Annotated in this window: 48 protein-coding genes, 3 pseudogenes and 1 riboswitch (2 of these 52 cut by a window edge); of the genes and pseudogenes, 31 read left to right on the forward strand and 20 right to left on the reverse strand. The window is 72.3% G+C overall.

Features of this window, described 5'->3' with window-relative positions:
* The 4 genes from ACZ7HT_RS16120 to ACZ7HT_RS16135 all read left to right on the forward strand — a co-directional run.
* Positions 1–2,338: the 3' portion of an SUKH-4 family immunity protein gene (locus tag ACZ7HT_RS16120; RefSeq protein WP_471165481.1), read on the forward strand. The gene continues 359 nt to the left of window position 1, outside the view; only the last 2,338 of its 2,697 coding nucleotides appear in the window; its start codon lies off the left edge, out of view; its stop codon occupies positions 2,336–2,338.
* Positions 2,339–2,478: 140 nt separating this feature from the next.
* Complete coding sequence (locus ACZ7HT_RS16125) at positions 2,479–3,414, forward strand: cellulose-binding protein (protein WP_471165484.1); 936 nt, start codon at positions 2,479–2,481, stop codon at positions 3,412–3,414.
* 11 nt (positions 3,415–3,425) lie between these two features.
* Entirely contained in the window at positions 3,426–3,806 is a 381-nt protein-coding gene (locus ACZ7HT_RS16130; RefSeq protein ID WP_471165486.1) for a VOC family protein, read from the forward strand.
* A gap of 89 nt (positions 3,807–3,895) precedes the next feature.
* Positions 3,896–6,166, forward strand: a complete 2,271-nt coding sequence (locus tag ACZ7HT_RS16135) for an FG-GAP repeat domain-containing protein (RefSeq protein WP_471165489.1) — start codon at positions 3,896–3,898, stop codon at positions 6,164–6,166.
* Between the two features lie 25 nt (positions 6,167–6,191).
* On the opposite strand, the gene ACZ7HT_RS16140 is transcribed toward ACZ7HT_RS16135, so the two are convergent.
* Complete coding sequence (locus ACZ7HT_RS16140; RefSeq protein WP_471165492.1) at positions 6,192–7,739, reverse strand: MFS transporter; 1,548 nt, start codon at positions 7,737–7,739, stop codon at positions 6,192–6,194.
* Between the two features lie 184 nt (positions 7,740–7,923).
* Between ACZ7HT_RS16140 and ACZ7HT_RS16145 the strand changes: the two genes are divergently transcribed.
* Together ACZ7HT_RS16145 and ACZ7HT_RS16150 are read left to right on the forward strand one after the other, a co-directional pair.
* On the forward strand, positions 7,924–8,712 hold the full coding sequence (locus ACZ7HT_RS16145; protein WP_389019023.1) for an ABC transporter ATP-binding protein: 789 nt from the start codon (positions 7,924–7,926) through the stop codon (positions 8,710–8,712).
* Positions 8,709–11,282 carry an ABC transporter permease gene (locus ACZ7HT_RS16150; protein WP_471165495.1) on the forward strand — a complete coding sequence of 858 codons (2,574 nt, stop codon included), beginning with the start codon at positions 8,709–8,711 and terminating at the stop codon, positions 11,280–11,282. Before ACZ7HT_RS16145 ends, ACZ7HT_RS16150 begins: the two co-directional genes overlap by 4 nt.
* Before the next feature lie 106 nt (positions 11,283–11,388).
* Here ACZ7HT_RS16150 and ACZ7HT_RS16155 read toward each other — a convergent pair whose 3' ends face one another.
* Positions 11,389–11,634, reverse strand: a complete 246-nt coding sequence (locus tag ACZ7HT_RS16155; RefSeq protein ID WP_471165498.1) for a type II toxin-antitoxin system Phd/YefM family antitoxin — start codon at positions 11,632–11,634, stop codon at positions 11,389–11,391.
* 264 nt (positions 11,635–11,898) lie between these two features.
* Here ACZ7HT_RS16155 and mfd point away from each other — a divergent pair, with 264 nt between their 5' ends.
* Positions 11,899–15,438, forward strand: a complete 3,540-nt coding sequence (mfd, locus tag ACZ7HT_RS16160) for a transcription-repair coupling factor (protein ID WP_471165500.1) — start codon at positions 11,899–11,901, stop codon at positions 15,436–15,438.
* Between the two features lie 39 nt (positions 15,439–15,477).
* On the opposite strand, the gene ACZ7HT_RS16165 is transcribed toward mfd, so the two are convergent.
* Complete coding sequence (locus tag ACZ7HT_RS16165) at positions 15,478–16,737, reverse strand: SGNH/GDSL hydrolase family protein (protein WP_471165503.1); 1,260 nt, start codon at positions 16,735–16,737, stop codon at positions 15,478–15,480.
* A gap of 126 nt (positions 16,738–16,863) precedes the next feature.
* On the opposite strand from ACZ7HT_RS16165, the pseudogene ACZ7HT_RS16170 reads away from it, so the two are divergent.
* From ACZ7HT_RS16170 to ACZ7HT_RS16185, 4 genes and pseudogenes are all read left to right on the forward strand, one after another.
* A pseudogene (locus tag ACZ7HT_RS16170) lies at positions 16,864–17,256 on the forward strand (SCO6745 family protein); the annotation flags it as partial.
* Between the two features lie 58 nt (positions 17,257–17,314).
* A pseudogene (locus tag ACZ7HT_RS16175) lies at positions 17,315–17,566 on the forward strand (hypothetical protein); the annotation flags it as partial.
* A gap of 82 nt (positions 17,567–17,648) precedes the next feature.
* Positions 17,649–18,422, forward strand: a complete 774-nt coding sequence (locus ACZ7HT_RS16180; protein WP_471165506.1) for an HNH endonuclease family protein — start codon at positions 17,649–17,651, stop codon at positions 18,420–18,422.
* A 66-nt stretch (positions 18,423–18,488) separates the two neighbouring features.
* The gene (locus ACZ7HT_RS16185; RefSeq protein ID WP_471165508.1) at positions 18,489–19,616 is read left to right on the forward strand and encodes a DUF6183 family protein; all 1,128 of its coding nucleotides are present in this window, start codon (positions 18,489–18,491) and stop codon (positions 19,614–19,616) included.
* Positions 19,617–19,735: 119 nt separating this feature from the next.
* On the opposite strand, the gene ACZ7HT_RS16190 is transcribed toward ACZ7HT_RS16185, so the two are convergent.
* From ACZ7HT_RS16190 to ACZ7HT_RS16200, 3 genes are all read right to left on the reverse strand, one after another.
* Positions 19,736–20,335, reverse strand: a complete 600-nt coding sequence (locus ACZ7HT_RS16190) for a DUF6262 family protein (protein ID WP_471165511.1) — start codon at positions 20,333–20,335, stop codon at positions 19,736–19,738.
* The gene (locus ACZ7HT_RS16195; protein ID WP_471165513.1) at positions 20,332–22,407 is read right to left on the reverse strand and encodes a tyrosine-type recombinase/integrase; all 2,076 of its coding nucleotides are present in this window, start codon (positions 22,405–22,407) and stop codon (positions 20,332–20,334) included. The genes ACZ7HT_RS16190 and ACZ7HT_RS16195 overlap by 4 nt, the downstream gene beginning before the upstream one ends.
* A 122-nt stretch (positions 22,408–22,529) precedes the next feature.
* On the reverse strand, positions 22,530–23,684 hold the full coding sequence (locus ACZ7HT_RS16200; protein ID WP_471165516.1) for a tyrosine-type recombinase/integrase: 1,155 nt from the start codon (positions 23,682–23,684) through the stop codon (positions 22,530–22,532).
* 91 nt (positions 23,685–23,775) lie between these two features.
* Between ACZ7HT_RS16200 and ACZ7HT_RS16205 the strand changes: the two are divergent.
* A pseudogene (locus ACZ7HT_RS16205) lies at positions 23,776–24,216 on the forward strand (HNH endonuclease family protein); the annotation flags it as partial.
* Positions 24,217–24,299: 83 nt separating this feature from the next.
* Here the strand turns inward: ACZ7HT_RS16205 and ACZ7HT_RS16210 are convergent.
* Both ACZ7HT_RS16210 and ACZ7HT_RS16215 read right to left on the reverse strand, forming a co-directional pair.
* Positions 24,300–25,052 (reverse strand): hypothetical protein, encoded by a 753-nt coding sequence (locus tag ACZ7HT_RS16210; protein WP_471165518.1) that lies wholly within the window; start codon positions 25,050–25,052, stop codon positions 24,300–24,302.
* Positions 25,053–25,145: 93 nt separating this feature from the next.
* Positions 25,146–25,934 carry a DUF4190 domain-containing protein gene (locus ACZ7HT_RS16215; protein ID WP_471165521.1) on the reverse strand — a complete coding sequence of 263 codons (789 nt, stop codon included), beginning with the start codon at positions 25,932–25,934 and terminating at the stop codon, positions 25,146–25,148.
* Between the two features lie 252 nt (positions 25,935–26,186).
* Here ACZ7HT_RS16215 and ACZ7HT_RS16220 point away from each other — a divergent pair, with 252 nt between their 5' ends.
* The 4 genes from ACZ7HT_RS16220 to ACZ7HT_RS16235 all read left to right on the forward strand — a co-directional run bounded on the left by ACZ7HT_RS16220 (position 26,187) and on the right by ACZ7HT_RS16235 (position 31,078).
* Entirely contained in the window at positions 26,187–28,241 is a 2,055-nt protein-coding gene (locus ACZ7HT_RS16220) for an N-6 DNA methylase (RefSeq protein WP_471165731.1), read from the forward strand.
* 123 nt (positions 28,242–28,364) lie between these two features.
* Complete coding sequence (locus ACZ7HT_RS16225) at positions 28,365–28,961, forward strand: hypothetical protein (RefSeq protein WP_471165524.1); 597 nt, start codon at positions 28,365–28,367, stop codon at positions 28,959–28,961.
* A complete protein-coding gene (locus ACZ7HT_RS16230; protein WP_471165527.1) occupies positions 28,958–30,559 on the forward strand; it encodes a protein kinase domain-containing protein in 1,602 nt (533 codons plus the stop codon). Before ACZ7HT_RS16225 ends, ACZ7HT_RS16230 begins: the two co-directional genes overlap by 4 nt.
* Before the next feature lie 126 nt (positions 30,560–30,685).
* On the forward strand, positions 30,686–31,078 hold the full coding sequence (locus tag ACZ7HT_RS16235) for an LppU/SCO3897 family protein (protein ID WP_471165530.1): 393 nt from the start codon (positions 30,686–30,688) through the stop codon (positions 31,076–31,078).
* 64 nt (positions 31,079–31,142) lie between these two features.
* On the opposite strand, the gene ACZ7HT_RS16240 is transcribed toward ACZ7HT_RS16235, so the two are convergent.
* Positions 31,143–31,826, reverse strand: a complete 684-nt coding sequence (locus tag ACZ7HT_RS16240; protein WP_471165532.1) for a maleylpyruvate isomerase family mycothiol-dependent enzyme — start codon at positions 31,824–31,826, stop codon at positions 31,143–31,145.
* Between the two features lie 70 nt (positions 31,827–31,896).
* Here ACZ7HT_RS16240 and ACZ7HT_RS16245 point away from each other — a divergent pair, with 70 nt between their 5' ends.
* From ACZ7HT_RS16245 to ACZ7HT_RS16255, 3 genes are all read left to right on the forward strand, one after another.
* Positions 31,897–32,838 (forward strand): LysR family transcriptional regulator, encoded by a 942-nt coding sequence (locus ACZ7HT_RS16245; protein ID WP_471165534.1) that lies wholly within the window; start codon positions 31,897–31,899, stop codon positions 32,836–32,838.
* A gap of 127 nt (positions 32,839–32,965) precedes the next feature.
* A complete protein-coding gene (gene helR / locus ACZ7HT_RS16250) occupies positions 32,966–35,203 on the forward strand; it encodes an RNA polymerase recycling motor ATPase HelR (protein ID WP_471165537.1) in 2,238 nt (745 codons plus the stop codon).
* Between the two features lie 43 nt (positions 35,204–35,246).
* The gene (locus ACZ7HT_RS16255; protein ID WP_471165540.1) at positions 35,247–35,681 is read left to right on the forward strand and encodes a VOC family protein; all 435 of its coding nucleotides are present in this window, start codon (positions 35,247–35,249) and stop codon (positions 35,679–35,681) included.
* Positions 35,682–35,755: 74 nt separating this feature from the next.
* Here the strand turns inward: ACZ7HT_RS16255 and ACZ7HT_RS16260 are convergent, their stop codons facing one another.
* Both ACZ7HT_RS16260 and ACZ7HT_RS16265 read right to left on the reverse strand, forming a co-directional pair.
* Entirely contained in the window at positions 35,756–36,190 is a 435-nt protein-coding gene (locus ACZ7HT_RS16260; protein WP_471165542.1) for an ML domain-containing protein, read from the reverse strand.
* An 87-nt stretch (positions 36,191–36,277) separates the two neighbouring features.
* The gene (locus ACZ7HT_RS16265; RefSeq protein ID WP_471165544.1) at positions 36,278–37,162 is read right to left on the reverse strand and encodes a LysR family transcriptional regulator; all 885 of its coding nucleotides are present in this window, start codon (positions 37,160–37,162) and stop codon (positions 36,278–36,280) included.
* A gap of 130 nt (positions 37,163–37,292) precedes the next feature.
* Between ACZ7HT_RS16265 and ACZ7HT_RS16270 the strand changes: the two genes are divergently transcribed.
* Complete coding sequence (locus ACZ7HT_RS16270; protein WP_471165546.1) at positions 37,293–37,805, forward strand: nuclear transport factor 2 family protein; 513 nt, start codon at positions 37,293–37,295, stop codon at positions 37,803–37,805.
* A 136-nt stretch (positions 37,806–37,941) separates the two neighbouring features.
* Here the strand turns inward: ACZ7HT_RS16270 and ACZ7HT_RS16275 are convergent, their stop codons facing one another.
* Together ACZ7HT_RS16275 and ACZ7HT_RS16280 are read right to left on the reverse strand one after the other, a co-directional pair.
* On the reverse strand, positions 37,942–38,148 hold the full coding sequence (locus ACZ7HT_RS16275) for a DUF397 domain-containing protein (RefSeq protein WP_471165548.1): 207 nt from the start codon (positions 38,146–38,148) through the stop codon (positions 37,942–37,944).
* Complete coding sequence (locus ACZ7HT_RS16280) at positions 38,130–38,972, reverse strand: helix-turn-helix domain-containing protein (RefSeq protein ID WP_471165551.1); 843 nt, start codon at positions 38,970–38,972, stop codon at positions 38,130–38,132. The genes ACZ7HT_RS16275 and ACZ7HT_RS16280 overlap by 19 nt, the downstream gene beginning before the upstream one ends.
* 145 nt (positions 38,973–39,117) lie before the next feature.
* On the opposite strand from ACZ7HT_RS16280, the gene ACZ7HT_RS16285 reads away from it, so the two are divergent.
* Complete coding sequence (locus ACZ7HT_RS16285; RefSeq protein WP_471165554.1) at positions 39,118–39,492, forward strand: hypothetical protein; 375 nt, start codon at positions 39,118–39,120, stop codon at positions 39,490–39,492.
* Here ACZ7HT_RS16285 and ACZ7HT_RS16290 read toward each other — a convergent pair.
* From ACZ7HT_RS16290 to ACZ7HT_RS16300, 3 genes are all read right to left on the reverse strand, one after another.
* Complete coding sequence (locus ACZ7HT_RS16290) at positions 39,489–40,094, reverse strand: GNAT family N-acetyltransferase (protein ID WP_471165556.1); 606 nt, start codon at positions 40,092–40,094, stop codon at positions 39,489–39,491. The genes ACZ7HT_RS16285 and ACZ7HT_RS16290 overlap by 4 nt on opposite strands.
* A gap of 63 nt (positions 40,095–40,157) precedes the next feature.
* Positions 40,158–40,739 (reverse strand): HAAS signaling domain-containing protein, encoded by a 582-nt coding sequence (locus ACZ7HT_RS16295; protein WP_471165558.1) that lies wholly within the window; start codon positions 40,737–40,739, stop codon positions 40,158–40,160.
* Positions 40,736–41,107: a PadR family transcriptional regulator gene (locus ACZ7HT_RS16300; RefSeq protein WP_471165560.1), complete on the reverse strand. Its 372-nt coding sequence runs from the start codon at positions 41,105–41,107 to the stop codon at positions 40,736–40,738. Before ACZ7HT_RS16300 ends, ACZ7HT_RS16295 begins: the two co-directional genes overlap by 4 nt.
* A 63-nt stretch (positions 41,108–41,170) precedes the next feature.
* Between ACZ7HT_RS16300 and ACZ7HT_RS16305 the strand changes: the two genes are divergently transcribed.
* Complete coding sequence (locus tag ACZ7HT_RS16305; protein ID WP_471165563.1) at positions 41,171–41,899, forward strand: DUF2625 domain-containing protein; 729 nt, start codon at positions 41,171–41,173, stop codon at positions 41,897–41,899.
* A 138-nt stretch (positions 41,900–42,037) separates the two neighbouring features.
* Here the strand turns inward: ACZ7HT_RS16305 and ACZ7HT_RS16310 are convergent, their stop codons facing one another.
* The gene (locus ACZ7HT_RS16310; RefSeq protein ID WP_471165566.1) at positions 42,038–42,919 is read right to left on the reverse strand and encodes a hypothetical protein; all 882 of its coding nucleotides are present in this window, start codon (positions 42,917–42,919) and stop codon (positions 42,038–42,040) included.
* Positions 42,920–42,953: 34 nt separating this feature from the next.
* The gene (locus ACZ7HT_RS16315) at positions 42,954–43,325 is read right to left on the reverse strand and encodes a peptidase inhibitor family I36 protein (RefSeq protein WP_471165569.1); all 372 of its coding nucleotides are present in this window, start codon (positions 43,323–43,325) and stop codon (positions 42,954–42,956) included.
* Positions 43,326–43,556: 231 nt separating this feature from the next.
* Here ACZ7HT_RS16315 and ACZ7HT_RS16320 point away from each other — a divergent pair, with 231 nt between their 5' ends.
* The gene (locus tag ACZ7HT_RS16320) at positions 43,557–44,561 is read left to right on the forward strand and encodes an AraC-like ligand-binding domain-containing protein (RefSeq protein ID WP_471165572.1); all 1,005 of its coding nucleotides are present in this window, start codon (positions 43,557–43,559) and stop codon (positions 44,559–44,561) included.
* 81 nt (positions 44,562–44,642) lie between these two features.
* On the forward strand, positions 44,643–45,140 hold the full coding sequence (locus ACZ7HT_RS16325; RefSeq protein ID WP_471165574.1) for a GNAT family N-acetyltransferase: 498 nt from the start codon (positions 44,643–44,645) through the stop codon (positions 45,138–45,140).
* Between the two features lie 9 nt (positions 45,141–45,149).
* Here the strand turns inward: ACZ7HT_RS16325 and ACZ7HT_RS16330 are convergent, their stop codons facing one another.
* Positions 45,150–47,522, reverse strand: a complete 2,373-nt coding sequence (locus tag ACZ7HT_RS16330; RefSeq protein WP_471165577.1) for a YfhO family protein — start codon at positions 47,520–47,522, stop codon at positions 45,150–45,152.
* Positions 47,523–47,648: 126 nt separating this feature from the next.
* On the opposite strand from ACZ7HT_RS16330, the gene ACZ7HT_RS16335 reads away from it, so the two are divergent.
* The 3 genes from ACZ7HT_RS16335 to ACZ7HT_RS16345 all read left to right on the forward strand — a co-directional run bounded on the left by ACZ7HT_RS16335 (position 47,649) and on the right by ACZ7HT_RS16345 (position 50,343).
* The gene (locus ACZ7HT_RS16335) at positions 47,649–48,632 is read left to right on the forward strand and encodes a glycosyltransferase family 2 protein (protein ID WP_471165579.1); all 984 of its coding nucleotides are present in this window, start codon (positions 47,649–47,651) and stop codon (positions 48,630–48,632) included.
* Positions 48,633–48,713: 81 nt separating this feature from the next.
* The gene (locus ACZ7HT_RS16340; protein WP_471165582.1) at positions 48,714–49,358 is read left to right on the forward strand and encodes a SurA N-terminal domain-containing protein; all 645 of its coding nucleotides are present in this window, start codon (positions 48,714–48,716) and stop codon (positions 49,356–49,358) included.
* A gap of 19 nt (positions 49,359–49,377) precedes the next feature.
* Positions 49,378–50,343, forward strand: coding sequence for a nucleoside triphosphate pyrophosphohydrolase (locus ACZ7HT_RS16345; protein WP_471165585.1), 966 nt, complete (start codon positions 49,378–49,380; stop codon positions 50,341–50,343).
* 145 nt (positions 50,344–50,488) lie between these two features.
* Here ACZ7HT_RS16345 and ACZ7HT_RS16350 read toward each other — a convergent pair whose 3' ends face one another.
* A complete protein-coding gene (locus tag ACZ7HT_RS16350) occupies positions 50,489–51,703 on the reverse strand; it encodes a globin domain-containing protein (protein WP_471165587.1) in 1,215 nt (404 codons plus the stop codon).
* A 73-nt stretch (positions 51,704–51,776) separates the two neighbouring features.
* Here ACZ7HT_RS16350 and ACZ7HT_RS16355 point away from each other — a divergent pair, with 73 nt between their 5' ends.
* The 4 genes from ACZ7HT_RS16355 to eno form a co-directional block, all read left to right on the forward strand.
* Positions 51,777–53,075 (forward strand): cytochrome P450 family protein, encoded by a 1,299-nt coding sequence (locus ACZ7HT_RS16355; RefSeq protein WP_471165590.1) that lies wholly within the window; start codon positions 51,777–51,779, stop codon positions 53,073–53,075.
* Between the two features lie 94 nt (positions 53,076–53,169).
* Positions 53,170–54,195, forward strand: a complete 1,026-nt coding sequence (locus ACZ7HT_RS16360) for a transglycosylase family protein (protein ID WP_471165592.1) — start codon at positions 53,170–53,172, stop codon at positions 54,193–54,195.
* Between the two features lie 257 nt (positions 54,196–54,452).
* Positions 54,453–54,626: riboswitch (cyclic di-AMP (ydaO/yuaA leader) on the forward strand.
* Positions 54,627–54,629: 3 nt separating this feature from the next.
* Positions 54,630–55,346 (forward strand): transglycosylase family protein, encoded by a 717-nt coding sequence (locus tag ACZ7HT_RS16365; protein ID WP_471165595.1) that lies wholly within the window; start codon positions 54,630–54,632, stop codon positions 55,344–55,346.
* 335 nt (positions 55,347–55,681) lie between these two features.
* A protein-coding gene (gene eno, locus ACZ7HT_RS16370; protein WP_471165598.1) for a phosphopyruvate hydratase crosses the window boundary here: on the forward strand, positions 55,682–56,349 show its 5' portion. Its footprint extends 619 nt past the window's final position; 668 of the gene's 1,287 nt are visible here — the first part of the coding sequence; its start codon is at positions 55,682–55,684; the stop codon falls past the right edge of the window.

A 56,349-nucleotide genomic window follows, 5' to 3' on the forward strand; every position in this document is an offset into this window, starting at 1 on the left:
GGACAAGATCGGTCTGCCGCGGGAGGAGTCGCACGCCTCGCAGGAGAGTGCGAGCGCGTCGGCGTCGGTGGACGACGCGTCGGACGGGGTGGGCGCGGGGGTGTCGGGGCCTTCGGCCTCGGTGGCTTCGTCGGCCTCGGACGCGGTCTCGTCTTCGGCGTCTTCTCCGGCGCCTTCGGGTGCGGTGCCGTCCTCGGCTGCTTCGGCGCCTTCTTCCGCCGCTTCCGTGGCGTCCTCCGCTTCGTCGGAGTCGTCGGCTTCGGTGGCGTCCTCCGCTGCGTCTTCCGCTTCCGAGGCCCCGACCGCTCCCGTTCCGGCCGCCGAGCCCGTCGCGGTTGCGGTTCCGGGGGCCGACGCGTACGAGCCGACGGCGATGGACGGCGTTCCGGCGGGGAGCCCGGCCGTGGCGCCGCCCGCGCCGGTCGCGCCCCCGGCTCCGCCCGTGTCCGGGGGATCGTCCAGCCCGTGGGCGGACGCGAACGCGAGCTCCGGGGGTGCCGACGGGGCGGTGCCGCTGCCCGCGACGGTCTTCGCGCCGCCGCTGTCGGGGACGGACGACGAGGACGCGCCGCCGCTTTCGGTGGGCGCGGACGCGCCGACCGCGCTGATGAAGGGCGGCAGCGCGCTGCCGCCGACCGCGATCGCCCCCCGTCTCGACCCGGCCGCCCCGGCCCCGGGCGCGGTCCCGCCGGCTCCGCCGACGCCGCCCGCCCCGCAGCCTTCGCCGCGGCAGGCGCCGGCTCCCGTACCGCAGGCCGGTGCGGGTGCGCCGCCGCCTCCGCCGCCCGCGCCCTCGGCGCCGGGTGCCGGGGACATCGCGGACGCCGCGACCAGCAAGGCGTCCCTGCCGCCGAAGGCCGGGCGCGGCCCGACGCCGCCTCCGCCGCCGGGAGTTCCGGGTGTGCCGGGTGCCTCGTCGGGCGGCAACGCGTACATCCCCACGCAGTTGGTGTCGCAGCTGGGGCCCGAGGGGCTGCAGCCGCCCGCGCAGCCGGGTCCGCCCGGCCCGCCGCCCGCGCCGGGTCCCGTGACGCCTCCGCAGCCGGTGCACCACGCGGCGACGATGCTGGCGCATCCGAACCAGGGTGGTCCGGGCGCGCCTCCGCCGCCGCCTCCGCCGCCGGGTGTGCCCGGTGGCGGTACGCCCGCGGGCGGTATCGCGCACGCGGCGACGATGCTGGCGCAGCCCGGTCCGGGTGGTCTGGGCGGTCCGGGGGCCCCGCCGCCCCCGCCCGCTCCGGCGCCGCCGGTCGGCGGTCACACGCCGCCGCCCGCGCCCGGTCCCGTACCGCCGGGTCCCGTGCCTCCCGGTCCTGTGCCCGGGGCGCCGGTGCCTCCGGCGTACGGCTATCCGCAGCCGACGGGTCAGCCGACGGTCGGTCCCGGCTACCAGGCGGTGCTGCGCTACCGGGCGCCCGACGGTTCCGAGGCGCAGATCATCCGGCGTTCGGCGCCGGGCACCCCGCACCCGGAGTGGCAGATCCTGCACGAGCTGCGCGCGATGAACGTGCCGCCGCAGCAGGTGCTCGAACTCCACACGGAGCTGGAGTCCTGTGAGCTGCCGGGCGGTTACTGCGCGCGGATGATCCGGGAGACGTGGCCGCAGGCGCGGATCACCAGCATCGCCCCGTACGGTCGTGATCACGCGGGCCGGCAGCAGGGCATGCGGCAACTCCTGACCCATCAGGGCGAGTTGCACCAGGTCGCTGACGGTCCGGCGCGGCCGGCTCCGGTGCGGGCGCCGCTGCCGCAGGTGCAGCCGGCGCCGCCGATCCCCCCGGAGGGGATCGCGCAGGAGCTGGCGGGGGCGTTCGGTCCGGGGATCCTCCGGTTCGACCAGCGGGCGGTGTCCCGTCAGGGCGTGCCGGAGATCGTGGCGCGCACGCTGGTGTGGGCGGGGCTTCCGGCGGACTTCGGTCCGTTCTTCTGGGCGCAGCCGGCGGTCCCGGTGGTGCCGACGCTGGCGGAGCTGGCGGCGCAGCGGCAGGTCCAGGCGGCGCCGGACGCGAGCTCGTACCTGGTGCTCGGTTCGGACTTCGGGCGGGCGATCTGTGTCCAGTACGGGACCGCGCACATCGTGGCGGTGCCGGTGGAGGCCGGTCCGGGCGGGCAGTCGGTGCCGCCGCAGTTCGTGAACACGGGGCTGCCGGAGTTCACGCGGTCGATGGCGCTGCTCGGCCGGATGTGGCGGCTGCGGTTCGGTCTGAACCCGGAGCAGGCGGGCCGCTGGACGGTCGACTTCCAGGCGCAGCTGGCGATGCTGGACCCGGCGGCGCTGTCGTCGCCGGAGAACTGGTGGTCGGTGCTGCTCGAACAGATGTGGGACGGCCTTCTGTAGGCGGTTCTGTAGGCGGTTCTGCAGGCGATGTGACGAAGGGCGCTCGACGTGTAGCCACGTTGGGCGCCTTTTGTCCGTTCTGATGCCTCATTCTTTACGGGTCGGGCTTTACGGGTCGGGGTCACGGAGAGGCGTCACGGATGGAATTCACTGTCGGGCGGGGGCGCGGTTACCGCCCCGAGCAGGTCGACCGATTCGTCGCCGAGCTCTCCGGGGAGCGCGACGCCGGCTGGGAGCGGGCGGCGCGGCTCACGGTCCTCGCGAAGGAGATGGAGGCCGAGGCCGCAGGACTCCGCCTGGCGATCAAGCAGCTCGTCCCGCACCGGTACGAGGTGCTGGGCGAGAGTGCGCAGAAGATCCTGGAGCTGGCCGAGCGGGAGGACGAGAAGGTCGTCCGGGCCGCGGAGGCGGAGGCGCAGGCCCTCGCGGAGGCGGCCGATGCGGCGGCCCGGGAGGCGAGGGAGACCGCCGCGGCGTACGCGGAGGGCGTCCGCGCGGCGGCGGAGGCGGCGGCGCGGGCGACCCTGGAGGAGGCCCGCGCGCGGTCCGAGGAGACGGGCACGATCGCCCGCCGGGACGCCGAGGGCGCCAGGGAGGCCGCCCGGGAGACCTTCGAGGAGACCGGGCGCCGTTCGCAGGCGCTGCTCGCGGCGCAGCGGGAGGACCACCGGACCGTACGGGGCGAGGCGGAGCGTACGGCCGAGGCGGAGGCGGCGGCTCTGGACGCCCGGCACGAGGAGCTGGTCGCGGCGGCGGAGGCGGCCCTCGCCGAGACGCAGCGGGCCCTCGCCGAGACGGAGGAGCAGGCCCGGCACGGCCAGGAGGACGCCGAGGCCCGCGCGGAGGAACTGCTCGCCGAGGCCAGGATGAAGACGGAGCGGGTCGAGCGGGAGACGGAGCGGGTGCTGCGGGAGCACGAGGAGGCGCGGGAGGAGATCCACTCCACCATGGAGCACATCCGCAACTCGCTGGCGGCCCTGACGGGCGGCCGCCCGAAGGCGCCGCAACCTGAGGAGAAGCAGAGGGACTTGGAGAGCGGGGAAGGTTCCGGGGAAGGTTCAGGGGACGCCGACTAGGCTCCCGCCCCATGCTCATGAAACTGACGGCGGTCACGCTCGACTGCGCCGACCCCATGGCCCTCGCCGCCTTCTACCAGCGGGTCACCGGGCTCCCGCTCGCCGACCGGTCCGACGACGAGTTCGCGGGACTGCGCGGCGCGGACGGCCTGTTCCTCGGCTTCCAGCGCGTCGACGGCTACCGTCCCCCGTCCTGGCCGGGCCAGGAGGTCCCGCAGCAGCTGCACCTCGACTTCGACGTCGACGACCTCGACGAGGCCACGGCCCGCCTGGTGGAGTGGGGCGCGACCGTCCCGGACGTCCAGCCCCGGCCCGACCGGTGGCGGGTGGTCCTGGACCCGGCGGGTCACCCGTTCTGCCTGACGATCCCGCGCGCGCCCCGGGACGCCTAGGAAGGGCCCCGTGCCGCTGCTCGTCCGGGGTGTCGGGAGGCGTGACCAGGGGGGAAGCTAACGTGATCCCCTCAGGAGGGGAACCGTACATGCAGCACGCACGCGCGCGCGGCCGCCGTCTCGCGGCCGCCGCCGTCACCATCGTCCTCGCCGCCACGGGCGGCACGCTCACCACGCTCCCGGCCGCGGGGGCCGTCCCGGGAGCCGTCCAGGAGGACCCGCAGGCCACCACCGTGCCGTTCCCGCTCGACGCGGACGTCGTCGGCGCGGGCCCGAGCGGCTTCCTGTCGAAGACCCGGGGCAACGCGCCCGAGTTCCGCTGGACCTGGTACGCGGACGGCTCGTCGGTCGTGCTGCCGGGCGCCTCGGCCGCAGGCGGCGGCTCGGACCTCGTCGTCACCGGTGACCGGGGCCTGTTGTCCGTCAGCTCGCTGCTGCGGATCCATGACGTGTCGAAGCCCGGCGCGACGCCCGTGGAGATCGATCTCGACACACTCGGCGGGTACGACTACTCGGGCCTGGCCGGCGACACCCTCCTCCTCGGACGGTACGAGGGCGGCTACCGGGTGCAGTACGCGGTCACCCTCGACGCCGCCACGCTCGCCGGCGGTGCGCCGACCGTCCGCAAGCTGGTCGGAGGGGTTCAGATCGGCTGCGACGCGGCCGATGAGGCATGGACCGACACGGCAACCGCGCTCTACGACTGCGAGATCGGCACGTGGCGTGGCCCGGCCAAGATCCTCGTCGACCTCACCACCGGGGCGGATTCGTGGCTCCCCCAGGGGACGGACGAGTGGGCCGGGGACGGCGCCGTGTCCGCCACGTACGCGGTCTGGCGCGAGGCCCGGCTGAGGGGCGACGGGATCTCCGTCTACCGGCGCGGCGGCAAGTCCGGGGCCACCTGGATCCCTGACACCGAGGCCGACTGGCAGGACCCGATCTACCTGGTCGGCAGCTGGATCGCGTCCGGCCAGAAGGCCCACATCGACGCGTCCGCCTTCGTCGCCGGCGGCGACAACCCGACGAAGCGGCCCTTCACCCTCCAGTCCATCGAGACGGGCGAGAAGACCGTCGCGCTCACCGCGTTCTCCTCCGCCGTCACCGGCCCCGGCGGCAGCCTCCTCGTGCGCGGCGGCACCCCCGAGCACGGAGAGGGCCTCTACCGGATCTCGCCGCGCGCCGACGGCGGACGGCCGGACGTCGAACTGGTCGCGTCCACCGGGCAGTCGACCGTCGTCACCCTCACCGGCTCCACCACCCCGACGACACTCACCGGCGACCAGGCCGCGAAGGGGGTCGACTTCGGCTGGGACCTGTCCCGGGCGGACAGCCGGGTGTGGCTGACGCTGACCCACGTACGCAGCGGGACGACGGTCTCGTCCAGCTGGGCCCCCGGCGGTCCCGCCGGGACGCCCCGCCGGCTCACCTGGCACTGGGACGGCAAGGACCTGGAGAACGCCGACTGGGGGAGTCCCGCCCGCAGCGGTGCGTACGAGTGGAAGCTCACCGCCCGCCCGGACGAGGGCATCGGCCCCGACCTCGTCACCACCGGCCGGTTCACCGTGACCCGGCCCGCCGCGCCGCACGACTTCGACGACGACGGCACGGCCGACCTCCTCGTCCGGGACACCGGCGGCGTCCTGTGGCGCTTCGGCACCCGGCCCACGGCCCCCGGCGGCTCCCTGACGGACACCGGCGCCTCACGCGTCGGCAGCGGCTGGGGCGTCTACGACCGGCTCGAAACCGTCGGGAACATCGCGGGCACGACCGCCCCCGATGCCGTCGCCCGTGACAAGTCCGGCGTCCTCTGGCTCTACCAGGGCACGGGCGACCGGGCGAAGCCGCTCGCGGCCCGTACGAGGATCGGTGCCGGCTGGCAGACGTACGACCAGCTCGCGTGCGGCAGCGACCTGACCGGCGACGGCCGGGCGGACCTGGTCGCGACCGACAAGGCGGGCGACCTGTACCTGTACAAGGGCACGGGCAGCGCCACCGCGCCTTTCGCCGCGCGCAAGAAGATCGGCCACGGCTGGGGCGTCTACAACCAGCTGACGGCCACCGGCAACCTCGCCGGAGGCCCGGCCGGGGACCTTCTCGCCCGTGACAAGGCAGGTGTCCTCTGGCTGTACCTCGGCAAGGGCGACGGCACCTTCGCCGCCCGTACGAAGGTGGGCGCCGGATGGGGAGCCTTCACCGGGCTCACCGCCGTCGGCGACGCCGACGGCGACGGCCGCGCGGACCTGGTCGCCTCGAACGGCGACGAGACCCTCTACGCGGGCACGGGCGACTGGAAGGCCCCCTTCAAGCGCGGCGCGTCCGTGTCCCTCACCCAGGACGCGCCCTACAACACCGCGTTCTAGCCCGGCCCTCAGGTCGGGCGCGTACTCAGCCCACCCCCTGGTCCTCCTCCTTCAGGACCGGGAAGCGGCGTGGTGCCAGTGTCAGGAGGGCCAGGAGGGCGAGGGCCGCCGCTCCTGCCGCGCCCAGGTAGACCCAGTCCACCGCCGCGTCCACCGCGCGGCGGGTCGCGTCGGTGGCCGCCAGGGAGTGGGACAGCTGGTCGAGGTCCGTGTCGGCGCCGAGGCGGGCGGCGAGGACGCCGTTGGCGATGGCGCCGAAGAGGGCCGCGCCGATGCTCTGGCCGACCTGGCGGCAGAAGAGGACGGAGGCGGTGGTGGTGCCGCGTTCCTGGTACGGGACGGTCGACTGCACGCCCACGATCAGGGGCAGTTGGAAGAGGCCCAGGGTGCCGCCCAGGAGCAGCATCAGCAGTGCGGGTTGCCACGCCTCGCCCGGGAACGGCAGGAAGGGGAAGGCGAGCAGGAGCAGGAGTGCGCCCGCGATGCCCAGGATCGCCGTGAGGCGGAAGCCTATGCGGGTGTAGAGGCGGTTCGAGAGGGCCGCCGTGATCGGCCAGCTCAGGGTCCAGGAGGAGAGCACGAAGCCGGCGGCTATCGGGCCGAGGCCCAGGACGGACTGCGCGTACGTCGGCAGGAAGACCGTCGGGGCGACCATCAGCAGGCCGAGGGCGCCGAGGGCGAGGTTGACGGCGGCTATCGTGCGGCGGCGCCAGACCCAGCCGGGGATGATCGGTTCGGCCGCGCGCCGCTCGATGGCGACGGTCAGGGCGGCGAGGGCGGCGGCTCCGGCGAGGAGGCCGAGGGACGGGGCGGACAGCCAGGGCCAGGCGACGCCGCCCTGGACGAGCGCGGTGACGAGTACGGCTCCGGTGGCGAAGATCGCCAGGGCGCCCGCCCAGTCGATCCGGATGCCCGCGCGCGGCGCCGTACGGGCGGGTTCCACCAGGTGGCGGGCGATCAGCCAGAGGGCGACCAGGCCGACCGGCAGGTTGACGAGGAAGATCCAGCGCCAGTCGGCGTACCCCGCGAGGACGCCGCCGACGGCCGGTCCGGCTATGGACGAGGCGGCCCAGACCGAGGACAGCTTCGCCTGGATCTTCGGGCGCTCCTTCAGCGGGTACAGGTCGGCGGCGATCGTCTGGACGGTGCCCTGGAGGGCGCCGCCGCCGAGGCCCTGGACGACGCGGAAGGCGATCAGGGAGGCCATGTTCCAGGCGGCGGCGCAGAGCACGGAACCGAGGAGGAAGAGGACGGTTCCGGCGATGAGGACGGGTTTGCGGCCGAAGGTGTCGCTGAGCTTGCCGTACACGGGCAGGGTGACGGTGACGGCGAGCAGGTAGCCGGAGAAGAGCCAGGAGAAGACGGAGAGCCCGCCGAGGTCGCCGACGATCTGCGGGACGGCGGTGGACACGATCGTGCCGTCGAGGGCGGCGAGCCCCATGGCCAGCATCAGGGCCGCGACGACGGGTCCGCGGCGGGCGGCGGAGGGTCTTGGCGCGGGGGCCGGATCGGCGTCCGTCCGGGTCGTCGACGGTTCCGTCACCGCGCACCTTCCCCTTCTTCGTACGCCCATTTCTTCGTACACCTAAATGTGCGCGGCCAGGGTCTCACTGGAACCGTGGGGGGAGAAGCCCCTAGGGGTTTCTCCCCCATGCGGGCCAGGGGCCGCTCGTACCGGCGGAGGACGAGAAGCAGGGGTGGCCGGTCCTTAACTGGGACCTACACACCCACTCGCACTGCACTCCGAGGAGAGAACCGTGACTTCGGCTCTGACCATCCCCCGCCACGGGGGTACGGGAGAGGGGACGGCCGTCGCCGCGCGGGCGCGTCAGGTCGTCAAGGCGTACGGCTCGGGGGAGACCCGGGTCGTCGCGCTGGACTCCGTCGACGTGGACATCGCCCGCGGGCGGTTCACCGCGATCATGGGGCCCTCCGGCTCCGGCAAGTCGACCCTGATGCACTGCCTGGCCGGGCTCGACACCGTCACCAGCGGGCAGATCTTCCTCGACGAGACCGAGATCACCGGCCTCAAGGACAAGAAGCTCACCCAGCTGCGCCGGGACCGGATCGGCTTCATCTTCCAGGCGTTCAACCTGCTGCCCACCCTGAACGCCATCGAGAACATCACGCTGCCGATGGACATCGCCGGGCGGAAGCCGGACGCCGACTGGCTGCGGCGGGTCGTCGACACCGTCGGGCTCTCCGAGCGGCTCAAGCACCGGCCCAACCAGCTGTCCGGCGGCCAGCAGCAGCGGGTCGCGGTGGCCCGCGCGCTCGCCGCCCGGCCCGAGATCATCTTCGGCGACGAGCCGACCGGAAACCTCGACTCGCGGGCCGGCGCCGAGGTCCTCGGCTTCCTCCGCGCGTCCGTGGACGAGCTGGGCCAGACGATCGTCATGGTCACCCACGACCCCGTCGCCGCCTCCTACGCGGACCGGGTCCTCTACCTCGCCGACGGGCGGATCGTCGACGAGATGGAGCGGCCCACCGCCGACGCCGTACTCGACCGCATGAAGGACTTCGACGCGCGCGGGCGGACGTCATGACCGTCCTCAAGACCTCGCTGCGCAACTTCTTCGCGCACAAGGGCCGGATGGCGCTCTCCGCCGTCGCCGTCCTCCTCTCCGTCGCCTTCGTCAGTGGGACGCTCGTCTTCACCGACACCATGAACACGACGTTCGACAAGCTCTTCGCGACGACCGCGTCCGACGTCACCGTCAGCCCGAAGAACGCGGGCGGCAACGACGAGACCCCGCAGAACGGCCGCCCCGAGTCCCTGCCCGCCTCGCTCGTCGAGCAGGTCGGGAAGGTCGGGGGCGTCAAGGACGTCCAGGGCTCGGTCGCCTCGACGAGCGTCACCGTCGTCGACGCGCGGAACAAGAACGTCGGCCCGACCGGCGGCGCCCCGACGATCGCCGTCAACTGGACGCCCAACGAGCTGCGTTCGGTGGAGATCGCCTCCGGCCACGAGCCGCGCGGCCCCACCGAGGTCGTCGTCGACGGCGCCACCGCCGACAAGCACGGCCTCAAGCTCGGCGACGAGCTGCGGACCATCGCCGTCACCGGCGACTTCACCGCGAAGATCGTCGGCATCGTCGAGTTCAAGGTCACCAACCCGGGCGCCACCGTCGTCTACTTCGACACCGCCACCGCGCAGCGCGAACTCCTCGGCAAGGAAGGCCTGTTCACCCAGATCTCGGTGGATGCCGAGGACGGCGTCACCGACGAGGCGCTCAAGGCCGACGTCGCCGCCGCGCTCGGCGGCGGCTACAAGCTGCAGACCGCCGCCGAGGTCGCCGACGCGGGCCGCGCGAGCATGGCCGGCTTCCTCGACGTCATGAAGTACGCGATGCTCGGCTTCGCCGGGATCGCCTTCCTCGTCGGCATCTTCCTCATCGTCAACACCTTCTCCATGCTGGTCGCCCAGCGCACCCGCGAGATCGGCCTCATGCGGGCCATCGGCTCCAGCCGCAAGCAGGTGAACCGTTCCGTCCTCGTCGAGGCGCTCCTCCTCGGCCTCGTCGGCTCCGTCGCCGGTGTCGCCGCGGGCGTCGGCCTCGCCGTCGGGCTCATGAAGCTGATGTCCGCCGTGGGCATGGAGCTCTCCACCCGCGACCTCACCGTCGCCTGGACGACCCCGGTCGTCGGCCTCGCCCTCGGCATCGTCGTCACCGTCCTCGCCGCGTACATCCCGGCCCGCCGCGCCGGAAAGGTCTCCCCGATGGCGGCCCTCCGCGACGCGGGCACCCCCGCCGACGGCAAGGCCGGCAAGGTACGGGGCGTGCTCGGGATCGTCCTCACGGTGGCCGGAGCGGCCGCCCTGGTCGCGGCGGCCCGCGCCGCGGAGGCCGGACCCGGGTCCCTCTGGCTCGGCGTCGGCGTCGTCCTCTCCCTCCTCGGCTTCGTCGTCGTCGGCCCGCTCCTCGCGGGTGGCGTCGTCCGCGCCCTCGGCGCCGTCGTCCTGAGGATCTTCGGTCCGGTCGGCCGGATGGCCGAACGCAACGCGCTCCGCAACCCGCGCCGCACCGGCGCCACCGCGGCCGCCCTGATGATCGGCCTCGCGCTCGTCGCCGGTCTGTCGGTCGTCGGCTCCTCGATGGTCGCCTCGGCCACCGAGGAACTCGACCGCTCCGTCGGCGCCGACTTCATCGTCCGGTCCGCTACGGGGCAGCCGATCGTGCCGCAGGCGCAGGCCGCGGTGGCGAAGGCGGCCGGGCTCGACCACGTCACCTCGTACAAGTGGGTCGACGCGAAGATCACCGACCCGCACGGCAAGGTCTCCCAGGCCGACCTGGCCGCCACCGACCCGACGTACGTCAAGGACCTGCGGCGCGAGGTCACCGCCGGGACGCTCACCGACGCGTACGGCAAGGACGCCATGTCCGTCGGCAGCGACTACGCCACCGAGCACCGCGTCAAGGTCGGCGACGTCCTGACCGTCGCCTTCAAGGGCGGCGAGACGGCGAAGCTCAAGGTCGCGGCGATCACCGCGGACACCGGGCAGGTCGACAACGGGGCGATGTACACCGCCGTCCCCACCGTCACCCGCTACCTGCCGGCCGACCGGGTGCCGAACAGCCTGCTCGTCCTGGCCAGCGCCAAGGACGGCCAGGAGGCCCCGGCCTACCAGGCCCTCAAGGACGCGCTCGCGCCGTACCCGCAGTACAAGGTGAGCAACCAGGCCGACTACAAGGAGGAGCTGCAGAACCAGGTCGGGCAGCTGCTCAACATCGTGTACGGGCTCCTCGCCCTGGCGATCGTCGTCGCCGTCCTGGGCGTCGTGAACACCCTCGCCCTCTCCGTGGTCGAACGGACCCGCGAGATCGGCCTCATGCGCGCCATCGGCCTCTCCCGCCGGCAGCTGCGCCGCATGATCCGCCTGGAGTCGGTCGTCATCGCCCTCTTCGGCGCGCTGCTCGGCCTGGGCCTGGGCATGGGCTGGGGCACCGCCGCCCAGAAGCTCCTGGCCCTGGAGGGCCTCGGCGTCCTGGACATCCCCTGGCCGACGATCATCACGGTCTTCATCGGCTCGGCCTTCGTGGGCCTCTTCGCGGCGCTGGTCCCGGCGTTCCGGGCGGGGCGGATGAATGTCCTGGGGGCGATCGCGAGCGAGTAGCCACGCGGCGCCCCCGTTGTGGGCAATCGCCCCAGCGGGACGATTGCCCACACGGCGGTGGGCGCCGTCCCGCCGGGCGCGGGCCCACACGGGCGGGGCGGGGAGGTTACTCGTCGACTCCGAAGGCGCCGTCGAAGGCCTCGGGGGCGTCGTCGAAGTCGTCCGAGACGGTGACGCGGCTCCTGAGGGAGCCGTAGCCGCTCCGGTGGACCTTGCCGGCCGGCGGGACCACCTTCGCGACCGGTTCGCCGGACTTGCTGATGATCACCTCCTCGCCGGTGGCGACCGCTTCCAGGATCTTGGAGAAGTGGGTCTTCACCTCATGGACGTCGTACTGCCGGGCTGCTTCCATGACGGCCTCTCACTGCGGGGAGGGCTCACAGCTGGGTGTGTGCGGGGTGGACCGGGCTATGGATTAAAGCGTAGTGCGACGAGCGGACCGGCGGCCTGCTCCGTCACGCCCCGCAGTGGCCCCCTTCCTTCGGGCGAGTGACAGTGGCACGTCGTAGGCTGGGGGCGACCGGGTCCCAGCCGCCCGGGACCACCCGGCCCGTTCGACGTGTCGGGCTGTTCGCGTTGCCCGCCCCCGTCGTCCGAACCCGGGATGGAAAGCTCCATGAGCCTGCACGGTCTGCACGGCCTGCTTGATGTAGTCGTCAAAGACGCCGCCCTCGCCGAGGCGGTGAAGGCCGCCGCCGACGGGAACCGGCCGCACGTGGACCTGGTCGGGCCCGCGGCCGCGCGGCCGTTCGCCGTGGCCGCGCTCGCCCGGGACTCGGGGCGGCCGGTGCTCGCGGTGACGGCGACCGGCCGGGAGGCCGAGGACCTCGCCGCCGCGCTGCGGTCCCTGCTCGACCCGGACAGGGTCGTCGAGTACCCCTCCTGGGAGACCCTGCCGCACGAGCGGCTCTCGCCCCGGTCCGACACCGTCGGCCGCCGCCTCGCCGTGCTGCGGCGGCTCGCGCACCCCCGGGACGACGACCCCGCCGCCGGGCCCGTCTCCGTCGTCGTCGCGCCCATCCGCTCCGTCCTCCAGCCACAGGTCAAGGGGCTGGGGGATCTCGAACCCGTGGCGCTGCGGTCCGGCCAGACCGCCGACCTGAACGACATCGTCGAGGGGCTCGCCGCCGCCGCGTACTCCCGCGTCGAGCTGGTCGAGAAGCGCGGCGAGTTCGCCGTGCGCGGCGGCATCCTGGACGTGTTCCCGCCGACCGAGGAACACCCGCTCCGCATCGAGTTCTGGGGCGACGACGTCGAGGAGATCCGCTACTTCAAGGTCGCCGACCAGCGGTCCCTCGAAGTCGCCGAGCACGGTCTCTGGGCGCCGCCCTGCCGGGAGCTGCTCCTGACCGACGAGGTGCGCGAGCGGGCCGCCGCGCTGGCCGAGGCGCACCCCGAGCTGGGCGAGCTGCTCAACAAGATCGCCGAGGGGATCGCCGTCGAGGGCATGGAGTCCCTCGCGCCCGTCCTCGTCGACGACATGGAGCTGCTGCTCGACGTCCTGCCCAAGGGCTCGATGGCCGTCGTCTGCGATCCCGAGCGCGTACGGACCAGGGCCGCCGACCTCGTCGCCACCAGCCAGGAGTTCCTGCAGGCCTCCTGGGCCGCCACCGCCGGCGGTGGCGAGGCGCCGATCGACGTCGGCGCGGCCTCGCTGTGGGGGATCGCGGACGTACGGGACCGGGCGAGCGAGCTCGGCATGGCCTGGTGGTCGGTGTCGCCGTTCGCGGCGGACGTCGACCACGAGGCCGACTCGCTGACCCTCGGCATGCACGCCCCGGAGTCGTACCGCGGCGACACCGCCCGCGCGCTCGCCGACACCAAGGGCTGGCTGGCCGACGGCTGGCGCACGGTGTACGTGACGGAGGCCCACGGCCCCGCGTCCCGTACGGTCGAGGTCCTCGGCGGCGAGGGCATCGCCGCCCGCCTCGACGCGGACCTCGCCGAGATCTCGCCGTCCGTCGTGCACGTGTCGACCGGCTCCATCGACTACGGCTTCGTCGACCCGGCGCTCAAGCTGGCGGTGCTGACGGAGACCGACCTGTCGGGGCAGAAGGCGGCCGGCAAGGACGGGCAGCGGATGCCCGCCAAGCGCCGCAAGACGATCGACCCGCTGACCCTGGAGGTCGGCGACTACATCGTGCACGAGCAGCACGGCGTCGGCCGGTACGTCGAGATGGTGCAGCGGACCGTGCAGGGCGCGACCCGCGAGTACCTGCTCGTCGAGTACGCGCCCGCGAAGCGCGGCCAGCCCGGCGACCGGCTGTACATCCCGACCGACCAGCTGGAGCAGGTCACCAAGTACGTGGGCGGCGAGGCGCCGACCCTGCACCGGCTCGGCGGCGCGGACTGGACGAAGACGAAGCAGCGCGCGAAGAAGGCCGTGAAGGAGATCGCGGCCGATCTGATCAAGCTGTACAGCGCCCGCATGGCGGCCCCCGGCCACGCCTTCGGCTCTGACACCCCGTGGCAGCGGGAGCTGGAGGACGCCTTCCCGTACGCGGAGACGCCCGACCAGCTGTCGACGATCGCCGAGGTGAAGGAGGACATGGAGAAGACCGTCCCCATGGACCGTCTGATCTGCGGCGACGTCGGCTACGGCAAGACGGAGATCGCGGTACGGGCGGCCTTCAAGGCGGTCCAGGACGGCAAGCAGGTCGCGGTCCTCGTGCCGACGACGCTGCTCGTGCAGCAGCACTTCGGCACGTTCAGCGAGCGGTACTCGCAGTTCCCGGTGAAGGTGCGGGCGCTGTCCCGGTTCCAGACGGACACCGAGTCGAAGGCGACGATGGAGGGGCTGCGGGAGGGCTCGGTCGACGTCGTCATCGGCACGCACCGCCTCTTCTCCTCCGAGACGAAGTTCAAGGACCTGGGCCTGGTCATCGTCGACGAGGAGCAGCGCTTCGGCGTCGAGCACAAGGAGCAGCTGAAGAAGCTCCGGGCGAACGTCGACGTGCTCACGATGTCGGCCACGCCCATCCCCCGTACGCTCGAAATGGCGGTCACCGGCATCCGCGAGATGTCGACGATCACCACGCCCCCCGAGGAGCGGCACCCGGTCCTCACCTTCGTCGGGCCGTACGAGGAGAAGCAGATCGGCGCCGCGATCCGGCGCGAACTCCTGCGCGAGGGCCAGGTCTTCTACATCCACAACCGGGTCGACTCGATCGACCGCGCCGCCGCCCGCCTGCGCGAGATCGTCCCCGAGGCGCGGATCGCCACGGCGCACGGCCAGATGTCGGAGCAGGCCCTGGAGCAGGTCGTCGTCGACTTCTGGGAGAAGAAGTTCGACGTGCTCGTCTCGACGACGATCGTCGAGTCCGGCATCGACATCTCCAACGCCAACACCCTCATCGTCGAGCGCGGCGACAACTTCGGGTTGTCGCAGCTCCACCAGCTGCGCGGCCGGGTCGGCCGTGGCCGCGAGCGGGGCTACGCGTACTTCCTGTACCCGCCGGAGAAGCCGCTCACGGAGACCGCGCACGAGCGGCTCGCGACGATCGCCCAGCACACCGAGATGGGCGCCGGCATGTACGTCGCCATGAAGGACCTGGAGATCCGCGGCGCGGGCAACCTGCTCGGCGGCGAGCAGTCAGGCCACATCGCGGGCGTCGGCTTCGACCTGTACGTACGGATGGTCGGCGAGGCCGTCGCCGACTACCGGGCGCAGATGGAAGGCGGCGTCGAGGAGGAGGCCCCGCTGGAGGTCAAGATCGAGCTCCCGGTCGACGCCCACATGCCGCACGACTACGCGCCGGGCGAGCGGCTGCGGCTCCAGGCCTACCGCTCGATCGCCTCCGCGAACTCGGAGGAGGACATCAGGGCCGTACGCGAGGAGCTCACCGACCGGTACGGCAAGCTGCCCGAGCCGGTGGAGAACCTGCTCCTGGTCGCGGGCCTGCGGATGCTCGCGCGCGCGTGCGGGGTCGGCGAGATCGTCCTGCAGGGCTCCAACATCCGCTTCGCGCCGGTGGAGCTGCGCGAGTCCCAGGAGCTGAGGCTGAAGCGCCTGCACCCGAAGACGGTCATCAAGCCGGCCGTCCACCAGATCCTGGTGCCGCGCCCGACGACCGGCAAGATCGGCGGAAAGCCGGTGGTGGGCCGCGAACTCCTGGCGTGGACGGGCGAGTTCCTGACGACGATCCTCGGAGGGTGAGTTCCGTGAGGCGGCACCGCGGGTGCCGCCTCACGCTCGTCACAGCTCGTCGAGGTCCAGGGCCTCCGCCATCGCGCGGTAGCCCGCGTCGTTCGGGTGGAGGTGGTCTCCCGAGTCGTACGCGGGGAGGATGCGGTCCGGGTCGGCCGGGTCGGCGACCGCGCGTTCGAAGTCGACGACGGCGTCGTACGCGCCCGAGGTGCGGACCCAGGTGTTGAAGGCCTCCCGCTTGGCCTCGTTGACGGGGGTCTCGTAGAAGGAGCCCCCGACCGGGGTGAGGGTGGCGCCGACGACCTTGAGGCCCTTGGCGTGCGCCTGCCGGATCAGGGTGCGGTGGCCCTCGATGAGCTGGTTCACGGACACCTCGGGGGTCGGGCCGCCCGGGAAGGACGGGCCGCTGCCGCCGATGTCGTTGAGGCCCTCCAGGAGGATCACCGTGCCCACGCCCTTCTCGGTGAGCACGTCCTTCTCGAACCGGGCGACGGCCTTCTCGCCCGCCCAGGTGGTGTCGTTGACGACCTGGTTGCCGCCGATGCCGTGGTTGAGGACGGCGCGGGACCGGCCGGAGGCGGCGAGGCGCTCGGCGAGCTCGTCGGGGTAGCGGTTGTCGGCGTCGGTCGTGGAGCCGACGCCGTCGGTGATGGAGTCCCCGAAGGTGACGATGCCGTCGCGGCGGGCGGTGTCGCGGCCGCCGGTGACCTCGACGCCGGAGAGGAAGTACCAGGAGGTGCTGGTGTCCCGGAACGCGTCGCCGGAGAGGTCGGCGCGGTGGTCGCCCTCGGCGCGGTAGCTGGTGGCCGAGGAGAAGGAGTGGAAGGTCGCCGGGCCGGTCGCGTCCGCGAGGTACAGGGTGACGGTCAGGTTCTCGAAGGCGTCGACGGGGAGGGTCGCGGCGTCGCTGAGGAGGGTCTCGCCGGCCGGGATCGTCACGGACGGGCGGCCGCCGAACCGCAGGGTGCGCACCGAACCCGGCTGTACGGCGCCGCCCTTGGCCGTACGGGCGACGGTAGCGCCGGTGATCCGCAGCGGGCCGGTGCCGTAACGATTCGTCAGCTCGACGCGGGTCCGGGTGCCGGCGGCGGTGACGCGGACGACCTGGCGGACCGTCTGGTGGGCGAAGCCCTGCTGCGACCAGTTGGGGCCGAACGGCGCGGTCGCCGACTGCGGGGACGCGGCCCACGCGCCGCGCCAGGCCGGTCCGTGGGAGCCGGTGTCGGCGAGGGCGGTGGGGGCTAGGGCGAGGGTGCCGGTGGTGAGGAGGGCGAGGGCGGCGCGGCGGAGGGTGTTCGAAGTTCGCATGTCTTCGTCAATTACGGGCTGACGCGGGCTATTCCCCGTCCTGCGGCGGGACTTGGTTCCTGAAGATCAGTCCGGTCAGCGAGCGGAAGTACTCCTCGGGGCCCCGGTCGCCGCCGTCACGTTCCGATCCTGCGCGAGCACCGCGGCGACGGGCACATCGCCGCCCTGATCGCCGCCGGCCTCGACCCGGCCGAGTCGCTCGTCTCCTTCGCGGCCGTCGGCGCCGCCCGCGAGGCCGTCTTCGAGACCCGCGGCTGGAGCGCCGACGCGTGGAACGCCGCCCGTGAACGCCTCAGGGCCCGCGGGCTCGTGGACGCGGCCGGCGTCGCCACGGACGCGGGCCGCGCCCTGCGCGCCGAGGTGGAACGGCGTACGGACGAGCTGGCAGCGGGACCGTGGGACGCGCTCGGCCCCGAGGACACCGCCCGGCTCGCCGACCTCCTCGGCGGCCCCTGGCTCGCGATCGTCGGCTCCGGACTGCTGCCCGGCGAGAACACCCTCGGCATCGGAAAGAGCTGAGGACGCTCCAGGATCATCGGTACGAAGGTGACGTAACCATCCGGCCTAGGATTCGGGGGTGCTGACGTACCGAAGGACCCTCGCCGCCTCGACGCTCGCCGTCTCCGCACTCCTCACCGCGGCCTGCTCGCCCGGAACCGACACCCCGGGAGCCGCCGGCGGCTCGGGCGGCAAGCCCGCCGCGCGCGGCACCGCGCTCGCCGCCGTGGACACCCTCACCGTCAAGGGCCGCGCCCCGAAGACCGGTTACGAGCGGGAGAAGTTCGGCCGCGCCTGGGCGGACGTCGACGGCAACGGCTGCGGAACCCGCGTTATCTCTATGCTTCGCCGGGTGATTGAGGCGTTTGGGCAGCTCATGCAGGGGGTGGTGAGTTGTGCTTACTAAGAGGCACATGAGTCACAAGGGGGCGGGTAGCGTGCGCTTCCTCCGTGTGGGGGCGGTGGCGGCGACTGCCGTGCTTCTCGTCTCGGGATGCGAGGGTTTCGGCGAAGGCGGCTCCTCCGCGGGTTCCGGGCCGGCTGTGTCGGGCGGACGGGCAGTCAGTCCGCTCAAGAACCCGGATGGTACGAAGCCAGGGCTTGCTCCGGTGACGACGGACGCGGACAAGGCCGCGGCCCGCAAGCTCATCGAGGAGCTGACCACAAAGGGGCGGGGACCGAAGACGGGCTACGGCCGCGACAAGTTCGGTTACGCGTGGATGGACACGGCCGACGGGGTACCCCTCGCGAGGAATGGGTGTGACACGCGAAACGATCTCATTCGTCGTGATGGTCAGAACCTTCATTTTCGATCCGGCTCCGACTGCGTGGTCATCGCCATGATGCTGGACGACCCGTACACCGGAACGACCATCGAGTGGCGCAAGCAGAGGGCCTCCGAGGTCCAGATAGACCACGTGGTTCCGCTGTCCTACAGCTGGCAGATGGGTTCGTCGCGCTGGCCGAAGAGCAAGCGGGAGCAGTTCGCCAACGACGTGCTCAATCTGATCCCGGTACAGGGCCGGGCCAACTCCGCCAAGGGCGACTCCGGACCGGCGTCCTGGCTGCCGCCCGACAAGCGGATCAGGTGCGCCTACGCGGTTCGCTTCGCGCAGGTGGCCCTCAAGTACGACCTTCCGGCGACGAAGGCGGACAAGGCGATGATGCTGAAGCAGTGCCAAGACTGACAGCGCCCTGCCAGCCGGGGGAAACGTGTTCGATCTGAGGGCTGCCGGGTGCGTACGCTCCGTGCCGTGGCGGAACGCATACAGAAGATCGTGACGAAGCTTCCGGGTCTGAAGAGCGTCACCGACGTGTGGAAGACGGCCGACCGCCGTCTCGCGCGGGGGGACGCTGCCTTCCTCGCGGACCTCGGCATCGCGCTCGCCGGGGCTTACGGCTCCGACGCCGAGCGGATTTGGCAGTACAGAAGCGTCTTCGACTATCTGCTCAGGCTGCTGGCCACCACTCCCGGCCCTGGAAACGTCGCTCAGGTGCTGCGGCTCCTCACCTCGACGGAAGCCGCCCACCGGAAGCTGGATCACTACACGGCATCCTTGCTGGCCTCCAGCCACCCGGCGGAGGAACTCGCCGCAGTGTTCACCGGGAAGGCCCCCGAGGAGCTGCGTGCCTGCCTGGTCCATGAACTGGTACTCAGGGGCGTTGACGTCACGGAGGCGCCGGGCATCGCAGGGTGGGCGACATCGCCGCACTGGCAGCACCATCCTCTGGGATGGCTGCCATTGGCGCTGTCGGACGTGGAAGGACAGCCTGATCTGCCGAGCTACAGCACCCGTGGCAGCAGCCACTCGATGCCGTACGGCCCGTCGGAGAACTGCCGCATGGTGGTCGACCGCGGGGCACACGTGCCGCTGGTCGAGGAAACGACAACCGAAGCCGCTGCCAAGGGCATCGGCGCGGCTGTGGCGAACTGGGCCGAGGAGTCGAACGGCCGGATTGAGGCACGAGTCTTCGATCTGGACGCCCAACTGGAGGCCGGGTCGGTATCGAGTGCGCTGCTGGCGCTGGGGCTGGAGTGCCTGAAGGGTGTGGGGAAGAAGACCGCCTTCTCCGTCGCGGCCTGTCCGCCGGACCAGGCATGGCGGGTGCTCTTCGCCGCCGCCTCCTCGGGAGGGGCGTACAACTCGGGTGCTCGCGGCGCCTACGGCCGACTGGCCGCGTGGCAGTCCCTGGCCTGCCTCGCCGGGGCCGCGGAGGGTGTCCCTGCTGAGGCGGTCGAGGCACGTGTACGGGAGTGTGCCTGGTACGGCTTCGACGCCGACACCAAGTGGTTCGAGCGCGTGGCCTGGGACATCGGCCTGGCCTCGGTCTCTCCAGAAGGCCGACAGCTTGCGGTGTTGGCCGCGACGGACACCGACTGAGCAAGCCCCGCAATTGCTTCGGTGAAATCCTGACCACCGTGCAGACGTCCCTCGTGGCCGTCCGGCCGACGGCATGGGGGCCGGCCGGACAGTCGCGAGACGCGGTCGTGCAGCGCAGGCTACGGGGACGGAACGGCCCGCATGGCGCGGCGGAGACTGGCCCGGGCGGCGGTGAGATCGTCTTCCGTCTCACTGAGCCTGCCCTCCAGGGCGGCGATCCGATTTCTGCCCTCTGACAGCTCCTCGTTCAGGGCGGTGTTCCGCTGTTCCAGTTGTTGCACCCGTTGGATCAGTTCGTTCTGGTCCACTCCGTCCAGCTCGGCACCGAGAGACAGCCGGACCCGGTTCAGGAGTCGGTCGCGTTCTCTCTTGAGGTCCTTGATCTCTTCGCGTGCCAAGGCGAGATCCGTCTGCAGCCCGGCAGGAGACACCTGTCGCGCCGCCGGAACGGGGGCGTCCTGACGTACCAGCTCTCGCTGGGCGGTGATGCCGTCCTGAACGGCCTGGTGTACCCGGGGCTGGTTGTAGATGAACCATGTGGACACCGCTGCGTCCCGCGCCACCTGGCTGACAGTGATACGCCTTCCCGAGCGGAGAAGGCCGTCCACTGCATCGATCGCGCGCTTGGTCTTCTCCTCGCTGTCCCTGGCGCGGCTGGCGCGCAGGCGCTCGACCCGTGCGCTCCGGTCGTTGCTGCCGGAAGCGGAGGGACTCTTCATTCGGGGCTCCGTGTCGTGAGTGCCTGCAAGGGGACGAAGGCCGCTGCGGAGCGTGCCTTGCGGAGCTCGCGTGAGGCGGATTCGACGGCGGCCCGCTCCTCGGGAGGCAGCGCATTGAGCTTCCTCCGCATTTCGTCCGCCGACTTCGAGTACGCGCGGATCTGGTCGTCGAGATTGCGAACAACCCAGTCCGCTGCCTCCATCGCCAGAGCGGCCTCCTTGTCGGACCGCAGGTCCGCGATCTGCTGTTCCAGGGCCGGTAGGTAGGAGGGGTCGGGCCGGTAGAAGTCGCAGCCGGCGCACTGGAAGCGGATGCGGCAGTGCCCGCCTCCGGCCTTGACGTTGCTCGGTTCGGTGCAGCCGCCGTACGGAACCCCGACGCTCTCCACCTCGTAGGCCAGTGGGTCGCTGAAGCCACGGGATTCCCCGTGCCGGTCGACGGCGAGCGCCGCGACCGTCCGCACGGCTTCCTGTTTCCGGCTGAGGGAGACCTTGTAGTACCCCATGGTGACGTCCAGCGACCGGTGGTCCATGAGTTCCCGGAGGACATCGGGGCGAGTACCCGCGTCCGCGTGGCGTTGGGCGTAGGCGTGACGGAAGCCGTACGGGACGATCTGGGCGCGGTCGTAGGGGAGAGGCTCACCGTCGTCGCCGAGGCGCTCGTCCACGAGCACGGGAATGACCTCGTCGACCCAGGCACGGAAGATCCTGTTGCAGAACTGCGCAGGGGTGAGGTGCCCACGCCGGGGCCGGTTGCGCTGACCTGGTGACGGGAACAACCACTGCTCGCATGCAGGTACCGGTGGCATCCGCTGAAGCGCCTTCTGCCAGGACTCGATCTCCTGGGCGGTCGCCTCGGTGATGGGCAAGCGGCGGCCGTGTCGGCGTCGCTTGTGGTTGTCGTAGATCAGAGTCGGTTTGCCGTCGATCCACTGCAGACAGTCGCGGCGCAGGCTGGTGACCTCGCCAGGGCGCCGACCGGTGTCTCGAAGGACCTTGTAAGCAACTTGGTACATCCGCGCGAAGTCCGCGGCAGTCCAGCCACCGCTTTCGTACGCTGTCGATGTGCCGAGCAGTTCGATGTGAGCGTCGAGCTGTGAGATGACATGCTCCGGGATGGCACGGCCGATCTCGTCCTCGGAGATCTCGACCGCAGCGATGGTGTGGAATTTCGGGTTCAGCGCGAAGCCGCCGGGAATGTGGTCCATCAGCCCGGCCTGTCGTACGTACTCGAGGAACGCGCGCCACAGGCGCAGCAGTGACCGCCGGTGGCTCGTTGAGTAGTCGTGACCGTTCTCCGGACGCTTGGCGATGCGGAACGCATCCACCACGGCGCTCATGTCCGCCATCGACAACCTCTCCGGTGCATCACCGTGGGGGCGATCGGTCAGCGCCGCTGAGGCGAGTGTCGCGGCGTACACGGTTTGCCGGAACTCGATGACATTGGGGCGCACCGCACGGCCGTAGTCCTTCACCAGTTCACGCAGCCATGGCTGGCGGACCGGACGGAAGTCGATCACGCCGTGCATGGCCGTGTATGTGCGCCCTGGACCGGCGGCGAGTCCCACAAGGGAGCATTCCCAGACATCTCCCGATGTCGGATCGGTGCCCTCGTACTCCAAGCGCGCACGCCGGACGTGCTGGAGGATCCCGTTCAGCATCCCCGCGAGTTCCGCCGGCAGCTCCCGCACGAACGACTCGTCCAGATCCAGGAGCGTCGGCAATGGGGAGGGGAGAGCGGCGACCATACGCCGGACACGCTGGGGCACGAGGTTGATCCCCGCGGCGTCGCGCTGCTGAATCCCGTACTGGATCTCCCGCCGTACCGCCGAGGAGACCTCGCTGAGCGAGAACTGGGAAACTCCAGGAAGGGACCCGGTCGAGACATTGGGGCGACGGCGTGCGGTGTCGGGTACGTAGGTTGCGTCGAAGTCGGACGGGTTCCCCCGCGACCAGCGCGCTCTGCTGCAGGCGCTGCAGCGGCCGCCGTTATGGGCAACGTGCGTGGAGCACGCCGCCACCCTGCAGATGAACACGCTGGTCGCGGGGTTGCCGGGGACTGCGGTGAACAACAGTGCGCCCTCGTCCCACTCGGCCGCTCGCCACCCAGACACCAGGCGTTCCGTGAGCCACGAAGCCCAAGACGTATCCGCTTGGAGTGGCAGCGAGACGACAGCCGAGTCGGCCCCCTGCCTCATCGGATCGCCTCCGGCGAGACACGCTCGACAGCAGCTCGGAGCTCCTCGTCCTGGGCGTGCAGATAGACGGCGGTGCTCGCTGATGAAGCATGGCCCAGCAGCGTCTGGACGACGTCCGGTGAGACTCCGCTGCGAATCCATCGCGTTGCTGCGGTGTGCCGCAACATGTGCGGACGGGTGCGGAAGCCGCAACGCTTCCCGATCCGCTCGACGATCTGCTTGGCGTTGGAGTACGTCATCGGCCTACCCACGTACGCGCCGGCGAGGTTCACGAACACGTAGTCGCAACTGGCGGCTTCGGGCACTTTCTCCCGCTCCGAAAGATGGTCGCGGTACCTGTGCACGGCAACTTCAGTCAGTGGCACTACCCGATGGCGGCCTGCCTTCGCTCGTGCGCCGTTCACGTTGTCCTGCCTGGGGCGGACATGGAGATGGGCGCCTCGCGTACGGCACCCCAGATGTGTCGAGTCGGGCAACAGGTGCATGTCCTCCCGCCGCAGTCCGAGAGCCTCGCCGATCCGCAGGCCCCCTTCGACGAGCACCGTCAGGAGCAGCCGATCTCGGGCTGAACGGGCTGTCTCCAGCACCTCCCTGACCTGAGGATGAGTGAGAATTGCGGGTGCCGTTTCGATCTGCGGCGCCTTCAGGACGCGAACCTTGATCATGAGGTGCTGGCCCCCTTCCCCCGGGTCGAAGCCGCTGGGCGGCGAGGTCAGGAAGCGTGGCTCACTCAGGCGTGCGGCGACCTCATGCTCCACATGCCCCTGGACGGCGCAGAACCGCAGGAACTCGCAGACAGCGGTGAGAACGGCATTGACCGTCTTCCCCGAGGGCGACTGTCCCTGTCGGACAGGCGTTCGCTCGATATGGAACTTGAATCTCGTCATGTCGCCGAGGCCGGCGGTTTTCCAGTCAGCACCCCGCCCGGCACACCAGTTGAGGAAGCGCCCGATCCGAGGAATGTAGGCGCGCTGCGTCTGTGGCGAGCGTCCGGCGCCCCGCAGATAGAGCGAGAACTCCCGTACCTCGGGATGAGGCCGATAGGTCTCCTCGTCGACGAGTAACCAGGTGACCTCTCCCGTGGTGGGTGAGACAGCCTTCTCCGTTCGCAGCATCGCGGGGTCCTCCCCTTGTTCGAGCATGTCGCTCATGTGCCTCTTGGCATGACTGATAACGGCGAGACACAAAGGGAGGGCACGGCTGTCACTCACGTCTCTCACAAGGAAGCAAGGCATGCAGATAACCCGCGACGACATACTCAAGCGCGACCTGACCGGCGTCCGCTTCACGGGCGGCCGCTGCAAGGTCGCCTCCGGGACCCTCACCGACGACCCGTACACCGGCGCCACCGTCCGCTACGTCCGGGGCCGCTCCAAGGTCGACATCGACCATGTCGTCGCGCTCTCCGACGCCTGGCAGAAGGGGGCGGGGAAGTGGGACGGCGAGACCCGGCGCCGCTTCGCCAACGACCCGCTCAACCTGCTCGCCGTCGACGCGGCGACCAACCGCCGCAAGTCCGACGGCGACGCCGCCACCTGGCTGCCGCCGAACCGGGCCTACCGCTGCACGTACGTGGCCCGGCAGGTCGCGGTGAAGAAGAAGTACGGGGTGTGGGTGACGGCGGGGGAGCGGGACGCGATGAAGCGGGTCCTCGGCACCTGCCCGCAGCAGAGGCTCCCCTAGGGCCTCGCCGGATCCGACGCGTCCGGCACGACAGGTGAGAGGGCCGTTCCCCCCCCGGGTAACGGCCCTGTCACGTATATGGGTCAGCCGGTGACGGCGACGTCCTTCGGTGCCGGGGCCTTCGCGTCGACCGGCTTGCCGTGCTTCGAGAAGGTGATCGTCCCCGGTTCGTCGCCGCCCTTCATGACGATCTCCAGGACGTACGGGGTGCCCTGCGTGGCCACGTAGACCGTGCTGCTCTTGCCGCCGTCGCCCGACTCGGTCAGGGCCAGCGCCTTCTGGCCGCCGACCGTGGTCTCCGCGCCCTTCACGATGCCGCTCGCGCCCCGCTCGAACCTGCCGAGGAGCTTGTTCAGGTCGCAGAGCGCCAGCATGTCCTTGTTGTCGGGGTCGGAGACGGGCGCCTTCATCCAGCGGCCCCTGAGCTCCTTGACGGTGGCCTCCTGCACCTCGGGGCTCTCGTCCTTGACCTGCTCGCGCAGGAAGGCCTCGTCGAAGCGCAGGTAGACGCTCTTGTCGTCGGCCTTGATCAGCTCGGCCGTGTCGACCTTGCCCTGGGTCAGCGTGCCGGCGCACTTCCCCTGGGTGTCGAGCGAGAGGTAGCCCTTCCTCGGTTCCTTGGACTTCAGGTCGACGTCCGCGGTCACGGCCTTCGCCGCCTTCGTCGCCGCGAAGGCCTTGTCGACGATCTGCGAACCGGTCATCCCCCCGAAGGGCCCGGCCGGCTTCGCGTCGTCCGAGGCCGGGCCGCAGGCGGCGGTGCCGAGGGCGAAGGCGGCGCACAGGACGGCCGTGACGGCGGTGCGGCGGGTGCGGGTGCGGGGCTGGGCGTGCATGGGGGCGTCTCCGAGGCGGTGGTACGGGGGTGGGGCCCCGAAGGGCCCCGGTCCAGGTGGCGCGGGTCCGGCGTGGTGCGGGTCCGGCGTGGGTCAGCCGATCTTCAGTTCCCACTGCGAGGCGTCGTACGTGAAGCCGGGGTTGACCTCGACGGTCAGGTTCTTGGCGTCCTTGGGGGCGTCGAAGGCGACGGTGACGGTGGCCTTCTTGCCAGGCATGATGGTGCCCTCGAAGCCCTTGCCGACCTTGTTGTCGTAGATCTCCTCGGCCGCGACGCCGTTCTTGCCGGCGGTGGCGCTCAGGCTGACGAGGGCGGTGTCGAACTTCTCCTTGCCCTTGTTCTCGATGACGACGGTGACCTGGTAGGCCTTGTTGCCCTTGGTGTGGCCCATCGCGTACTCGTCGGGGGAGTACGGCTTCGGGTCCGCCACCGTGACCGTGAGGTCGTCGTCGTAGACGGAGCTGTCGCCGTCCGCCAGGCCCTGGCCCTTCTTGCCGGCCTTGCCGGCGTCGCCCGCCGGGGCCTTGCCCGCCGGGTCCTTCGGGGCCGAGTCCTTGATCCCCTTGTCGATCTGGTCGACGGCGTCGCTGACGGCCGTGACCACGATGACGATGCCGACGACCGAGAGGATCAGGGAGACGAGGCCCAGGATCGCGCCGGTGAGCGCCACTCCCTTGTTGCTCGCCTCGCCGCGCTTCACGCGGCCCCTGCCGACGAGCCCCAGGATCAGCGCGATCACGCCGAGGATGCCGGCCAGCCAGAACAGGAACGGCATGAAGCCCGAGATCGTGCCGATGATGCCGAGGATCAGGGCCGCGGTGCCGAGGCCGTTGCGCATGACCCGCGGGGCGGCGGGCGGGACCTGGGTGTCGTACGACATGGGTGTGTCCTCCCGGACGGAGACGATGTCTGGTGCGATGGGTCAATCACAGCAGAGCTTGTGAACCGAGTCAACACGATTCACGGAAAAGGGGTCGACTCACACTGTGAAAGGGTGTGGCGCGCGTTCGTCGCTAGGATTGGTGTCACAGCCACAGGGCGAGCCACAGGGGAGTTGGGTCACGTGCCGGAGAACGCAGCAGAGGCGGGTGCGGAGCGGTCGGGTGGTGCGGCGGAGCAGCCCACCGCCGAGGTGACCGCCGCCGGGATCGCGCGGCTCGCCGGGGTCGGCCGGGCCGCCGTCAGCAATTGGCGTCGCCGCCACGCCGACTTCCCCAAGCCCGTCGGCGGTACGGAGACCAGCCCGTCCTTCGCCCTCGCGGACGTCGAGGAATGGCTCCGCGCCCAGGGCAAGCTGGCGGAGGTCCCGCTCAAGGAGCGCGTCTGGCAGCAGGTCGCGGGCCACCCGGCCGGCGCCGTCACCGCCCTCGTCCACGCGGGCTGCGCCCTCCTCCTCGTACGGGACAGGTCCGCGGCCTGGCCCGCGCTCGCCGATCTCCCCGACGCGCGGCTCGCGGAGGTGCTGCCCGTCGCCCTGGAGGAGACGCTCACCGAGCGGCTCGGCCCCGAGCGGGCCGTCCTCACCCCCACCGCCCCCGCGCTCGCCGCCTCCGTCCCGCTCCTGCGCGGGGCCGCCGAGCTCGCGGCCGAGACCGGGGCCCGGGGGGCCTTCGAGTTCCTGCTCGGCCGTCACCTGGACGCCAACCCCCGGCAGTACACGCTCACCCCGCCCGGCCCCGCCGCCCTCATGGCGGCGCTCGCGGCGACTCCGAGGAGGGGGCACGACGGCGCCCCGCTCACCGTCCTCGATCCCGCCTCCGGGACCGGCGGCCTGCTGAGCGCGGTCGAGCGGCCCGGCGCCGTCTGCGGCCAGGACGCCGACCACGACCTCGCCGCGCTCACCGCCCTGCGCCTGGCGCTCGCCACCGACGCCGACATCCGGGTCCGGTCCGGCGACAGCCTGCGCGCCGACGCGTTCCCGACGCTGGCGGCGGACGCCGTCCTGTGCCACCCGCCGTTCAACGAGCGGAACTGGGGCCACGACGAGCTGGCCTACGACCCGCGCTGGGAGTACGGCTTCCCGGCCCGCACGGAGTCCGAACTCGCCTGGGTCCAGCACGCCCTGGCCCGCCTCCGCCCCGGCGGCACCGCCGTCCTGCTCATGCCCCCCGCCGCCGCCTCCCGCCGCTCCGGCCGCCGCATCCGGGCCGATCTGCTCCGCCGGGGCGCCCTGCGCGCGGTCGTCGCCCTCCCGGCCGGCGCCGCACCGCCGTACGGCATCCCGCTCCACCTCTGGGTGCTGCGCAGGCCCGTCCAGGGCGAGCGCCCCCCGGGCGAACTCCTCCTCGTCGACACCGCCTCCGAGCAGGCGGGTCCTGGCCGGGAGGGCCGCGACCGGCTCGACTGGCCGGCCGTCCACTCCGCCGTACTGGACGCCTGGACGCCCTTCGACCGGGACGGGACCCTCGCCGGGACCCCGGGCGCGAGCCGTTCCGTGCCCGTCATCGAACTCCTCGACGACGACGTCGACCTGGCCCCCGCCCGCCATCTGCCGCCGCCGGCCGCCGCCGAGGGCGTGGCGCAGCTGGCCGCGGTGCGCGAGCGGCTCACTGAGACGCTGCACCGGACCCGTGAACTGACCCCGCCGCCCCTGACCGACCCGGCGTCCGGCGCCGGGACGGGCCGGCCCACGACCACCGTCGGCGAACTGGCCCGCGCCGGCGCCCTGGTCCTGCGCGCGGGCGGCGTGGGCACGACCCCCGCCGCCACACCGGTCGCCGTCCTCACCGACCACGACGTCCTCGCCGCCCAGCCGCCCTCCGGGAGCCTGCCCGACGGCCCGCCCGAGGAGCCGGTCCTGCTCGCGGCCGGGGACGTCGTCGTCCCGGTCCTCGGCGGCGGCACCGCCGTCCGGGTCGTCGACGCCTCCGCGGAGGGCGCCGCGCTCGGCCGCAACCTCCAGCTGCTCCGCCCCGATCCGGCGGCCCTCGACCCCTGGTTCCTGGCCGGATTCCTCCGGGCCACCGCCAACACCCGGCAGGCCAGCAGCTACGCGTCCACCGCGACCCGGCTCGACGTGCGCCGCCTCCAGCTGCCGCGCCTGCCCCTGGCCGAACAGCGCAGGTTCGGCGAGCGGTTCCGGGCGCTCGCCGAGTTCGAGGAGTCGCTGCGGCTGGCCGCGCGCCTCGGCGACCAGCTGGTCCAGGGCCTGTACGACGGCCTGGCGGACGGCACGGTGGCTCCGTAGGGCCCGCTTGTGATCTGTTCGGCAACGGTTCCGGGTATCCCGGAACCGTTGTCCGCAGGGGTGTATACGCTCGTCTCCGCACCCCGATCCGTCCCGGGGATCCGTCCGAGCAGGAGCAGCAGGATGTACGGCCCTCCGCAGGCCCCGCAGGTTCCGCAGCCGTCGAAGAGCCCCGCCTCCGGCGGCCGTATCGCGCTGCTCGTCCTCTTCTCCGTCCTCGCGCTGCTGAGCTGCGGTTTCCTGGCCTGGGCGCCGATGCTGCGGCTCGCGATCGTCACCCGCAGGGCGCTGGACTGGGTGCTGTGCGGCCTGACGTTCCTGGTGGCGGCGGGCCTCTTCACGTACGCGGGCGTCACCGGCGACGAGGAGCCCACGACCACGGAGTCCTTCGTCGCCGTCGGCATCATGGTCGCCCTGGTGGCGGGCTCGATCACGTACTACCTGGTGACCGAGATCCGTCGCCTGGACCGGCCCGGCGTCGCGGCTCCCGGGTTCCTCCCGCCGGGGTACGACCCCGGTGCCGCCGTCACGGTCCCGAGCCCGGGGAGCCCCAACCCGTACGCCCACCCGGTCGTCCCGCCGCCGGTCGTCCCGTCCCCGGCCGTCCAGCCGCCCCAGCCGCCCGCCGTTCCCGGGCACCGCATCGAGCAGGTCCGCGCCGAGCTCGACGAGCTGAGCGACCTGCTGCGGCACCAGAGGGAAGACGACGGTCGCGCGTGAACGGGCGGGTCATCGGCGGGCGTTACGAGCTCGCCACCGTCATCGGGCAGGGCGGGATGGGGCAGGTCTGGACGGCGTACGACGGGCGGCTCGACCGCCGGGTCGCGGTGAAGCTGCTCCGGCCGGCCACCATGACCGGCCCTGCCACCGCCGCCGAGGAACTGCGGCGCCGCTTCGTGCGCGAGTGCCGGGTGACCGCGCAGGTCGACCACCCCGGCCTGGTGACCGTGCACGACGCGGGCAGCGACGGCGACGACCTCTACCTCGTCATGCAGTACGTGCAGGGCGCGGACCTCGCCGACCACCTGGCCGAGCACGACCCGTATCCCTGGGAGTGGGCGGTCAGCGTCGCCGCGCAGCTGTGCGCGGTGCTCGCCGCCGTGCACGCGGTGCCGATCGTGCACCGCGACCTCAAGCCGCGGAACGTGATGATCCGCCCGGACGGCACGGTGCTCGTCCTCGATCTGGGCGTCGCCTCCGTCCTGGACACCGACACCACCCGGCTCACGCAGACCGGTTCGCCCATCGGCAGCCCGGCGTACATGGCGCCGGAGCAGGCCATGGGCGGCGCCGTCGGCCCGTCCACCGACCTGTACGCGCTCGGCGTCCTGCTCCACGAACTCCTCAGCGGGAACGTGCCGTTCGCCGGATCCACGGCGCTCGGTGTGCTGCACCGCCATCTGTACGAGCCGCCCGCGCCGCTCCGGCAGCTGCGGCCCGAGGTCCCCGAGGTGCTCGAAGCGCTGGTCCTGCGGCTGCTCGCCAAGGACCCGCAGGCGCGGCCGTCCGGCGCCCACGAGGTGTACGAGCACCTGCTGCCGCTGCTCCCCGCGCGCGGCGCCCCGGCGGGGCCGATGGACCCGACCCGGCCGTTCCTGCGCCCGCACGCGCCCTGGCCGGAGCGGCCTTCGGCGAGGACCGCGGGGGTTCCGCCGGTGCCGGTCAAGGTCCCGGTCCCGCCGGTGCCGTCGGCGCCTCCGCGTACGCAGCCGGACCCCCGTACCGATCCTCGTGCCGACCCCCGGGTGTACGGGAGCGGGGCGCCCGCGCGGCCGGACGTGGCCGGTGCCGTCGAAGAGGTGAAGCGGCTGCTCGGCGAGGGCTCGCTCACCCAGGCCGTGGACCTGCTCGGCGCGATCCTGCCCGCGGCGGCGGCCGAGCACGGCGAAGGGTCGCCGGTCGTCCGGATCCTGCGCAAGCAGTACGCGTCGACGCTGATGGACGACGGCCAGTACCGGCGCGCGCTGCCGGAGTTGCGCCGGCTCGCGGAGGAGCGCGGCGCGGAGGCGGGTCCGGCCGACCCTCAGTTCCTGCAGTTCCGTTACGACACGGCGCTGTGCCTGGAGCAGCTGGGGGAGACGGCCGCGGCGCTCGTGGAGTTCCGCGCGGTCCTGCCGTACTACGAGGGGGATCCGGCCCGGGCCTTCGACATCCGGCAGCGGATCGGGCTGCTGCTCCTGGCGGTGGGTGAGCATACGGCCGGTCAGGAGGAGCTCCAGCGGCTGCTGTTCGACGCGGAGCGCGCCTACGGCCCGTATCACCCGCTTCCGGTGGATCTGCGGCGGGCTCTCGACCATCAGCGGCGGCTGGGTCGGTGACCTGGCGAGGTGTCAGGGTCACGACTCGGCAACTGATCCGGAAGTGGATCTTCGTGATCCTTTTTGCCTGTTTTAGCGCATGTAACGTTCGCGTCTGATCATGTCCGCGCCCCGCAAGGAATCCCCATGACGACGCCTCCCGCTCCCTTCACCCCCGAGCAGCAGCCCGCCGCCCCGGCGCCCGCGAAGAAGGGCGCCGCCCTCCTGAAGAAGGTCGGCGGGTTCATCGTCGTCCTCATCATCGGCGTCGCCGTCAAGCTCGGCATCCCGTACCTCACGGGCGACACCCCGGTGCACGCGAAGGCCGGCGAGTGCGTCACCGTCACCGGTCCCGACAACGACCCCAAGGTCGACACCGAGGACTGCTCGTCCGGCAAGGCCCACCTCTACAAGGTCGCCAAGGTCGTCGACGACACCTTCGACACCGACAAGTGCGGTGAGGTCGGCGAGGTCGCGCTCGCGCAGCAGTGGGACGCGGAGAAGTTCGTCCTCTGCCTGAACTCGGTCGCCGCGAAGTAATCGCGCGCTTCCCGAAACGCAAAGGAAGGGCCGGAACCCGTCGGGTTCCGGCCCTTCTGCCGTGTCACTCCCCGTCCAGGCCCCGCGCGACGGTGAACCGGCCGGCGTGCTCGCCCCGCAGGAGCCCGGCGGGGACCTTGCGCCCGTAGGCGAGGAGCAGCAGGTGCCGGGCCTCGCCGGAGACGGGGGAGCCGGTGCCGTACGACCAGTCGAGGTCGGTGGCCTGGAGCCGTACACCGGCGAGGTCCGCGCGGAAGAACCGCACCGTCCGGGCGTCGAGGGCGTCCAGGAGGATCCGCAGCCGGTCCTCGGGGACGCGGCGGCCGTGGCCGAGGGCGACGGTGACGTCGAGGCCGTGGACGACGTCGTGACCCAGCGCGGCGACCGCCCCGCCGACCGGCGGCGTCCAGGGGTGGCGGGCGTTGTCCCGGAGGAAGCCGGCGAGCGCGCGGGGCGGGTACGCGGCGGCGTCCCGGCGGGCGCAGCGGTCGGTCATCCGGTGCAGCCGCCCGCCGGCCTTGAGGAGTTCGAGGGCGGTCCTCGGCAGGGAGTACCGGAATCCGAGCGACATGTGGGCCGCGACCTCGCGCACCCGCCAGTCCCCGCACAGGGTGGGGGCGTCCCAGCTCTCCTCGGGCAGCGCGTCCAACAGGTCGGCGAGTTCTCGGCGTTCGCCGGCGATGGCATCGGCGACGAGGCCGGTGTGGGCGTCGGTGCGGCGGGGCGTGGTTCCCGAGGTGTGTCCCATGCGTCAAGCGTCGGCGGGACGGAGTCATAAGTCCAAGAGCCTGTTCTTCTGCTTCCTAGAATCGGTGGTTATGGAGCTTCGGCAGTTGCGGTACTTCGTCGCGGTGGTGGAGGAGGGCGGCTTCACGCGCGCGGCCGCCCGGCTGCACCTGGCGCAGCCGGGCCTCAGCGCCCAGATCCGGCAGCTGGAGCGGGAGTTGGGGCAGCGGCTGCTCGACCGGTCGGGGTCGGTGACGCCGACGGAGGTGGGGAAGGCGCTGCTGCCGTACGCGCGCGCGGCGCTGGCCGCGGTCGAGGGCGCCCGGCAGGTGGCGGACGAGTTCGGCGGGCTGCTGCGGGGCCGGGTGACGATCGGCGTCGTGTCCGGGGCGGCCGTCCACGAGTTCGACCTGGCCGCCGTACTGGCCGGATTCCACGCCCGGCACCCGCGGATCGAGGTCGCGCTCACCGAGGAGTCGTCGGAGCGGATGCTCGCGGCCCTCAGGGACGGCGAGCTGGACATCGCCGTGGCCGGGCTCGCGGACGAGGAGCCTCCGCCGGGAGTGTCGTACCAGGTCCTGATCGACGAGCCGCTGGTGGCGGCGGTCGCGGTGGACGACCCGCTGGTCCCTGAGGACGGCGGGGCCGGGGGCGCGGTCATCGGCCTGGAGGCGCTGCGGGACCGGCCGCTGATCAGCATGCCGCGCGGCACGGGTACGCGCGGCGTCCTCGAACGGGCCTGCGCGCGGGCGGGGTTCCGGCCCCGGGTGGTCTTCGAGGCGGCCGATCCGCTGTTCCTGGCCCGGCTGGCGGCCCACGGGCTCGGCGTGGCGGCCGTGCCCCGGCTCGCGGACGACGTGGCGGAGGGGCTCGGGCTGCGCCTGCTCGCCTTCGCCGAGCCGCAGCCCCGGGCCCGGATCGCCCTGGCCTGGCGGGCGGCGGGGCCGACGGGGCCGGCTGCGGGGGCTCTGCTGGCGTGTCTGAGGGCCGCCTTCGCCGCGGACGCGGGAGAGGAAGGGAAGGCGGGGAGGTGAGAGGGAGTACGCACCTCTCGCACTCTCAACGTATAGCGGACGGGGGGCCTTGCGGCAAGGCCCCCCTCATGGCGCAGAATCACTCCTCGAAGAAAGCCAGATGCTGTGAAAACGGGGTAATTGCCATATGACGTCCCTTACTGCCGGTGTGTTCGACCTCGTGGGCGCTCTCTCGCCCAAGGCCGACCCGGCGCTCATCGCCGCCGACGAGCAGCACTTCGCGGCCATCGCCCGCTGCCTCGACGAGACGATCGCCGAGCTGTCGGCGCGCCTCGACGCCGAGCGGAAGGCGCCGGGCGGGGTCGGTCGGGAGGCGATGGACCGGGACGCGGAGATCCACCGCCTGTCCGGCCGCCTGCGGACCCTGCGCCGCTTCGGCCTCGACCTGTGCCTGGGCCGCGTGGTCGGCGCGGAGGGCGTGGAGGGCGTGGAGGGCGCGGAGGGCGCGGAGGGCGCGTACGGCGCGTACGGTTCGGAGGGCGCGGACGGTACGGACGCCAGGCCCGGATCCGAGCCCCTGTACATCGGGCGCCTCGGCCTCACCGACAGCACCGGCCGCCGCCTGCTCGTCGACTGGCGCTCCCCGGCGGCCGAGCCGTTCTTCGCGGCGACGCACGCCCAGCCCATGGGCCTGGCGAGCCGCCGCCGCTACCGCTGGTCCGGCGGCCGGATCACGGACTACTGGGACGAGGTCTTCACCGCCGACGGCCTCGAAGGGCATGCCGCGCTCGACGACCAGTCCGCGTTCATCGCCAGCCTCGGCGGCAACCGGTCGCCCCGCATGCGGGACGTGCTCGCCACGATCCAGTCCGACCAGGACGCCATCATCCGCGCGGGCTCGCGCGGCGCCCTCGTCGTCGACGGCGGCCCCGGTACGGGAAAGACGGTCGTCGCCCTGCACCGCACCGCGCACCTGCTCTACTCCGACCCGCGCCTCGGGCACCGCCGCGGCGGCGTGCTGTTCGTCGGCCCGCACCAGCCCTACCTGAACTACGTCGCCGACGTCCTGCCCAGCCTCGGCGAGGAGGGCGTACGGACCTGCACCGTCCGCGACCTGGTCGCCGAGGGCGCGAAGGCGCGGCCGGAGACCGACCCGGAGGTCGCCCGCCTGAAGTCCTCGCGGGACATGGTCCTGGCGATCGAGAAGGCCGTCGCGTTCTACGAGGAGCCGCCCACCGAGGGGATGACCGTCTCCACGCACTGGTCGGACATCCGGCTGACCGCCGCCGACTGGGCGGAGGCCTTCGCGGCGGCCGAGCCGGGGACCCCGCACAACGAGGCGCGCGAGCAGATCTGGGAGCACCTGGTCTCCCTCCTCTTCGACAAGTACGACGGCGAGGAGGTTCCGGAGGCCCAGTTCCGGAAGTCGCTGCGCCAGGACCGGGAGCTGACCGGCGCCCTCAACAGCGCGTGGCCGATGCTTGAGGCGGCCGACCTCGTCGGCGACCTGTGGACGGTCCCCGCGTACCTGCGGCTGTGCGCGCCCTGGCTGACCCCCGACGAGGTGAAGCGGCTGCGGCGCGCCGACGCCCAGGCGTGGACGGTCTCCGACCTGCCGCTCCTGGACGCGGCGCGGCAGCGGCTCGGCGACCCGGCGACGGCCCGGTTCAAGCTGCGGCGCAAGGCCACCGTCGCCGCCGAGCGCGAGCGCATGGCCGGGGTCATCGACAGCATCGTCGCGGCCGACGACGACGGTGAGGGCGCGGTCACGATGCTGCACGGCAAGGACCTCCAGGACAGCCTGATCGACGAGAACGCCCTGCCGGACGCCGAACGGGAGCCGCTGGACGGCCCGTTCGCCCACATCGTGGTGGACGAGGCGCAGGAACTCACCGACGCGGAGTGGCAGATGCTGCTCCTGCGCTGCCCGTCGAAGAGCTTCACGATCGTCGGCGACCGCGCCCAGGCCCGGCACGGCTTCACCGAGCCGTGGCGGGAGCGCCTGGAGCGAGCGGGGCTCGACCGCATCGAGATGACGTCGCTGAGCATCAACTACCGCACGCCGGAGGAGGTCATGGCGGAGGCCGAGCCGGTCATCCGGGCCGCGCTCCCGGACGCCAACGTGCCGACGTCCATCCGCAGCAACGGCATCCCGGTCACCCACGCCCCGGTCGCTGGCCTGGACGAGATCCTCGGCACCTGGCTCACCGAGAACGCCGAGGGCGTCGCCTGTGTCATCGGCGCCCCGGCGTTCGCGGAGCGCCCCCGGGTCCGCTCGCTCACCCCGTCCCTCTCGAAGGGCCTGGAGTTCGACCTGGTGGTCCTCGTCGACCCCGACTCCTTCGGCGAGGGCATCGAGGGCGCGGTCGACCGGTACGTGGCGATGACCCGCGCGACCCAGCGCCTGGTGGTCCTGGAGGGCTGAAAAGGAAGTGAGCGCCGTCGGGCCACCTTGCTACGGTGGCCCGATGGCAGCGATCAAGGAAATCCAGGTCACCCTCGACTGTGCGGAGCCCGGGCGCCTCGCCGAGTTCTGGTGCGAGGTGCTGGGGTACGTCGTCCCGCCGGTCCCCGAGGGGTTCGCCACCTGGGCGGAGTACCACCGGTCGCTGCCGGCCGAGGAGCGGCCCGTCTACTTCGCGTGCACCGACCCCACGGGCAAGGGCCCGCGCGTGCTCTTCCAGCGCGTCCCCGAGGGCAAGACCGTCAAGAACCGGGTGCACCTCGACGTACGGGCCGGCAAGGGCCTGGTGGGCGACGAGCGCCTCGCCGTCCTGGAGGCCGAGTGCGCACGCCTGGTGAAGCTCGGCGCGACCCACCTGTACACGCAGTACGCCGACGGGGAGAACGAGTCCTGCATCACCCTGCAGGACCCCGAGGGCAACGAGTTCTGCCTCGACTGAGCGCCCCGCCGACACCGAAGCGGCCTCCACCCACGACGGGCGGAGGCCGCTTCGGCGTTCCGGGGTCTGGGCTCCTAGGACGCGGTCGACCGGAGGTCGAAATCGAAGTCGAGCGCGGCCAGATCGTCTTCGTCGACGGTGGAGGCCCGGAAGTGGACCTTGAACTTGCCTTGCGGGATCTCCCGGGAGAGCTGCATGACGTAGGTCAGCTCCACGGGTCCGGGCTTGATCGGCCCGCCGGCCGGGTCGGGCGTCGCGCTCCATCCCTCGGAGGACGAGCCGTTGCGCAGCTCCTCGAAGAGGTCGAACCGCTTGTGCAGAATCTTGATGAGGCCCAGCTTGACGGTGACGTCGAAGGTGGCGCCGTCCTCGATGGCGGTCTGGGCGGTGCCCTTGATGACCATCTTCGCCTCGGCGCCGGGCTTCGGCGGGTCCGGGGTGACGGTGATGCTTTCGACCTGCAGCGCGTCCGTGGAGAGGCCGGCGTTCGTGTAACTCCAACTGGTCATGTCGCGGAGCGTAGCGCGTCGAGCGCGCACCGTGTGCGACCTCGCACCGCGTCGAGCGGTCCCGCGATCCGGCTCGCGGTGACGTCCTCATGAGCGCCGGGGAGGTTCGCCGTGGACGAGGCCGGCCGCGGCTTCGGTGAAGGCGCGGACACGGGCGGTGGTTCGGTCGGCCGGCCAGATCAGGCCCCATTCCAGCGGCGGGGCGTCGCTGACGGGGACGTAGGCGACGTCGGGGCGCGCGTAGTAGCGCCGGGCGTGTGCGCCGACGGGAAGCGCCCCCTGCCCGGCTCCGACGAGGGTGAGTGCCTCCTGGAAGGTCCCGGCCGCCGGGCCGGGGTCGGGTGTCCGGTCCGCTCGCCGCGGCGGTACGGCGGCGTGATCCGGCAGGTGTACGAGGGGGACGCGTGCCAGGTCCTCGGACTGGAGGTCGTCCCGGCGGGCGAAGGGGTGATCGGCGGGGACGGCGAGCATCCGCGCCTCGCGCACCAGGACCGGGCCGCTCGCCATGTCGGGCTCGCTCACCGGGAAGGTGCTCAGTGCGAGGTCGACCTCGCCCGAGCGCAGCCACGGCAGCAGCTGCCCCGCCTGCACCTCCCGGATGCGCACCTCGCAGTCGGGGACCCGCTCGCGGAACACCTGGGTCGCGCCGACCAGGAGCTGTGCGGCGGCCGCGCCGACGAAAGCGACGTGCAAGGTGCCGGAAAGGCCCCGTCCCGCCTCGATCGCCCGCCGCAGCGCCGCGTCCACGCCTTCCCAGGCGGGGCGCAGCTCCTCGACGAACTCCCGTCCCACCGGGGTGAGTTCCACGCGGCGGCTGGTGCGGCGGAACAGCGGTACGCCCACCCTCCGCTCCAGCTTGCGGATGGTCTGGCTGACGCGGGCGGTGGAGAGGCGCAGTCGCTCGGCGGTGCGCCCGAAGTGCAGTTCGTCCGCGAGCGTCAGGAACGCCTCCACCTCGTGCCGCTCGATCACGTACCCCTCCATCGTCAAGCCTGAGTTAACGATCATTGCGCAGACGGCTCTTGGTCGCCGGTGATCGCGGCGACAGAGTGAGTGACGTCGAACACGAGGCCAGTCGCTCACTCACCCACTGGAGGACAGCATGGACACCATCGCCCCCTACGCCGCCCTGGCCGCGCAGCCCGGCGACACCGAGGCGGTCGTCGCCGAACTGCGCGACCGCGCCGAGATCGCCGACGCCCTCTACCGGTTCGCACTCGGCCAGGACCTCAAGGACCGCGCGCTGTTCGCCTCGGCCTTCACCGCCGACGCGGAGCTGGACTTCCGCCCGGCCGCCGCGCGCTGGGGCGGCAAGCCGCCGCTGATGAGCGGCCGGGACACCATCGTCAGCACCATCCTGGCCATGTTCACCGGCCGCGTGGACACCACGCACCAGGTCACCAACCCGCGCATCGCCATCGACGGGGACAGCGCCCGTCTCACCGCGCTCGTCGAGGCGCAGCACCTGCTTACCGACGACTCGGGCACGCACGCCCTGCTCAAGAACCCCTACACCGTCGACCTGGTACGGGACGGCAGCCGCTGGCTCATCCGGCGGATGCGCATCGACAACACCTGGCTCACCGGCAGCCCGGCCGCCGTCTTCGGCGCCTGACCGCGCCTGACCGCACCAGCACCGCGAAGGCGGGCGCACACCCTCGCCCCCACGCGCTACCGCGACCGGCTCACCGCCTGAGCGTGTTCCGTCAGGCCGCCCGGTCGTGAGGAGCGGCCTGTTGCGGTCCGGTGGTTCAGGCGCCGAGCTGCCCGCGCTTGACCGCGTCGACGAACGAGGCCCACGTCCCGGTCTCGAAGGCGAGCACGGGGCCGGTGGGGTTCTTGGAGTCGCGGACGGGGATGTGGGGGAGGGCGTCGGCGACCTCCAGGCAGTTGCCGCCGTCGTTGTTGCTGTAGGAGCTCTTGCGCCACGTGACGCTGCTCAGACCGACGGCTCGCACGATGCTTCCTCCAAATTCCACATGATGAACTTCCGTGAATCCGCCGGGGAAAGCGCCAGATCACGGACCCGATCGTAGAGGAGCTGCAGTCGCTCGACGGCTGCCGGTTCCTCCACGAGGTCACCTGAGTGGCCCGTCTCCACCCAGGCCACCGCACGTCCGTCGGTCAGCCGTAGGAACATCACGTCAGTGGTGGTCAGCGCGTGGGGGCCGGCGGCGTGCGGCATGACCTGGAGCGTGATGTTCCGGCGGTCGCCCATCATCAGCAGGTGCTCCAACTGCTCGCGCCATGCGGTGAGATCCGGCAGTGCTGTGCGGAGCACTGTCTCCGACAGGATGGCTCGGAACGGCGGTGCGTCGTCTCCTGTCAGGAGCTCGCGACGGCCTATCCGCGCTTCCACCTGAGCGGTCAGTTCCTCGCCGTCCATGCCGCTCGTCGCCAGGAAGGTCCGAGCGTAGGCGGGCGTCTGGAGGAGGCCCGGTACGGCGCCCAGCGCGTAATACCAGAGGCTCATCGCTTCTGCCTCCAGCGTCATGTACCGCCGGTACCGCTCCTTGAACTGCGTCGGGTCCCCCACCGCCAGCTCCCACAGCGCAAGGAGCATCCGCCCCGTCCCGTAGTACTGGTCCAGCGCCTGGACCACCTCCGGGCCGCCGAGCGTCTCGCCCTTCTCCATCTTCGAGAACAGTGACCAGTCCCAGCCCGCCACCTCGCCCAGCTTCCGCAGGCTCAGGCCCCGTTCGGTGCGGAGCAATTTCAGCTCCTCCGCGAACCGCTTCCTCGGTTCCTGGCTGCGGCCCGTCACGACCCGTCTCGGCGGCATCGCGCACTCCCCATCGTGGAATGTGTGGAACTACCCGCGCGACCTGGGGAAGTACAGCCCGCCACCGCTCCGGGTTCTCTGTTTCCCGGTCCATTCTCGTAGTGCCGGGATCACAGAGGGTAGTCCACTGGAGGAGGCGGTATCCATGGAACCGGGAGCTTGGGTCTACGGCCAAGTGGCCGGTGTGGTCGGTGAGTTCAAGGGGGCTGCCGGGCCCCACGTGATGCTCCGACCGGTCGGCGGCGGGCGCGAGTGGCAGGCGGATCCCGCCGATCTGCGCCCGGCGACGCCCGCCGAGCGGCTGAGCGCGGGCGTGCGGGCGGCCAACGAGCGGGCCAGGGCCGGAGCGGTGGCGGAGCCCGTACCCGACCTGAGCCGCCCGCCGGAGCCCGTACCGCACTGTGTGGAGTGCGCGCTGCTCGTGGGGGACCGGCGGGAGGCCCGGGAGCGGTTCGATCACAGTGCGGTGACGGACGCGGACGTGCTGCTCCGGCGCCACCTGTGGCAGGACCATCCTTAGGCGCGGGGGTCCCGCTTCATGGACCACAGGACCGGGCCGCCGCCCGGCAGGGCGAACTCGTCGCGTACGACGAAGCCGAAGTGCTCGTACACCGGCAGGTTGTCCGGCTTGGAGGACTCCAGGTAGACCGGCAGGCCCGCCGCGTCCGCCTTCGCGAGGCCCGAGCGGAGGAGGGCCGAGCCATGGCCCCGGCCCCGGGCGGCGGGGTCGGCGCCGATGACGGCGAGGTACCAGTGGGGTTCCGTCGGGCCGTGTTCGGCGGCGGCCATGACGGCCTCCTGGAACGCCGGGGCGCGGTCGCCGAGGATCTCCACGAGCTCCTGGATCGTCTCCGCGTCCGGGACGGCCTTGTCCGCGCCCTCGGGCGCCACCCAGAACGCGGCTGCCGCGTCCGTCCGCTCGCAGACGCCGTGCAGGCCGTACTGCCGGGTGAAGAGGGTCGTGAAGTAGCGGCCGAGGCCCGCCTCGCGCGTCGCCTCGTCCGGGAAGAACCAGCGCATCATCGGGTCGTCGCCGAAGGCGGAGGCCAGGGTGCGGCCGACCATGTGAGCGTCGTCGATCGTGGTCGGTATCGGTGTGTTCGACAGGGTCATACGGGTCATTCTGCACCCGTGATGATCTTGGTCGGGGAGGGGGGCGGCGGGCCCTCCCTGTTCCGTTCCTGGTCAGGCGGCCTTGGGCAGGGCGCGGAGCAGGCGCACCGCCGCCGTGGCGGGCAGGGCGATGCCCACGGCCAGGACCGCGAGCAGCTCCATCACGCCGAAGCGGCCGGAGAGGAGGAAGGCGCCGAGCAGCACCACGACCGGGGTCGCGACGGTGAGGGCGGTGGCCAGGACCTTGGCGTCCCGGTCCCACGCGTCGGAGGTCCAGAGCAGGGCGAGGCCCACGACCAGGGCGGCCGCCGAGGGGAGGGAGCCGGCGATCCCGGCGAAGCCGGTGACACCGAGCAGGACGGCGGTGATGGTGTGACGGGTGCGATTCGGGGGCTTGGGGGCGACCGCCGTGGTCGCCGCCGCCGCGGCCTCCGGCTCCTCCTCACGGGCCGCGGCCACGATGGCGGTGGGGCTGCCGAGCCGTTCCAGGGCCGCGCGGACGGTCTCCGCGTCCTGCTCCTCCCCGACGGCGACCGCGAGGTGTTCGCGCAGGTCGGCGAGGAGTTCTTCGCGGCGCCCCGCGGGCAGGAAGGACGCCTCCCGCTCGACCGTGGCCAGGTAGTCGGTCACGAGGGGGTGTTCGGTGCCGGTCATGCGGAGCCTCCGTGGGGTGCGGTCAGGAAGTGGTCGACGCCGTCGCGGAAGCGCGGCCAGCTCTCGGCGAACTCGGCGAGCGCGGTCCTGCCGGGCGTGGTGAGCGTGTAGTAGCGGCGGGCGGGGCCCGTGGCCGACTCGCGCAGCTCGGTGTCGACGAGCCCGTCGCGGCGCAGCCGGGACAGCAGGGGGTAGATCGTGCCCTGGCTGGTGGTCATGACGCTCACCGCCGCCAGCTCGTCGAGGATCTCGACGCCGTAGCGCGGGCCGTCGCGCAGCAGGGCCAGGACGCAGTACTCCAGTACGCCCTTGCGCAGCTGACTGGCGACCTTTCCGGTCGCCTCTCCTCTTGCTTCGCCAGGAACCATGTAATGCAAGATACCCCCGAAGGGGCCGCCGATCAACGAACGACCGCGTGCGACGATGGCCTTGTGCGTGAACTGAGCGAGCTGACCGAGGTCGACGAGCCGGCGTGGCCGCTGCTCGAAGCGGAGCTGCGGGCGGCGAAGGTGCCCGTCCAGGTGCTCGACGCCGACCCCGGGCAGGCGGCGGCCACGCTCCTCCAGACGCAGGTCACCGTCCGCTCGTACCTGGGCGCGTTCCTCTTCCGCACCGGCGGCGCGCTCGTCGACGACGGCTGGCTGCGGGTGTACGGCAGCCCGGCCGCCCACAACGACCGGCGCCTGCCCGGCCTCGCCCGGGTCAACGGCTACCCCGACGCGCCCGACCCCGCCTGGCGGCCCGCCGGCGGGCTCGTCGTCGCGCACGACGTGCTCGGCGGGGCCTTCGCGATCCAGGGCGGCACGGCGGAGGAGACCGGACTCCCGGGCAGTCCCGGCGAGATGGTCTACTTCGCGCCCGACTCGCTGCGCTGGGACGCGATCGGCGCGGGCTACGGGGCCTGGCTGTCGTGGGTGCTCGCCGGGGGCGTCGAGGAGTTCTACGAGGGGCTGCGCTGGCCCGGCTGGCGGGACGAGGTGCCGAGCCTCACCGGCGGGGAGGGGCTCAGCCTCTACCCGCCCCTGTGGTCCGCCGAGGCACACCAGGACCTGGCAGGAACCAGCCGCGCGGTGGTGCCCCTTGGGCAGCTGCTGGGGATGGCGGGTGAGACGGCCCGGCAGTTCGACGGGACCGACCCCGGCTTCCTGGGGGAGGTCTAGGGGCCAGGGGCGCCGGGCCCCGCCACCGCCACGGCGTATACGGGGGACAGGCTCCCCGCCGCCAAAGGCGTCGAGGGGTGACCGGCCCTAGGGGCTGACGGGTCCCGCCGTCTTCACGGCGTCTAGGGGTGACCGGCCCTAGGAGCTGACAGGTCCCGCCGTCTTCACGGCCTTCTCCCGCATGCTTCGCAGTGCGGTGAGTTCGTCCCCGTATCCCGCGCCCAGCTTCTTCTCCGCGTCCTTCTGCGCCGCCGAGACGGCCGCGGTGAGGTCTGCCCCGGCCTGGCAGTCCGCGTCCGCCCTGGACAGTCTCAGCTCGACCCCGGCGACCGCGTGCAGCTTGGCCTGGTCCTGCCCGGCCTGCCGGAGCTGCCGGTCCACCGTGCCCTGCGGATCGCCGAACGCCTTCGCCTCCGCTCCCGCCTCCTTCATGCAGGCGCGCCAGGAGTCCTGCGCCGCGAGGTACCGGCGGTCGGTCCTGACCTTCTCGACCACCGCGTCGGCCAGGACCTGGAAGGAGTTGTAGAGCTTGTAGTAATCCGGCCCGAAGAGGCGGGACTTGGCGTCGCTGACGCAGGAGTCCGAGTGGTAGAAGAACGTCCGCTTCAGCGGCATCTCCAGGTCCACCCGGTGGGCGGGCGTGCCGAGCAGCGCCTCCTTCCAGCGCTCGTCCGCTCCCCCGGCGGCGTTGACGTCCGCCGGCGGGCGCATCGAGAGCGCGGTGCTCGTGATGCCGTAGCCGTCGTTCGCCGCCTGCGTGACGCTGAGCAGCCCGTACGGGTTGAGGTCGGCGAGGTGGTTCCCGGTGGCCATCGGCTGGGGGCGGTACGTGAAGCCGCGCCGCTTCATGCAGGCGGCGACGAGCTCCTCCTCCGCCGTGTGCAGCGCCGTGCGCTGCGGCTCGGGGTAGTAGGTGACGCCCTGGAAGGGGCGCGGGGCGGGAGGCGGGGCGGCGCCGGGTGCGGCGGTGCCGCCGGACGCCGAGCATCCGGCGGCACCGAGACCCAGAAGCAGCGCCACGGCTGCGGTGCGTCTCCTGGAGCTGTTCATCGACCTAGTACGTGCACCACTTGTTGGAGCCGATGGTGCTCAGGTTGTCGCCGATGTCCGTCCAGCCGGTGCCGCGGTCGAGCGCCCAGCCGGTGCCCTGGTAGTTCGTGGCCTTCCAGAGCACCACGTTGCAGCTGTTGCCGTTGTTGAAGGCGGAGCCGTGCAGGGCGTTGTTGAAGTTCTGGTACCCGGTGAGGTCCGCGTTGTTCTGGTAAACGGTCTGGACGCCGCCCGTGTAGTTGGTGGTCCAGTACACGCACAGACCACCGCTGGCACAGCCCGCCGGGGCGGCGTTCGCGGCCGGCGCGACGGCCGCGGCGCCGAGGGCAACGCCCGCCGCCATGCCGAGGGCGACGAGGGATCGCTTGAAGTTCACGAGATGCTCTCCAATTCTCATGGACCGGGTCTCCGGTTCGGCATGAGGCTGTCAGCGGCGGCCAACAGAAGGTCAATCAACGTTCAACATCTGCTCAACACGCGACCGTTGAAGCGCAGGTCGGTCGGCGTTTCCGGCGCGCCACGCCGAGGGGGAAACCCGGCGACAAACGCGACCGCGCCGCGCATTCTGACCACTGACTGACAGCAAGATCGATCGGGGGAGCGTCTGATGTGGTCCGTGATCTCAGCGGGGGAACTGCCCGCGCCAGAACGGTTCGACTGGTTCGCCGACCTCGTCTCGCGGGAGGTGATGCCCACCGCGCTCAGCGTCGAGCGGCCCGCCGACTTCCAGGCCGAGGCGGCCGTCCTGGACCTCAGGACCGTCCGCGTCGCGCGGTTCTCCTTCTCGCCCCTGCGGTCCCGCCGTACGCCCGCGCTGATCCGGCGCGGCGACCCGGAGCAGTACCAGCTGGGACTGATGCGGCGCGGCGCCACCTTCATGTCCCAGCACCGGAACGACTGCAGCGTCGGGGCGGGCGACCTGGTCTTCTGGGACACCTCGCGGCCGTCCGACGCGGCCATAGCCCATGACTCGGGGCCGGTGCAGCTGACCATGCTGCAACTCTCGCGTGACGTCCTGCCGTTGCGTACCCGACGGATCGACCGGCTGCTCGGCAGCCGGATTCCCGGCGGGCACGGAGTCGGGGCCGTCCTCGCCTCCTTCCTCGCCTCCCTGGAGGTCCACGCCGGCCAGTGCGCGCCCGAGGACCTGCCGCGCCTCGGCTCCGTCGTCGTCGACCTCACCGCGGCCTGCCTCGCCCAGAGCCTCGACGCCGAGGAGCAGCTGCCCGCCGAGGCGCGGTCGCGGGCGCTCCTCCAGCGGATCCACACCTTCCTCGACGCCCACCTCGGGGACCACGACCTCACGCCGGCCGCCGTCGCGGCCGCGCACCACATCTCCGTACGGACCCTCCACCAGCTGTTCCAGGCGCACGGCGACGGGGAGACCGTCCAGGCCCGCGTCCGGCGCCGCCGTCTGGAACGGTGCCGCGACGACCTCGCCCGCCCCGGCCATCCGGTGCAGGCCGTCGCCGCGCGCTGGGGGTTCAGCGGACCGGCCGTCTTCAGCCGGGCCTTCCGGGAGGCGTACGGCCTCAGCCCCACCGAGTACCGCGCGCTGAGCGTCAAGGAGGCCCGCGCCGGGTGCACAGCGCGCCCGGCGGCGGCTTCCTAGGCTCGGAGCCGTGAGGCCGACCACGGAAGGAGGGACCACAATGACCGGGAACAACGGACAAGGGATCTGGGACTTCGACGCGTGAAGACCACCACCGTACGCACACGGCGGCTCGACCTCGTGCCGCTCGCCGTCGCGCACGCCGATGAGATGGCCGGGGTCCTCGCCGACCTGACCCTGTACACCTTCATCGGCGGCGCCCCGCTCACCGCGCCCGAACTGCGGGCCCGGTACGAGCGGCTGACCGCCGGGTCGCCCGACCCGGCGGTCGTCTGGTGCAACTGGGTGCTGCGGCACCGCACCGAGGCCCGGCTCACCGGGACCGTCCAGGCGACGGTCACCGACGACGGGCGGACCGCCGAGGTCGCCTGGGTCGTCGGGACGCCCTGGCAGGGCCAGGGCCTCGCCCGCGAGGCGGCCGAGGCCCTCGTCGCCCTCCTCGTGGAAGGGGGCGCCCAGACGATCGTCGCCCACGTCCACCCCGCCCACACGGCCTCGGCCGCGGTCGCCCGTGCTGCGGGGCTCACGCCGACGGACGAGGAACAGGACGGCGAGACCCGCTGGGAACTGCGGCGGTGAGCGCGGCCGTCAGCGGGACGCCCGCCGGTTTCTGACCCGCGTCCCGACCACGCCCAGGAGGCCCAGCGCCGCCAGTGCCCCCACCGCCAGACCCGCTCGCAGGCCCGGGGGGTGGAACGTGCACGAGAGGGTGCCGTTCCGGGCCGGGGTGGCGAGGAGGCCGCCGTACGAGAGGGGCTTCGTGCCGTCGCACCGCCAGCCCGCGAGGCGTGGGGCCGCCACGACCGCCGTGCCCGTGGCGCCTGGCGGGAGGGTGGCCCGTATGCCGTCGTCGGTGATCTGGACCGACGTCGCCGCGTGGGTGCGGAGGGCCGTCAGCGCGGCGCGGAGGCGGGCGTGGTCCAGGCAGCCGAGTTCGCCGGGGCCCGGGAGGGTCGGCTCCAGGCCGGGGACGCGCTGGACGCCCAGGGACGTCAGGGCCGCGCGGCGCTTCGGCTGCCCGCCCAGGAGGTGCGTCTCGTGGTCGCCGAGGCGGGCCGTGCCCGTCGCGTCCGGGGCCCAGAGGAAGACCTCCGTACCGACGCGGCACGCGCCCGCGTGCGGGGGCTCGTAGACCTCGGCGCCCAGGAGGAGTTCCTGGTTCCGGAAGGGGGACGTGCCGTAGGCCGGGGGCGGGCCGGAAGGCCGTACCGTCACCAGCGGCAGGTAGCCGTCCGTACGGACCACCCCGCCGTCCCGCCACCGCGCGCCCACCCCGAACAGCGCGTCCGTCACCGGGTTGTCCAGGCTCAGCAGGTTCCGGCCGCGCGAGGTCCAGCCGCCGCCGAGCGCCGCCAGGGTCTCCGTCAGGACCGCCGGGGTGTGGCTGCTGTAGTACGCGGCGCCCTGGCCGCCCAGGAGCAGCGGATCGTTGCCCGCGACCCGGGGCAGCCCGGAGTCCGTGCGGTACGCGGGCCAGCCGTCGGCCGCCGCGAGCGCCGCCGCCCGCCGCTCGTGCTCCGCGCCCCACGGCGGGTAGTCGTCGAGCCGGGCCGACCGCTCCCGGTCCGCGTACGCCGTCGTCGCCGCCGCCTGGCCGACGAGGGTGCCGGTGACCAGGAGCGCGGCGAGCAGCCCGTACCGGCCCCGGCGCGGCAGCAGCAGCGCGCCCGCCACCGCCGCCAGGCCCGCGCCCCCGAGGAGCAGCGACCAGGAGGTGACGAGCGCGCTCGGCAGCGCCCCCGCCGCGAGGGCCAGGACGACCGCCGCCCCGCCGAGCAGCGACCTGCGGTCCGGGAGGCCGTGCGCGAGGCCCGTCCAGGCGGCGAGCACGAGGACGCCGGACAGGACGAAGGTCTGGCGGTACGGGCTGCCGTTCGGGGTGGCGAAGACGTGCCACAGCAGGTGCGTCGGGGCCCACTGCATCGAAACCGCCACCGCCGCGCACAGACCGCCCCACAGCCACCGCTCCCGGCCCGGCGCGTCCCGGCGGAACAGCAGCGCCCCGGCGAGCAGCGGCACCGCCGTGGTGACGAAGGCCGCCGGGGTCGCGAAGCTGTACGTCACCGGGAGCAGCCGGGCGAGGAAGTCCGTGCCGGCCGCCGCGGCGAAGTCCCGCACGACGCCCGGGTAGGCGTGCCGGGAGCCGAGGAAGACCGGGACGAGGACGGGGGCCGCGAGGCCGATGCCGAGCACGGTGGTCAGGACGGCCCGCCCCAGGACGCGAAGACGGAACGAGTCCGTCAGCGCCAGGCGGACCAGGAGGACCAGGGCCGCGCCCAGGGTCGCCATGTACGCCGTGTAGAAGTTCGCGAGCCAGCAGACCGCCACGACCAGGGGGCCCAGGAGCGGCCGCCGGGCCTCCCGTACCCACTCGCCCACCAGGCAGAGCAGCGGGAAGGCGATCAGGCCGTCCAGCCACATCGGGTTGTACGTGCCCTCCGCCAGCGACCAGCCGCACAGCGCGTACGAGGCGCCGAGCACGGACGCCCACCACCACACGCCCGCCGGGCCGGTCCGCCGCAGCAGGTACGTCATCGCCGCCGCCGCGACCGCCGTCTTCAGGACCGTGATCCCGTACACCGCGTACTCGATGTCGCCGCGCGGGAAGAGCGCGACCAGCGGCGCGAAGGGGCTCGACAGGTACGTGCCGTAGTCGGGCAGGAAGCTCGTGCCCCAGCCGGCCTGCCAGTCGAGCAGCAGCCCGCCGTCCGCCCGGCCCCGCAGCAGGTCCCACAGGTGCGCGTGGAACGGCACGAACTGGTTGGCGAGGTCGTTCACGGCCCGGTGGCGCGGCCCGAAGGGGAACACCCGGGCGACGGCGTCCCCGCCGCAGACGGCGAGGACGGAGAGGAGCGCGGCGAGGGCCGGGGCGAGAGCCGGCGACCGGGTGCCCGCGGGGAGGACGGCAGGGGGGACGGCCGGGCGGGCGGACGACGGCTGGGAGCGTGTGGCGTTCGGCATGACGGGTCGAATATGCCAGCGTCCCCCGGGGAAGAGACCGGCCCGGAAGGCCCGTTCACGCGACCTTCGCCTGACGGTCATCCACCCGGACCGGCCGGGACACCGGGCTCCGTTGTCGTGGGCCGCGTGCTGCTCTCGATCGTCGTCCCGTGCTTCAACGAGGAGGACGTCCTCGCCCGCTTCCATGACCACGTGACCACCGAACTCGCCCGTCTCGACGGGGATTTCGAGCTCGTGTACGTGGACGACGGAAGCCGGGACGGGACCCTCCCGCTCCTCCAGGAGCTCGCCGGGCGTGACCCGGACCGGGTCCGCTACCTCTCCTTCAGCCGCAACTTCGGCAAGGAGGCCGCGATGCTCGCCGGGCTCCGGCACGCCGGCGGCGACGCCGTCGTGATCATGGACGCCGACCTCCAGCACCCGCCGGAGCTCGTGCACCGCATGGTCGCCCTGCACGCCGAGGGGTACGACCAGGTCGTCGCCCGCCGCACCCGCGAGGGCGACCGGGTCACCCGTACCCTCACCGCCCGGATCTACTACTGGGCGATCAACCGGCTCGTCGACGTCGAGCTCGTCGACGGCGTCGGCGACTTCCGGCTGCTCTCCCGCCGCACCGTCGACGCGGTCCTCGGCCTCGGCGAGTACAACCGCTTCTCCAAGGGCCTCTTCTCCTGGGTCGGCTTCCGCACCACGACCTTCTCCTACGAGAACGCCGTCCGTGAGCAGGGCCGCTCCAAGTGGACCTTCGGCAAGCTCCTCAACTACGGCCTCGACGGGCTCCTCTCCTTCAACAACAAGCCCCTGCGGGCCGCCGTCCACCTCGGTCTCCTCCTCACCACCGTCGCCCTCGGCTACGCGGCCTGGATCGTCGGCGACGCCCTGGTCAACGGCGTCACCACCCCCGGCTACGTCACCCTCCTCGTCGCCGTCACCGCCCTCGCCGGGGTGCAGATGGTGATGGCCGGTCTCGTCGGCGAGTACGTCGGACGCATCTACTACGAGGTGAAACGGCGGCCGCACTATCTGCTGAAGGAGACGGGCGGAGGTGCGAAACCGGCCGACACCCGGGTGACGGGTGAGTCGTTGTGGGAAACAGTCGCTCCGAAGTAGTGGCTCCGGCCCCGGCGACTCCCTACCATCGATCACCGCAAGGTCGTTCAACTTGACGCACGACCAGCCCGGGAGGCTCCTTTGCACCGCCGCACTGCGCTCACCGTCTCCGCCGCCCTCCTCGCCGCGGGCCCGCTGCTCACCGCCTGTGGCAGTGACGCCCATCCAGGAGCGGCGGCCGTCGTCGGCGGCGAACGGATCGAGGTGTCAAGCCTCCAGGCCCAGGTCGCGGACGTACGGGACGCGCAGGCGGCCTCGCCGCAGTCCGCGCAGCTCGTCGCGGCGACCGGCGACCTCAGCCGCCGCAAGCTCAACGTCATGATCTTCGACCGGGTCGTCGACAAGGTCGCCCGGGACAACGGCGTCACGGCCACCCGCGCCGAGCTCCAGCAGACCCGGGCCTCCTTCGTCCGCCAGGGCGGCGGCGAGGACCGGCTCAAGGCCGTCCTCCTCCAGGAGCAGGGCGTGGCGCCCGACCAGATCGACGACTTCGTCCGCCGCAACGTCCTCATGAACAAGATCGCCCAGAAGCTGGGCGTCACCCAGGACGAAACGGGCCAGAAGAAGCTGACGGACGCCTTCTCCGCCGCCTCCAAGGACCTCGGCATCGACGTGAACCCGCGCTACGGCCGCTGGGACGACGCCCAGGTCCGCCTCTCCGACACCACGGCCCCCTGGCTCCGCCAGATCACCCAGGACCCGGCGGCCGTCCCGGCCGGTGCGTAGAGGGCGGTAGGTTCGAAGGGTGACTTCTGAGAGCCCCGGCCGCATCGTTCTGCTCACCGCCAGCCACCGCGTGGCGCCCGGACTGCTGTCCTGGCCCGCCTGGCAGGCGCTGCACGGAGCCGACCGGGTGCTCTGCCCCGACGAGGACCACCCCCAGCTGCCGTACCTGCGGGAGGCCGGCGTCGCCGTCGAGCACCTCCGGCCCACCGCGGAGGAGCTCGTCGAGGCCTGCGCGGGAGGCCGTACGGTCCTGCTGCTGCCCTCCGGCGAGGGGGACAGGGCGCTGACCGACGGCCTCGCCCGGCTCGCCGGCTCCGGCCGCGTGTCCATGCCCGACCTGGAGCTGCTGCCCGGCTCGTACGACCTGCCCGGCGCCCGCCTCCTCGACCTCGTGCAGATCATGGACCGCATCCGCCGCGAATGCCCCTGGACCTCGCGCCAGACCCACCGGGGGCTCGCCAAGTACGCCATCGAGGAGGCGTACGAACTCGTCGAGGCGATCGAGGAGGGCGACCGGCGGGAGCTGCGCGAGGAGCTCGGGGACGTCCTGCTCCAGGTCGTCTTCCACGCCCGGATCGCCGAGGAGGACGCGGAGGAGCCGTTCTCCGTGGACGACGTCGCCGGGACGCTCGTCGAGAAGCTGATCCACCGGCACCCGCACGTCTTCGGCGACGCGACCGCCGAGACCCCCGAGGACGTCCACGCGCACTGGCTGCGCACCAAGGCGATCGAGAAGCAGCGGGAGTCCGTCACGGACGGGGTACCGCTCGGGCAGCCGGGCCTCGCGCTCGCCGCGAAGCTCGCGGGGCGGGTCCGGACGGCGGGCCTCGACGTGAAGCTCCCGGCGGCCGAGGGCATCGGCTACGAACTGCTCGCCCTCGCGGCCCGCGCGGACGCGGCCGGAGTGGACCCGGAGGCGGCGCTGCGGGCGGCCGCCCGGACGTACCGGGACGCGATCCGCGCGGCGGAGGGTCTTGAGGCCTAGCTCCGGCGCACGCGGCGGAGGGCCTGGACTTCTGGGGCCGGTCGTGCGGGGCGGGGCCCGGACTTCCGGGCCCGGACTTCTGGGCCCGGACTTCTGGGCCCGGACTTCCCGGGCCCAGAAGTGCGGGGCCGTTGCTTGAGGGCCGCTACGTGCGGTCGCGTGGTGCCCGGGCCTCCGGGTTGTGCCAGAGGGGGGTCGGGGGGCCCAGGAGGCGTTCGGCCGCGGTGTTCGGGCGGCTGGTGAAGCGGCCGACGGACGGCAGGGTGTCGTGGCGGATCCGCTCCGGATCGGTGCCCAGCTCCTCCAGGACCTCGGCGACCTCCGCCACGAACGCCGGCGGACCGGCGAGGTACACCTCGTGCGCCGGCCAGTGGACGCACGCCCGCAGCGCCTGGAGCAGCCGCTCCGTCGCCTGGTCCCTGCGCTGGCGGGGCGCGGCCGTGATGTAGGTGACGCGCAGCCCGGGGAGCCGTTCCTTAAGCAGCTCGGCGTCCTCGCGCCCGTACAGGTACTCCTTCGCGCGGGCCACCACGAACAGCCGGCCCTCAAGCTCCGGCTCGGCCCCGGCGGCCTCCGCGAGGAGCGCCCGCACCGGGGCCCAGCCCGTACCCCCGCATATATAGGTGCGCAGTCCGCCCGGCGGGGTCCGCGCGGTGAGCCCGCCGCCGGGAGCGCTCAGCCGCAGCACCTCGCCCGGACCCGTCTCCTCGACAAGCGCCGTGCTCATCGCGCCGCCCCGGATCCGGCTCACGTGCAGCTCCACCGTGCCGTCCGGGCGGGGCGCGTCGGCGAGGGAGTAGGTGCGCCAGACGCGCGGGACCCGCAGCGAGCTGACGCTGACGTACTGGCCGGGGCGGAACGGCAGCGGCTGCCGGGGGCGGAGGGTCAGCACGGCGAGGTCGTCGCCGTACCGCTCGTGCCGGACGACGTCCGCGTCCCACCAGGCGGGCTCCCCGGCCCGGGCCGCCGTGTCGGCGCCCGCCAGCATCAGATCGGCGACGTGCCCGTACGCCTCCGTCCAGGCCTTCTCCGCCTCGATCGTCCAGGCGGCACCGGCGGTGTACGCGAAGGCGGCGAGCAGGCTCTGCCCGACGGCCGCGTACAGCGCGGGGGAGGCGAGGAACTTGCGGTGGTCGCGGCCCAGCTGCCCGAGGTAGCCGGCGAGCCCGGGGTCCTCCAGGCGGGTCACCACGTGCGTGAGCGCGGCGAAGAGCCGGTCCCGCTGGGGAAGCATGTCCTCGGGGAAGAGCTCGCGCACGCCGGGGTTGTTCCAGAAGAGGTGCGAGTAGAAGAACGTGACGGCGTGCTCGGCCCGTCTCTCGACGACCGCGAACGTGCTTCTGAGCAGCTGGAGATCCACTGACAAGAATCTAGGGCACCACCCCCACCACTTGATCACAGATTCTCCACAGAACGTGCCGTCCGGAGCCGCGATGTACGGTCGTGCCGTGAGTACGACCCCCGGCCCCGCCCCCATGCCCGAGCTCTTCACCTGGGAGTTCGCCAGCGATCCGTACCCCGCCTACGCCTGGCTGCGGGAGCACGCGCCCGTCCACCGGACGACGCTGCCCAGCGGGGTCGAGGCCTGGCTCGTGACGCGGTACGCGGACGCCCGGCAGGCCCTGGCCGACCAGCGGCTCTCCAAGAACCCCGCGCACCACGACGAGTCCCCGCACGCGAAGGGGAAGACGGGCATCCCGGGCGAGCGCAAGGCCGAGCTGATGACGCATCTGCTCAACATCGACCCGCCGGACCACACCCGGCTGCGGCGGCTCGTCTCGAAGGCCTTCACCCCGCGCAGGGTCGCCGAGTTCGCCCCGCGCGTGCAGGAGCTGACCGACCGGCTCATCGACTCCTTCGTGGAGCGGGGGAGCGCCGACCTCATCCACGAGTTCGCCTTCCCGCTGCCCATCTACGCGATCTGCGACCTCCTGGGCGTGCCCGAGGAGGACCAGGACGACTTCCGGGACTGGGCCGGGATGATGATCCGGCACGGCGGGGGCCCGCGCGGCGGGGTCGCCCGGTCGGTGAAGAAGATGCGCGGCTATCTCGCCGAGCTCATCCACCGCAAGCGCGAAGAGCCGGGAGACGACCTCATCTCGGGGCTCATCAAGGCCTCCGACCACGGCGAGCACCTCACCGAGAACGAGGCCGCCGCCATGGCCTTCATCCTGCTGTTCGCCGGCTTCGAGACGACCGTCAACCTCATCGGCAACGGCGTCTACCAGCTCCTTCGCCACCCCGGGCAGCGCGAGCGGCTGCAGGCCTCGCTCGCCGCAGGGGAGACCGGGCTCCTGGAGACCGGGATCGAGGAGCTGCTGCGGTACGACGGGCCCGTGGAGATGGCGACCTGGCGGTACGCGACGCGGGCGCTGACCATCGGCGGGCAGGAGATCCCGGCCGGGGACCCGGTGCTCGTGGTGCTCGCCGCCGCCGACCGGGACCCGGAGCGGTTCGACGGTCCCGACACCCTCGACCTCGCCCGGCGCGACAACCAGCACCTCGGCTACGGGCACGGCATCCACTACTGCCTGGGCGCACCGCTCGCCCGCCTCGAAGGGCAGACGGCGCTCGCGACGCTGCTGACTCGCCTGCCGGACCTGCGACTTGCCGCCGATCCGGCCGAACTGCGGTGGCGCGGCGGCCTCATCATGCGCGGTTTGCGCACGCTTCCGGTGGAGTTCTCCCCTTCCGTACCACTCCTCACGACTGACGAGCCATCAGAAATGTGATCTTCGCGTGATCGTGGCGCCATCGACTTGTGACGGACGTTCGAATGCGGCTACGTTTCCCGGCAGTCTCAGCCGTCACGCGAAAGGCGTTCCTATGCGTTCCGGGAACGGAAGACACCGTCGCCCCCGTCAGGCCCCCGCCCTCGTCGTCGCCGCGGGCGTGACCGGATCCGCCATGGCGCTGCCGCTGCTCGCCACCGGATCCGCCTCCGCCGCCGACGCCCCCACATGGGACCGGGTCGCCGAGTGCGAGTCCGGCGGCCAGTGGAGCGCCAACTTCGGCAACGGGATGTACGGCGGCCTCCAGTTCACCCAGGACAGCTGGGAGCGGCACGGCGGCCTCGCGTACGCGCCCAGCCCCGACCTGGCCAGCCGCGCCCAGCAGATCGCGGTGGCCGAGAAGGCGCTCGCCCAGGGCAGCACCGAGTGGGCCACCTGCGCCCCGATCGCCGGCCTCAAGAACGACGGCAAGGCCACGGGTGTGAACCCCGGCCCGACCGCGGTGCCGACGACGCCCACCGGGCCGCTCCCCGAGTCCAACCGCACCGCGGGCGACACGCCGTCGGCCGCCTCCAAGGACGGGAAGGCGTCCGCGACCCCGGCCGCGCCGACCGCTCCCGCGACCTCCGCCACACCGGGCGCGTCGACGACGACCCCGGCCGCGCCCGCCACGCCGGCGACCCCGGGCACTCCCGACGCGTCCGTTACGCCCGGTACGCCGGATTCGTCCGAGGTGCCGAAGGGTGACGTGCCGTCGGCCACGCCCGGCACCGGCAAGCACCGGGGCGGGGCCGCACCGGAGGAATCCGGCAAGCCGGGCAGTTCACCCGAAACAGGCAAGCATGCGGCGGGTGGGGACACGTCCGCGGAAAAGGTCGACTCCACGCCCGTGACTGACGAGGCGAAGAATTCGGACGCAACGGACAGTCAGGACACTTCGGGCGAGTACACCGTGCAGCCGGGTGACAGCCTGTCCGGCATTGCGCAGGAGAACGAACTCCCCGGAGGCTGGACGGCGCTCTACGACGCCAACCGGAAGACGGTGGGCATCGACCCGAACCTCATCCTGCCTGGTCAGAGCCTCGACCTGACGACGGGTTCGGTACAGGCGGAAGGTTAGTTCGCGGTCTTATGTCCGGTTCTGGGCAAGTGAGACATGGGTCTCTTCGTCCCAACTGGCGTGTCACGTCCGCAAACTTTGCTCCCGTCACCTCTCACCTGCGCAAACACCGCCCACCGGAGGGCAAGCAGGGCCGATTTTTCCGCAATGGGCCTCTTTGAACTTCCGGTGGGTCTGTGTCTACGGTCGTCCCGCTCGCCACCGCGGGCCCCGTCGACCGAAACGCCGAATCCTGCCGTCGGCCGATGGGAACAGTCGTCGCGCAAGCGCCGAAGGCAGGAGTGGGGGACCCAAGGTAAGTGCCGGGCCCGGCCGTTGAGACAGACGGCCGACGACCGGCTTGGGGTGAAGCCGCGCGCAAGGACGCGCGGCCGGGCAACTTTCCGGCCCGAACCCGACAGCTCACCTCACAGGCGTCGGTGAGGAGAATCCCCATGCTGTTTTCCGCCAAGGGCAAACACCGTCGTCCCTCCAAGGCCACCCAGGTCGTCACCCTCGTCGGCGTCACCGGCATCGCCGTCGCCGCCCCGCTGATGACCGCCGGCACCGCCTCGGCCGCCACCGCCTCCGAGTGGGACGCCGTCGCCCAGTGCGAGTCCGGCGGCAACTGGGCCATCAACACCGGCAACGGCTTCTACGGCGGCCTCCAGTTCACCAACTCCACCTGGGCCGCGTTCGGTGGCACCGCCTACGCCCCGCGCGCCGACCTCGCGTCGAAGTCCCAGCAGATCACCATCGCCGAGAAGGTCCTCGCGGGCCAGGGCAAGGGCGCGTGGCCGAGCTGTGGCGTCGGCCTCTCCGGTGCCTCCTACGGCGGCGGCGCCGCCGAGACCCCGCAGCAGTCCGCCCCGCAGCAGGCCGCCCCCAAGCAGCAGTCCGCCCCGCAGCAGGAGCGTCGCGCCGAGCAGCCGACCACCCGCAGCGAGCACCGCGCGGCCCCGAAGGCCGCCAAGAAGACCGTCACCACGCCGACCGGCAAGAAGGTCAAGAAGGGCGACGGCGAGTACAAGGTCGTCACCGGTGACACCCTCAGCAAGATCGCCGAGGCGCACCACGTCAAGGGCGGCTGGGCCAAGCTCTTCGAGCTGAACAAGGACGTCGTCGAGAACGCCGACCTCATCTACCCGGGTCAGCAGCTTCACCTGAAGTGAACCCGGCGGTTCGCGTGAGTCCGGCGGCTCACGCGGCCCCGACGACCCTCCCGCGGTGACCACCCCGGTCCGGCGCGCCTCTCCCCCGTGCGCGCCGGACCGGGGTTCCCCCCTTTATGGGGACACCTCTTTATGGGGACACAGCGGTTCAGGCGGTTACTGTCCAGTAGATACGAGGGTCTTCGTCCCCGAATGCATGCCCTTGGGTCCTTTTTCGTCCCAGGGGGCGGGCGCCCGGCGGGCGGGAGCCCCCGCGCCGGTTAGGCTCTTGTCGCAAGGCCGGGTGACCCTGCACCGGCCATGCGTCACATCCAGCGTCACATCCCAAAAAGGAGATGCTCGTGCCGTCCATCGACGTCGTCGTAGCCCGGGAAATCCTGGACTCCCGAGGCAACCCCACGGTCGAGGTCGAGGTCGGCCTCGACGACGGCAGCACCGGCCGTGCTGCTGTTCCGTCCGGCGCCTCCACCGGTGCCTTCGAGGCCATCGAGCTCCGCGACGGTGACCCCAACCGCTACCAGGGCAAGGGTGTCGAGAAGGCCGTCCTCGCCGTCATCGAGCAGATCGGCCCGGAGCTCGTCGGCTACGACGCCACCGAGCAGCGCCTGATCGACCAGGCCATGTTCGACCTGGACGCGACCGAGAACAAGGGCTCGCTCGGCGCCAACGCCATCCTCGGCGTCTCCCTCGCCGTCGCGCACGCCGCCTCCGAGGCCAGCGACCTCCCGCTCTTCCGCTACCTCGGCGGCCCGAACGCGCACCTGCTGCCCGTTCCGATGATGAACATCCTCAACGGTGGGTCGCACGCCGACTCCAACGTGGACATCCAGGAGTTCATGATCGCCCCGATCGGCGCGGAGTCCTTCTCCGAGGCCCTCCGCTGGGGTGCGGAGATCTACCACACCCTCAAGGCCGTCCTGAAGCGCAAGGGCCTCTCCACCGGCCTCGGCGACGAGGGCGGCTTCGCCCCGAACCTGGAGTCGAACCGCGCCGCCCTCGACCT

This window comes from Streptomyces sp. NPDC037410, from assembly GCF_055602235.1.

Excerpts from the sequence above, each read along its gene's own strand:
- ACZ7HT_RS16330 (WP_471165577.1), bottom strand. The coding sequence starts at position 47,522 with ATGCCGAACGCCACACGCTCCCAGCCGTCGTCCGCCCGCCCGGCCGTC.
- ACZ7HT_RS16320 (WP_471165572.1), top strand. The coding sequence starts at position 43,557 with ATGTGGTCCGTGATCTCAGCGGGGGAACTGCCCGCGCCAGAACGGTTC.
- ACZ7HT_RS16140 (WP_471165492.1), bottom strand. The coding sequence starts at position 7,739 with ATGGGCGTACGAAGAAGGGGAAGGTGCGCGGTGACGGAACCGTCGACG.
- mfd (WP_471165500.1), top strand. The coding sequence starts at position 11,899 with ATGAGCCTGCACGGTCTGCACGGCCTGCTTGATGTAGTCGTCAAAGAC.
- ACZ7HT_RS16155 (WP_471165498.1), bottom strand. The coding sequence starts at position 11,634 with ATGGAAGCAGCCCGGCAGTACGACGTCCATGAGGTGAAGACCCACTTC.
- ACZ7HT_RS16260 (WP_471165542.1), bottom strand. The coding sequence starts at position 36,190 with ATGACCAGTTGGAGTTACACGAACGCCGGCCTCTCCACGGACGCGCTG.
- ACZ7HT_RS16225 (WP_471165524.1), top strand. The coding sequence starts at position 28,365 with ATGTACGGCCCTCCGCAGGCCCCGCAGGTTCCGCAGCCGTCGAAGAGC.
- ACZ7HT_RS16365 (WP_471165595.1), top strand. The coding sequence starts at position 54,630 with ATGCTGTTTTCCGCCAAGGGCAAACACCGTCGTCCCTCCAAGGCCACC.
- ACZ7HT_RS16355 (WP_471165590.1), top strand. The coding sequence starts at position 51,777 with ATGTACGGTCGTGCCGTGAGTACGACCCCCGGCCCCGCCCCCATGCCC.
- ACZ7HT_RS16125 (WP_471165484.1), top strand. The coding sequence starts at position 2,479 with ATGGAATTCACTGTCGGGCGGGGGCGCGGTTACCGCCCCGAGCAGGTC.
- ACZ7HT_RS16240 (WP_471165532.1), bottom strand. The coding sequence starts at position 31,826 with ATGGGACACACCTCGGGAACCACGCCCCGCCGCACCGACGCCCACACC.
- ACZ7HT_RS16280 (WP_471165551.1), bottom strand. The coding sequence starts at position 38,972 with ATGCCGCCGAGACGGGTCGTGACGGGCCGCAGCCAGGAACCGAGGAAG.
- ACZ7HT_RS16190 (WP_471165511.1), bottom strand. The coding sequence starts at position 20,335 with ATGAAGAGTCCCTCCGCTTCCGGCAGCAACGACCGGAGCGCACGGGTC.
- ACZ7HT_RS16295 (WP_471165558.1), bottom strand. The coding sequence starts at position 40,739 with ATGACCGGCACCGAACACCCCCTCGTGACCGACTACCTGGCCACGGTC.
- ACZ7HT_RS16290 (WP_471165556.1), bottom strand. The coding sequence starts at position 40,094 with ATGACCCGTATGACCCTGTCGAACACACCGATACCGACCACGATCGAC.
- ACZ7HT_RS16270 (WP_471165546.1), top strand. The coding sequence starts at position 37,293 with ATGGACACCATCGCCCCCTACGCCGCCCTGGCCGCGCAGCCCGGCGAC.
- helR (WP_471165537.1), top strand. The coding sequence starts at position 32,966 with ATGACGTCCCTTACTGCCGGTGTGTTCGACCTCGTGGGCGCTCTCTCG.
- ACZ7HT_RS16235 (WP_471165530.1), top strand. The coding sequence starts at position 30,686 with ATGACGACGCCTCCCGCTCCCTTCACCCCCGAGCAGCAGCCCGCCGCC.
- ACZ7HT_RS16360 (WP_471165592.1), top strand. The coding sequence starts at position 53,170 with ATGCGTTCCGGGAACGGAAGACACCGTCGCCCCCGTCAGGCCCCCGCC.
- ACZ7HT_RS16210 (WP_471165518.1), bottom strand. The coding sequence starts at position 25,052 with ATGCACGCCCAGCCCCGCACCCGCACCCGCCGCACCGCCGTCACGGCC.
- ACZ7HT_RS16130 (WP_471165486.1), top strand. The coding sequence starts at position 3,426 with ATGCTCATGAAACTGACGGCGGTCACGCTCGACTGCGCCGACCCCATG.
- ACZ7HT_RS16180 (WP_471165506.1), top strand. The coding sequence starts at position 17,649 with ATGAGTCACAAGGGGGCGGGTAGCGTGCGCTTCCTCCGTGTGGGGGCG.
- ACZ7HT_RS16150 (WP_471165495.1), top strand. The coding sequence starts at position 8,709 with ATGACCGTCCTCAAGACCTCGCTGCGCAACTTCTTCGCGCACAAGGGC.
- ACZ7HT_RS16300 (WP_471165560.1), bottom strand. The coding sequence starts at position 41,107 with ATGGTTCCTGGCGAAGCAAGAGGAGAGGCGACCGGAAAGGTCGCCAGT.
- ACZ7HT_RS16200 (WP_471165516.1), bottom strand. The coding sequence starts at position 23,684 with ATGAGCGACATGCTCGAACAAGGGGAGGACCCCGCGATGCTGCGAACG.
- ACZ7HT_RS16135 (WP_471165489.1), top strand. The coding sequence starts at position 3,896 with ATGCAGCACGCACGCGCGCGCGGCCGCCGTCTCGCGGCCGCCGCCGTC.
- ACZ7HT_RS16285 (WP_471165554.1), top strand. The coding sequence starts at position 39,118 with ATGGAACCGGGAGCTTGGGTCTACGGCCAAGTGGCCGGTGTGGTCGGT.
- ACZ7HT_RS16165 (WP_471165503.1), bottom strand. The coding sequence starts at position 16,737 with ATGCGAACTTCGAACACCCTCCGCCGCGCCGCCCTCGCCCTCCTCACC.
- ACZ7HT_RS16255 (WP_471165540.1), top strand. The coding sequence starts at position 35,247 with ATGGCAGCGATCAAGGAAATCCAGGTCACCCTCGACTGTGCGGAGCCC.
- ACZ7HT_RS16215 (WP_471165521.1), bottom strand. The coding sequence starts at position 25,934 with ATGTCGTACGACACCCAGGTCCCGCCCGCCGCCCCGCGGGTCATGCGC.
- ACZ7HT_RS16245 (WP_471165534.1), top strand. The coding sequence starts at position 31,897 with ATGGAGCTTCGGCAGTTGCGGTACTTCGTCGCGGTGGTGGAGGAGGGC.